At 48.8% G+C, this 57671-nt stretch carries 47 protein-coding genes and 2 rRNA genes (2 of these 49 only partly in view); 32 read left to right on the forward strand and 17 right to left on the reverse strand.

Going from position 1 to position 57671, the window contains the following annotated elements; translation table 11 throughout:
- The 7 genes from OIM03_04420 to OIM03_04450 form a co-directional block, all read left to right on the forward strand.
- Positions 1–2376: ribosomal RNA gene (locus OIM03_04420) — 23S ribosomal RNA — on the forward strand; it begins 550 nt to the left of the window's first position.
- Between the two features lie 78 nt (positions 2377–2454).
- Positions 2455–2571: ribosomal RNA gene (gene rrf / locus OIM03_04425) — 5S ribosomal RNA — on the forward strand.
- A 448-nt stretch (positions 2572–3019) separates the two neighbouring features.
- Complete coding sequence (locus OIM03_04430) at positions 3020–3313, forward strand: hypothetical protein (protein ID HJI73522.1); 294 nt, start codon at positions 3020–3022, stop codon at positions 3311–3313.
- 575 nt (positions 3314–3888) lie between these two features.
- On the forward strand, positions 3889–4815 hold the full coding sequence (locus OIM03_04435) for a carbon-nitrogen hydrolase family protein (GenBank protein ID HJI73523.1): 927 nt from the start codon (positions 3889–3891) through the stop codon (positions 4813–4815).
- Positions 4816–5031: 216 nt separating this feature from the next.
- A complete protein-coding gene (locus tag OIM03_04440) occupies positions 5032–6246 on the forward strand; it encodes an efflux RND transporter periplasmic adaptor subunit (protein HJI73524.1) in 1215 nt (404 codons plus the stop codon).
- A gap of 12 nt (positions 6247–6258) precedes the next feature.
- Positions 6259–9438, forward strand: coding sequence for a multidrug efflux RND transporter permease subunit (locus OIM03_04445; GenBank protein ID HJI73525.1), 3180 nt, complete (start codon positions 6259–6261; stop codon positions 9436–9438).
- 215 nt (positions 9439–9653) lie between these two features.
- Positions 9654–10616 (forward strand): RluA family pseudouridine synthase, encoded by a 963-nt coding sequence (locus tag OIM03_04450; protein ID HJI73526.1) that lies wholly within the window; start codon positions 9654–9656, stop codon positions 10614–10616.
- Between the two features lie 74 nt (positions 10617–10690).
- Here the strand turns inward: OIM03_04450 and OIM03_04455 are convergent, their stop codons facing one another.
- Positions 10691–11635, reverse strand: coding sequence for a 2-hydroxyacid dehydrogenase (locus OIM03_04455; protein HJI73527.1), 945 nt, complete (start codon positions 11633–11635; stop codon positions 10691–10693).
- Positions 11636–11689: 54 nt separating this feature from the next.
- Positions 11690–12574 carry a DMT family transporter gene (locus tag OIM03_04460; protein HJI73528.1) on the reverse strand — a complete coding sequence of 295 codons (885 nt, stop codon included), beginning with the start codon at positions 12572–12574 and terminating at the stop codon, positions 11690–11692.
- A 272-nt stretch (positions 12575–12846) separates the two neighbouring features.
- Here OIM03_04460 and OIM03_04465 point away from each other — a divergent pair, with 272 nt between their 5' ends.
- The gene (locus OIM03_04465; GenBank protein HJI73529.1) at positions 12847–13137 is read left to right on the forward strand and encodes an HAD-IIB family hydrolase; all 291 of its coding nucleotides are present in this window, start codon (positions 12847–12849) and stop codon (positions 13135–13137) included.
- Between the two features lie 48 nt (positions 13138–13185).
- On the opposite strand, the gene OIM03_04470 is transcribed toward OIM03_04465, so the two are convergent.
- Together OIM03_04470 and OIM03_04475 are read right to left on the reverse strand one after the other, a co-directional pair.
- A complete protein-coding gene (locus OIM03_04470) occupies positions 13186–14028 on the reverse strand; it encodes an IS3 family transposase (GenBank protein HJI73530.1) in 843 nt (280 codons plus the stop codon).
- Between the two features lie 29 nt (positions 14029–14057).
- Positions 14058–14756, reverse strand: a complete 699-nt coding sequence (locus tag OIM03_04475; protein ID HJI73531.1) for a helix-turn-helix domain-containing protein — start codon at positions 14754–14756, stop codon at positions 14058–14060.
- A gap of 138 nt (positions 14757–14894) precedes the next feature.
- Between OIM03_04475 and OIM03_04480 the strand changes: the two genes are divergently transcribed.
- A complete protein-coding gene (locus tag OIM03_04480; GenBank protein ID HJI73532.1) occupies positions 14895–15368 on the forward strand; it encodes an HAD hydrolase family protein in 474 nt (157 codons plus the stop codon).
- 60 nt (positions 15369–15428) lie between these two features.
- On the opposite strand, the gene OIM03_04485 is transcribed toward OIM03_04480, so the two are convergent.
- From OIM03_04485 to OIM03_04500, 4 genes are read right to left on the reverse strand one after another with little or no spacing between them, the layout of a single operon-like run.
- The gene (locus OIM03_04485; protein ID HJI73533.1) at positions 15429–16364 is read right to left on the reverse strand and encodes an NAD-dependent epimerase/dehydratase family protein; all 936 of its coding nucleotides are present in this window, start codon (positions 16362–16364) and stop codon (positions 15429–15431) included.
- A 16-nt stretch (positions 16365–16380) separates the two neighbouring features.
- The gene (locus OIM03_04490; GenBank protein ID HJI73534.1) at positions 16381–17088 is read right to left on the reverse strand and encodes a response regulator transcription factor; all 708 of its coding nucleotides are present in this window, start codon (positions 17086–17088) and stop codon (positions 16381–16383) included.
- On the reverse strand, positions 17085–18242 hold the full coding sequence (locus OIM03_04495) for a HAMP domain-containing histidine kinase (protein HJI73535.1): 1158 nt from the start codon (positions 18240–18242) through the stop codon (positions 17085–17087). The genes OIM03_04490 and OIM03_04495 overlap by 4 nt, the downstream gene beginning before the upstream one ends.
- 18 nt (positions 18243–18260) lie before the next feature.
- Positions 18261–19019, reverse strand: a complete 759-nt coding sequence (locus tag OIM03_04500) for an exodeoxyribonuclease III (GenBank protein ID HJI73536.1) — start codon at positions 19017–19019, stop codon at positions 18261–18263.
- A 639-nt stretch (positions 19020–19658) separates the two neighbouring features.
- Here OIM03_04500 and OIM03_04505 point away from each other — a divergent pair.
- The 6 genes from OIM03_04505 to OIM03_04530 all read left to right on the forward strand — a co-directional run bounded on the left by OIM03_04505 (position 19659) and on the right by OIM03_04530 (position 26368).
- Positions 19659–19931, forward strand: a complete 273-nt coding sequence (locus OIM03_04505; protein ID HJI73537.1) for an ACT domain-containing protein — start codon at positions 19659–19661, stop codon at positions 19929–19931.
- A gap of 11 nt (positions 19932–19942) precedes the next feature.
- The gene (locus OIM03_04510; protein HJI73538.1) at positions 19943–21301 is read left to right on the forward strand and encodes a PFL family protein; all 1359 of its coding nucleotides are present in this window, start codon (positions 19943–19945) and stop codon (positions 21299–21301) included.
- A gap of 211 nt (positions 21302–21512) precedes the next feature.
- Positions 21513–23654: a sulfatase-like hydrolase/transferase gene (locus OIM03_04515; GenBank protein ID HJI73539.1), complete on the forward strand. Its 2142-nt coding sequence runs from the start codon at positions 21513–21515 to the stop codon at positions 23652–23654.
- A 121-nt stretch (positions 23655–23775) separates the two neighbouring features.
- Positions 23776–24435: a tRNA (guanosine(46)-N7)-methyltransferase TrmB gene (gene trmB / locus OIM03_04520; GenBank protein ID HJI73540.1), complete on the forward strand. Its 660-nt coding sequence runs from the start codon at positions 23776–23778 to the stop codon at positions 24433–24435.
- Positions 24399–25700, forward strand: coding sequence for a putative lipid II flippase FtsW (locus OIM03_04525; protein HJI73541.1), 1302 nt, complete (start codon positions 24399–24401; stop codon positions 25698–25700). Before trmB ends, OIM03_04525 begins: the two co-directional genes overlap by 37 nt.
- A 77-nt stretch (positions 25701–25777) precedes the next feature.
- The gene (locus OIM03_04530) at positions 25778–26368 is read left to right on the forward strand and encodes a hypothetical protein (protein ID HJI73542.1); all 591 of its coding nucleotides are present in this window, start codon (positions 25778–25780) and stop codon (positions 26366–26368) included.
- A 28-nt stretch (positions 26369–26396) separates the two neighbouring features.
- On the opposite strand, the gene OIM03_04535 is transcribed toward OIM03_04530, so the two are convergent.
- Positions 26397–26666 (reverse strand): hypothetical protein, encoded by a 270-nt coding sequence (locus OIM03_04535; protein HJI73543.1) that lies wholly within the window; start codon positions 26664–26666, stop codon positions 26397–26399.
- A 91-nt stretch (positions 26667–26757) separates the two neighbouring features.
- Here OIM03_04535 and OIM03_04540 point away from each other — a divergent pair, with 91 nt between their 5' ends.
- From OIM03_04540 to OIM03_04555, 4 genes are all read left to right on the forward strand, one after another.
- On the forward strand, positions 26758–27699 hold the full coding sequence (locus tag OIM03_04540; protein ID HJI73544.1) for a hypothetical protein: 942 nt from the start codon (positions 26758–26760) through the stop codon (positions 27697–27699).
- 92 nt (positions 27700–27791) lie between these two features.
- Positions 27792–28352 carry a hypothetical protein gene (locus tag OIM03_04545; protein ID HJI73545.1) on the forward strand — a complete coding sequence of 187 codons (561 nt, stop codon included), beginning with the start codon at positions 27792–27794 and terminating at the stop codon, positions 28350–28352.
- Positions 28353–28470: 118 nt separating this feature from the next.
- Positions 28471–29409, forward strand: a complete 939-nt coding sequence (locus tag OIM03_04550; protein HJI73546.1) for a glycosyltransferase family 2 protein — start codon at positions 28471–28473, stop codon at positions 29407–29409.
- Between the two features lie 38 nt (positions 29410–29447).
- Positions 29448–29858 carry a GtrA family protein gene (locus OIM03_04555; protein HJI73547.1) on the forward strand — a complete coding sequence of 137 codons (411 nt, stop codon included), beginning with the start codon at positions 29448–29450 and terminating at the stop codon, positions 29856–29858.
- Positions 29859–29903: 45 nt separating this feature from the next.
- Here OIM03_04555 and OIM03_04560 read toward each other — a convergent pair whose 3' ends face one another.
- Genes OIM03_04560 through OIM03_04575 form a run of 4 tightly spaced genes read right to left on the reverse strand, consistent with a single transcriptional unit; the run spans position 29904 to position 34591 of the window.
- Entirely contained in the window at positions 29904–30590 is a 687-nt protein-coding gene (locus OIM03_04560) for a uracil-DNA glycosylase (GenBank protein HJI73548.1), read from the reverse strand.
- Between the two features lie 46 nt (positions 30591–30636).
- On the reverse strand, positions 30637–32346 hold the full coding sequence (locus OIM03_04565) for a glycosyltransferase family 39 protein (protein HJI73549.1): 1710 nt from the start codon (positions 32344–32346) through the stop codon (positions 30637–30639).
- A gap of 33 nt (positions 32347–32379) precedes the next feature.
- A complete protein-coding gene (locus OIM03_04570) occupies positions 32380–33990 on the reverse strand; it encodes a glycosyltransferase family 39 protein (GenBank protein HJI73550.1) in 1611 nt (536 codons plus the stop codon).
- A gap of 25 nt (positions 33991–34015) precedes the next feature.
- Positions 34016–34591 (reverse strand): DedA family protein, encoded by a 576-nt coding sequence (locus OIM03_04575; GenBank protein ID HJI73551.1) that lies wholly within the window; start codon positions 34589–34591, stop codon positions 34016–34018.
- 524 nt (positions 34592–35115) lie between these two features.
- Here OIM03_04575 and OIM03_04580 point away from each other — a divergent pair.
- From OIM03_04580 to OIM03_04605, 6 genes are all read left to right on the forward strand, one after another.
- Entirely contained in the window at positions 35116–35916 is an 801-nt protein-coding gene (locus OIM03_04580; protein ID HJI73552.1) for a basic amino acid ABC transporter substrate-binding protein, read from the forward strand.
- A 916-nt stretch (positions 35917–36832) separates the two neighbouring features.
- Positions 36833–37576 (forward strand): Fe-S cluster assembly ATPase SufC, encoded by a 744-nt coding sequence (gene sufC / locus OIM03_04585; protein ID HJI73553.1) that lies wholly within the window; start codon positions 36833–36835, stop codon positions 37574–37576.
- A 2-nt stretch (positions 37577–37578) separates the two neighbouring features.
- Complete coding sequence (sufB, locus tag OIM03_04590) at positions 37579–38991, forward strand: Fe-S cluster assembly protein SufB (GenBank protein ID HJI73554.1); 1413 nt, start codon at positions 37579–37581, stop codon at positions 38989–38991.
- A 10-nt stretch (positions 38992–39001) separates the two neighbouring features.
- The gene (locus tag OIM03_04595; protein ID HJI73555.1) at positions 39002–40048 is read left to right on the forward strand and encodes a SufD family Fe-S cluster assembly protein; all 1047 of its coding nucleotides are present in this window, start codon (positions 39002–39004) and stop codon (positions 40046–40048) included.
- Positions 40045–41277 (forward strand): SufS family cysteine desulfurase, encoded by a 1233-nt coding sequence (locus OIM03_04600; GenBank protein ID HJI73556.1) that lies wholly within the window; start codon positions 40045–40047, stop codon positions 41275–41277. Before OIM03_04595 ends, OIM03_04600 begins: the two co-directional genes overlap by 4 nt.
- Positions 41277–41729 carry an SUF system NifU family Fe-S cluster assembly protein gene (locus OIM03_04605; GenBank protein HJI73557.1) on the forward strand — a complete coding sequence of 151 codons (453 nt, stop codon included), beginning with the start codon at positions 41277–41279 and terminating at the stop codon, positions 41727–41729. Before OIM03_04600 ends, OIM03_04605 begins: the two co-directional genes overlap by 1 nt.
- Before the next feature lie 107 nt (positions 41730–41836).
- Here OIM03_04605 and OIM03_04610 read toward each other — a convergent pair whose 3' ends face one another.
- Both OIM03_04610 and OIM03_04615 read right to left on the reverse strand, forming a co-directional pair.
- Positions 41837–42190 carry a hypothetical protein gene (locus OIM03_04610; GenBank protein ID HJI73558.1) on the reverse strand — a complete coding sequence of 118 codons (354 nt, stop codon included), beginning with the start codon at positions 42188–42190 and terminating at the stop codon, positions 41837–41839.
- A gap of 542 nt (positions 42191–42732) precedes the next feature.
- Complete coding sequence (locus OIM03_04615; GenBank protein HJI73559.1) at positions 42733–43110, reverse strand: winged helix-turn-helix transcriptional regulator; 378 nt, start codon at positions 43108–43110, stop codon at positions 42733–42735.
- Positions 43111–43232: 122 nt separating this feature from the next.
- Between OIM03_04615 and OIM03_04620 the strand changes: the two genes are divergently transcribed.
- Positions 43233–45755 carry an ATP-binding cassette domain-containing protein gene (locus tag OIM03_04620; protein ID HJI73560.1) on the forward strand — a complete coding sequence of 841 codons (2523 nt, stop codon included), beginning with the start codon at positions 43233–43235 and terminating at the stop codon, positions 45753–45755.
- Between the two features lie 287 nt (positions 45756–46042).
- On the opposite strand, the gene OIM03_04625 is transcribed toward OIM03_04620, so the two are convergent.
- Positions 46043–46588, reverse strand: coding sequence for a hypothetical protein (locus OIM03_04625; GenBank protein HJI73561.1), 546 nt, complete (start codon positions 46586–46588; stop codon positions 46043–46045).
- Between the two features lie 233 nt (positions 46589–46821).
- On the opposite strand from OIM03_04625, the gene OIM03_04630 reads away from it, so the two are divergent.
- Positions 46822–47202, forward strand: coding sequence for a hypothetical protein (locus tag OIM03_04630; protein HJI73562.1), 381 nt, complete (start codon positions 46822–46824; stop codon positions 47200–47202).
- A gap of 276 nt (positions 47203–47478) precedes the next feature.
- Here OIM03_04630 and OIM03_04635 read toward each other — a convergent pair whose 3' ends face one another.
- Positions 47479–49272, reverse strand: a complete 1794-nt coding sequence (locus OIM03_04635) for a WG repeat-containing protein (protein ID HJI73563.1) — start codon at positions 49270–49272, stop codon at positions 47479–47481.
- A 284-nt stretch (positions 49273–49556) separates the two neighbouring features.
- On the opposite strand from OIM03_04635, the gene OIM03_04640 reads away from it, so the two are divergent.
- The 5 genes from OIM03_04640 to glyS form a co-directional block, all read left to right on the forward strand.
- Complete coding sequence (locus OIM03_04640) at positions 49557–51572, forward strand: TonB-dependent receptor (GenBank protein HJI73564.1); 2016 nt, start codon at positions 49557–49559, stop codon at positions 51570–51572.
- A 340-nt stretch (positions 51573–51912) separates the two neighbouring features.
- The gene (locus OIM03_04645) at positions 51913–53877 is read left to right on the forward strand and encodes a TonB-dependent receptor (protein ID HJI73565.1); all 1965 of its coding nucleotides are present in this window, start codon (positions 51913–51915) and stop codon (positions 53875–53877) included.
- Positions 53878–53966: 89 nt separating this feature from the next.
- Positions 53967–54908, forward strand: coding sequence for an ABC transporter substrate-binding protein (locus OIM03_04650; protein HJI73566.1), 942 nt, complete (start codon positions 53967–53969; stop codon positions 54906–54908).
- A 293-nt stretch (positions 54909–55201) separates the two neighbouring features.
- The gene (gene glyQ / locus OIM03_04655; protein HJI73567.1) at positions 55202–56086 is read left to right on the forward strand and encodes a glycine--tRNA ligase subunit alpha; all 885 of its coding nucleotides are present in this window, start codon (positions 55202–55204) and stop codon (positions 56084–56086) included.
- A protein-coding gene (glyS, locus tag OIM03_04660) for a glycine--tRNA ligase subunit beta (protein ID HJI73568.1) crosses the window boundary here: on the forward strand, positions 56079–57671 show its 5' portion. 459 nt of this gene lie beyond the right edge of the window; the window shows 1593 of its 2052 coding nt (coding positions 1–1593); the start codon lies at positions 56079–56081; its stop codon lies beyond the right edge, outside the window. The genes glyQ and glyS overlap by 8 nt, the downstream gene beginning before the upstream one ends.

The following is a 57671-nucleotide window of genomic DNA, read 5'->3' on the forward strand; positions in this document are numbered from 1 at the left end:
TACAAGCAGTCGGAGACCGTATATATATCAGGTCGACGGCGTGCCTATTGAAGAATGAACCGGCGAGTTATGAGGTCCAGCGAGGTTAAGCAGGAAATGCGGAGCCGAAGCGAAAGCGAGTCTTAATAGGGCGAATAGTTGGACTGCATAGACCCGAAACCACAGTGATCTACCCATGTCCAGGTTGAAGCACAGGTAAAAATGTGTGGAGGACCGAACCTATATCCGTTGAAAAGGGTTAGGATGAGGTGTGGGTAGGGGTGAAATTCCAATCGAACGTGGAGATAGCTGGTTCTCCCCGAAATAGCTTTAGGGCTAGCCTCAGGGTAAAGATTGCAGGCGGTAGAGCACTGATCAGGAGAGGGACCTACCCGGTTACCAAACCCAGTCAAACTACGAATGGCTGCAATTATACCTGGGAGTCAGACTACGACTTATAAGGGCCGTGGTCAAAAGGGAAACAGCCCAGATCATCAGCTAAGGTCCCAAATGCCGTGCTAAGTGGCGAAGGATGTGGCGTTTCATAAACAACCAGGATGTTGGCTCAGAAGCAGCCACCATTTAAAGAGTGCGTAATAGCTCACTGGTCGAGAGACGCTGCGCCGAAAATGTCCGGGGCTCAAGCACGGAACCGAAGCTATGGCATTGCTTAATGCAATGGGTAGGGGAGCGTTCTTATGGGGAAGAAGCATTACCGTAAGGAGATGTGGACACATAAGAAGTGAGAATGCCGGTATGAGTATCGAAAAGAAAGGTGAGAATCCTTTCCACCGAAAGCCCGAGGGTTCCTGAGCAACGATCGTCGTCTCAGGGTAAGTCGGGACCTAAGCCGAGGCACAGACGCATAGGCGATGGACAACAGGTTGAAATTCCTGTACCGGATGGAGTCATTTGAGCAATGGAGTGACGCAGGAGGGCACATGATCGCGCGACTGGAAGAGCGCGTCCAAGTGCGTATGTTGAATCGGAGGCAAATCCCCGATTCTGAAAGCAGAGACATGATGGGGAGTTATAAGCGATTATGACGAACTCATGGATCCCACACTGCCAAGAAAAACTTCTAGCGAGACGAAATCCGCCCGTACCGTAAACCGACACAGGTAGGCGGGGAGAGAATCCTAAGGTGCGCGGGAAAACCCTCGTTAAGGAACTCGGCAAATTGCATCCGTAACTTCGGGAGAAGGATGGCCCTGAGTAGGCGAAGTGCAGAAACGCACGGAACAGAAAAGGGTGGCAGAAAAGAGGCCCAAGCAACTGTTTACCAAAAACACAGGTGCCTGCGAAAGCGAAAGCTGAAGTATAGGTGCTGACGCCTGCCCGGTGCTGGAAGGTTAAGGAGAGAGGTTAGCGCAAGCGAAGCTTTGAACTGAAGCCCCAGTGAACGGCGGCCGTAACTATAACGGTCCTAAGGTAGCGAAATTCCTTGTCGGGTAAGTTCCGACCCGCATGAAAGGCGTAATGATTTGGGCGCTGTCTCAACGAGGGGCCCGGTGAAATTGAAATACCTGTGAAGATGCAGGTTACCCGCGACTGGACAGAAAGACCCCATGGAGCTTTACTGCAGCTTGAGATTGAATCCCGGTGGCAGACGCACAGGATAGGTGGGAGGCTTTGATGTAGTGACTTTGGTTGCTGCGGAGCCAATGTTGGGATACCACCCTTCTGTTGCTGGGATTCTAACGCGAAGATTAACAACCTTGCGGACCATCTCAGGCAGGCGGTTTGACTGGGGCGGTCGCCTCCGAAAGAGTAACGGAGGCGCCCAAAGGTTCCCTCAGGCCGGACAGAAACCGGCCGAAGAGTGCAAAGGCAGAAGGGAGCTTGACTGCGAGACAGACAAGTCGAGCAGAGACGAAAGTCGGGCTTAGTGATCCGGTGGTACTGCGTGGAAAGGCCATCGCTCAACGGATAAAAGCTACCCTGGGGATAACAGGCTAATCTCTCCCAAGAGTTCATATCGACGGGGAGGTTTGGCACCTCGATGTCGGCTCATCACATCCTGGAGCTGGAGTAGGTTCCAAGGGTTGGGCTGTTCGCCCATTAAAGTGGTACGCGAGCTGGGTTCAAAACGTCGTGAGACAGTTTGGTTCATATCCATCGCGGGCGCAAGAAGTTTGAGGGAGGCTGCTCCTAGTACGAGAGGACCGGAGTGGACGGATCAACGGTGTACCAGTTGTCACGCCAGTGGCACGGCTGGAAAGCCGCATCCGGAAAGGATAAACGCTGAAAGCATCTAAGCGTGAAGCCCGTCCCAAGATGAGACTTCTCATCAGCAATGAGTAAGACCCCTTAAAGACGATGAGGTTGATAGGCTGTGAGTGGAAGAGCCGCGAGGCTTGGAGCGACGCAGTACTAATAGGTCGAGGTCTTAACTTAAATTTCACAAAAGCACGACCGGCTTGAAAGAGCCTTCGGAACTTCTTCTGTATAGTTTTGAGAGAACAGACTCTCAGATTCAGTGGCGATAGCTGTGAGGATACACCCGTACCCATGCCGAACACGGTAGTTAAGCTCACAAACGCCGAAAGTACTTGGCTGGAAGCGGCCTGGGAGGATAGGAAGCTGCTGATTAAGCGCGATAGACGTCAACCCCTGTGGTTGGCGTCTTTTGCTTTATGTATCATCTTGGCCGGAATGGCTGGGAGGAACAAGCAGAGCTGATTAATAAAGAAAACCATCAACCTTTACCGGTTGGTGGTTTTTTATTGCGTGAATGCCTGCTGAGGCATTCTTGGCCAGAATGGCTGGAAGGAACAAGCAGAGCTGATTAATAATAAAGGACGTCAATCATTACGATTAATGTCCTTTTTGCTTTGTGTGAATAACCTGCTGCCTCATCTCGGTTGGAATGGAAGGGAGGAACAGGTAGAGCTGATTAACAGAAAAGGAGCACTTGCAGGAATACCTGCTGCCTCGAGAGAAAAGCCGGTATAAAGTCAGGAAGAATATTCTGTATCGGCTCTTTCTGTTATACTGGGGGAAGAATGAAGACCCAGGTTATGATAGGGGGAATTGGATAATGTGGAAATGGCTTGACTCTGAAATAAATCAAATAGGAAGCGAAGGAGGGGGAATATTAAAGGATGAGGAATATGCTGGACAATGCCATATAACTCTTGAAAGATGTAAGATTTATGATGCCATCACTTGTGGTGTGTACGGTGATATGGTGCATACGGCCTATGCTTCTTCCAATGAAGCAGAATTAATATATGAGAAGATGAAGAGAGACTTACAGCAATTCATTGATTCAGATATTGAGAGTGAGGATGAACGGAGTGAATTTTATCAAACTTTTGTCAATCAATACTGAATTGTTCTGATGCATTAGGCAGCAGACGCCATCGTAAAAGACGTTTAAAAGAAAATCACGTAAGAAAGATGCCTCCGGTTCCGTAATCTATATTTAGGTGTCCTGAGGCTGGAATGGCTGGAAGGAATAAGCAGAGCTGATTAAGAAAGAAGGACGTCAATCCTTATGATTGGAGTTCTTTTATTTTGTCTGAATACTTTCTGAGTCATCTTGGCCGGAATGGCCGGGAGGAACATGCAGAGCTGATTCAGCTAAAGCCCATCAATCTTTACCGGTTGGTGGTTTTTTATTGCATGAATAACTGCTGAGGCCTCTTGGCTGGTATGGTGAAAAGCATGCGGATTTGATAAGCTAAAGGCCGTCAATCATTGCTATTGATGTTTTCATTTTATGTTTATATTATGTTCTGCATTATCATTGCTGAAATGGTTAATGGAAGAGGCGGAGTGATTAAGGGTGTACGTCAATCATCGCAATTCGTGCACTTTATGTTCCCTTTTCTTTTATTATGCTGACATGGTAAACTATATATAATATTGACTGAAAGATACGATAAAACTATGGCAGGGGGATTTATGATGAAAGTAAAGGACGGACAATGCCGGGTGGCTGTGGTGCAGGCGGAGCCTGTGATGTTTGATAAGAAGGCCTGTCTTTCGAAGGCTTTATCTCTTTTGAAGAAGGCGGCTAAGGGCGGGGCGAATCTTGTTGTGTTTCCGGAGCTTTTTATTCCCGGTTATCCTTATGGAATGAATTTCGGCTTTTCTGTGGGACGCCGTACGGCTGATGGCAGGAAGGACTGGAAGCGTTATTCGGATGCATCCATTGTTGTGGGAGAGGGAGAGACGGAAGCGCTGAAGGAAGAAGCCAGAAGACTTGGCGTGTATGTAAGCATCGGCATCTCGGAAAGGGATGCGGTGAACGGGACTCTTTATAATTCAAATCTTCTGATTTCCCCGGATGGTGAAGTATTGACGCACAGGAAGCTCAAGCCTACGGGCTCGGAGCGTGTGGTCTGGGGCGATGCGAATGAGGGATATTTCCCTGTCATGGATACGCCTTGGGGTCCGATTGGCTGCCTGATCTGCTGGGAGAGTTACATGCCTCTTGCGAGGACGGCGCTGTACCAGAAGGGTATTACGATTTATATTTCCTGCAATACGAATGATAATGCAGAATGGCAGCATACGATTCGTCATATTGCACTGGAAGGACGCTGTTTTGTCATCAACTGCGATATGCTGATTACGAAGGATTCATATCCGGGTGATCTGGCAACGGCTCCGGAGAAGGATGCTGTTTCCAAGGGGATCGTATGCCGCGGAGGAAGCTGCGTGATTGATCCTTATGGTCATGATATTTCCGAGACGGTATGGGATATGGAGCGTATTATTTATGCGGATCTGGATATGGAGGACGCTGCGGCTGCCAAGATGGAATTTGATCCCTGCGGTCATTATGCAAGAAATGATGTCCTCTCACTCCATGTGGACGACAAATAATCAATAAAAGTGCAGGCGGATGGATATGTCCCGGTTCGGGATATTCCATCCGTTTTTCATTTATTTAGGTTTTGTTTTCTGTTACAATAAGGTAGACATGAATGAATTTGGATCCGGGCATGCCTGGATTTTTTCTATTGGAATCAATAGTCTGATGATCTCTGCCTGAGGAATTGAAGACATCAGACACGGACCGACAGAGTCAGGGGTGGGAATATGTTGATAGGAAATGCAAGGAAGAAGGCAGGAATAGCGGCAGCTGTGATTCTTTTCGGAATCACGGGACTGACGGCCGGATGCGGTACGACGGCGCAGAGAAGCAATGCTGTTTCTGTAAAGACGATGAAGGTGCTCCAGCAGGATGTATCTGTTTCCCATGATTATTCAGGGGAAGTACAGTCGACGGATGCGGTAGCCATCAAGCCAAGAGTTTCCGGTTCTATTGTGGAAAAGTATTTTACCAGCGGTCAGGCTGTCGAGAAGGGGCAGCCGCTTTATAAGATTGACGACCGTCAGTATTCGTCCCAGGTACTTTCTGCAAGGTCCAATGTGGATAAGGCCAGGACGGCTTACAACAATTCCCTGATCGATCTCCAGCGCTATGAAAAGCTGGAGGCTTCGGGCGCGATTGCAGAGCAGACGCTCACGACGCAGAGGGCGACGGTGGAAACAAACCGTTCTGAATATGAAGATATGCAGGCACTTTTACAGGAAGCAGAGGAAAATCTGGATGATACTGTCGTCCGTTCTCCTATATCAGGAAAGCTTTCTGTCGATGATGTAGCGGCAGGGACGTATGTGACGTCGGGTTCGACACAGCTCGTATCTGTCGGCACAATCAATCCGGTCTATGTTTCTTTCTCTGTCAGTGAAAATGAATTCCTGAATTTTAGGGAAAACAGCCGCAAACCCAAGGAGAGCGATGGAGCAGGCAGTGAATTTGTTCCGCCGACGGCAACGCTTACACTCAGCAATGGTTCCAAGTATTCGGAAACAAGCACGACGTATACTGCTGACCGCCAGCTCAATCAATCCACCGGTACGCTCACGATCAAAGCGCTCTTCAATAATGACAGTCATCTTCTGCTTCCAGGCATGTTTGCCAAGGTTACGATTGAGGGCCAGCCGCAGAAGGATGCGCTTCTTGTCCCGCAAAGAGCGGTGCAGCAGGTTCTTAACAAGTCCTTTGTCATCGTCGTAGGACCGGATAATAAGTCTGTTTCCAAGATTGTGGAGCTTGGGGATGAAGTAGGAAGCTACTATGTCGTCAAGAGCGGTCTTACCAAGGATGACAATGTCGTTGTAGAAGGGCTGACGAATCTGAAGGAAGGGCAGGATCTGAATCCTACAGAAACGAATGCGCAGGAACTGGGGCTGTCCCTGACAACGAGCACGACGCCGTCTTATGCCGTTACCTCCCAGCAGTCATAAAGGAGGCCGGTTATGTCTAAATTCTTTATCAGGCGTCCAATCTTTGCGATTGTCATTTCGCTGATTATCGTACTCCTCGGCCTGATCTCGCTTTCGACGCTGCCAATTGCACAGTATCCGCAGATCTCTCCGCCGACGATACGTCTCAGCGCTAATTATACGGGCGCAAACGCAAGCATCGTCAATCAGACGGTCGCCCAGGTCATTGAAGACCAGCTGAACGGCGTTGAAAATATGGACTACATGTCTTCGACGTCAAGCAACAGCGGTTCTTACAGCCTCTCGATTGTCTTTGACCTTGATTCTGACGGGGACACGGATTCCGTCAATGTACAGAACAGCGCCAATCTGGCCAAGAACAGCCTGCCTTCTGAGGTCCAGCAGACGGGCCTCACCGTCAGGAAAGCATCCGGCGATATGGTGCTGATGGTCAATCTGTATTCGCCAAAAGGTACGTATGACCAGGCCTTCCTTAAGAATTACGCAGATATTTACCTTCTGGATAAACTGCAGCGTGTAAACGGCGTAGGCAATGTCAATACGTTCGGCTCCAGTTATGCCATGAGAATCTGGCTGAATCCGGACAAGCTCGCTGAAAGAGGGCTGACGGTGGCAGACGTCACATCTGCCATCAAGGAGCAGAACGTGTCTGCTCCTGCCGGTACGATCGGCGCGCAGCCGGCACCGGCTACGCAGGAAAAGCAGTACAGTGCCAAAGTGGAGGGCCGTCTCACGACACCGGAACAGTTCGGGAATATCATCCTGAAGTCTGCTTCCAATGGCCAGTTTGTCCGTTTGAAGGATGTTGCCACGATTGAAACTGGTACACAGAATGAAAGCAATAATTCAAAGATCAACGGAAAGTCGGGGATCGGGTTCGGTGTACAGCTGACCAATGATGCAAATACCCTTGATACTGTCACGCAGGTCAAGCAGATCCTCTCGGAGGCCAAGGACAGTTTCCCGCCGGATCTTGATTACATCATCGTCATGGATAATACGTCGTTCATCAATGCATCCATTGATGAAGTCAAGGCTACATTCGTTGAATCTCTGATACTTGTCGTTCTCGTCGTATTCCTCTTCCTGCAGAAGTGGAGGACGACACTGATCCCGGTCCTCGCAGTGCCGGTTTCCATTATCGGTACGTTTGCTTCTTTCGTTCTTCTTGATTTTTCCATCAATACGCTGACACTCTTTGCGATGGTCCTGGCGATCGGCATGGTCGTCGATGATGCGATCGTCGTCATTGAAAACGTCGAAGAGCACATGGAAAGGGAGGAACTTGATCCAAAGGCTGCGACGGAAGCGGCTATGGATGAAGTGCAGGGACCAATTGTCGCAACAACGGCAGTTCTGGCGTCCATCTTCATTCCGGTTGCCTTCCTTGGCGGCATCACGGGTGTCCTTTACAAGCAGTTCGCTGTGACGATTACGATATCGATTGCGATTTCTGCATTTGTTGCACTGACGCTGACACCTGCCCTCTGCGGCCTTCTCCTGAAGCCGGGCGATACAGGATTCAGGCACGGCCCGCTTGCTGCATTCTTCCACAAGTTCAATTCTTCCTTCGACCGTATCCGCGAAGGCTATACGAAGAAGGTCGACTGGATGATTCATCATCTGAAGTTTGCAGGCATTTTCCTCGTTGTCATCTGCGTTCTTATGGGGACTTTCTACAAGATCCTTCCTTCGACCTTCGTTCCGTCGGAAGATCAGGGATTCTTCATGGCAAGCATCAAGATGCCTGAAGGGACGTCCCTCAATCAGACGATCAAGACAGTCGATGCCATGGCGGCAGAAACGAAGACGATTCCAGGTGTCAAGGATGTCATGACAAATGCAGGCGGATCCAGTTCGAATACAGGAAATCTTTACGTTTCTCTGGATAACTGGGATCAGCGGACTGCATCGGCCGAAAGTGTCACGTCCATTATTACCAAATTCAACATGATGGCGGCAAAAGATCATCCGGAAGCCAGCATTTATGCATTCAATGTGTCCTCGCTCCCGGGCCTTGGCATGGAAGGCGGCTGGAGCATGCAGCTGCAGGATAATCTGGGCCTTTCGGATACGGAACTCAGCGATCTTGCGGCCAAGGCTGTTGCAGCCTGCAACGCGCGTCCTGAGCTCATGAGTACAAGAAGTGACTACAGCGCCGATACGCCAAGCTATGAATTCTCTGTCGACCGCGAGAAGGTCAAGAGTCTTGGCATCAATTTGTCAGACGTATTTACGGCTCTTCAGGTCAACTTCGGCGGCACGCAGGTCAATGATTTCAATCAGTTCGGCCGTACGTACAAAGTCATCGTACAGGCAGGCACACAGTACCGCTCCCAGGCGGATTCCCTGAAGTTCATTTCCGTCAAGACTTCAAGCGGTGATATGGTTCCCCTTGATACCATCCTGACAAAATCCATTACGACAGCGCCTTCTTCCATTACGCGTTTCAATGGGGTAAGAAGTATTGCCATCCAGGGCAGTGCTGCTTCCGGCTACAGCTCCGGCGAAGCCATGGAAGCGGCTAAGGAAGCCGTCCTTTCTGTCGCTCCTGCAGGGGAGACGATTGAATGGTCCGGCCAGAGCCGCGAGGAAAACAACTCGTCGAGCTCAACGATGAAGACACTTGCCATGGCGCTTGTCTTTGCCTTCCTCTGCCTGGCAGCTCTCTATGAAAGCTGGTCAGTCCCGTTTGCCGTACTTTTTACCGTACCGACGGGTATTTTCGGAGCGCTTTTCTCTGAATATGCCATCAACAAAATGGCAGCGCTTCTCGGATCGACCAGTGATGGTTTCCAGAACAGCGTTTACATGCAGATCGGTATTATCATGATCATCGGTCTGGCGGCAAAGAATGCTATCCTGATTGTTGAATTTGCCAAGGAACGTGTCGATAACGGCATGGATCCGCTGGAGGCCGCAGTGGAGGCATCCCGTCTCCGCTTCCGTCCGATCCTCATGACAGCCTTCACCTCCATCATCGGCTGCCTGCCGCTGGCACTTGCAACAGGCGCGGGCGCAGGGGCCAGATGCGGCATGGGTGTTGCCGTTGTAGGCGGTATGACATTTGCTACGTTATTCGGGCTCTTCCTGATCCCGGCTTTCTATATCGTAACGGAGAAAGCAGCTGCTGCCATCCGCGGTTCAAAACTTGGCGGAGGCATCAAGCCGCATTTCAAAAAACAGAAGTAAGTTAATGAGAAGAGGGGCTGTGGCGAAATGACTATACATTTTGTCACGGTCTCTTTTTCTATTGGAATATTCCATGGAACCCGCGCATAATGGTACAATAAAAAAATAAGCATAAACCGGGATTCTCTGCGCTTTGCCAGGAAAGAGGTAAAATGTGATTCATCCAAGAGGCTGGGGCGGCAGGAAGGCCCGTTTAAATGGAAAGAGAGAAGAGTATGAAAGAATTCAGGGTCCGCGAATCGGAAGCGGGGCAGAGTGTATGGAAATACATCACGAAATTGATGCCCGGTGCATCAGCCGGCCTTCTGCGGAAGAGTCTTCGCAAGAAAAATATAACGCTGAACGACAAGAAGCTTGAAGGAAAGGAAAAAATCCAGGCAGGGGACAGCATAAAAATCTGGTTTTCTGATGAAACGATAGATAAGTTCATGGGAAAAGAAGAAAAGGTCTCAGAAAGGAAAGCTGACGGGGATGAGCTCTCCGGAAGGATTGTCTATGAAGATCATGATGTGATCCTTGTCAATAAGCCGGAAGGGCTTTTGACGCAGGGGGATGCATCCGGGGAAAAGTCATTGAATGATGAAATCCTTGCGTACCTGAAGGATGAAGTGACGCCTGTTTTCAAGCCGTCCGTCTGCAACCGCCTCGACAGGAATACGAGCGGCCTTGTCATTGCAGGAAAGAATATCCATGCCCTGCAGGCCATGAATGAAATCATCCGGAAGCGTGATGTGAGAAAGATCTACACAGCGCTTGTTTACGGAGAAATGAAGGGAAAGGGAAAGCTGGAAGGCTATCTCCAAAAAAATCATGAGGATAACCAGGTACGTCTTGTGAAGAAATCGGAAGATGCGCAGCACATTGAAATCCTCTATGAAGCCAAAGGAACGTATCGTAAAGAGGGAATAACCTTCACGCGCATGGAAATCGAGCTCCTGACAGGACGGTCCCATCAGATCCGCGTACAGATGTCAGGAGAAGGTCATCCGCTTCTGGGGGATAAGAAGTACGGGACAAGGGACAGCATCGAAGCGTCAAGGAAGCTTGGCATCAAAAGGCAGATGCTCCATGCCGGACTTCTATCATTTCCTTCCTTTGAAGAAGGCTTTGAAGGCGTCTCAGGGAAATCCTTCTGCGCGCCGCTTCCTGAAGATATGGAAAAACTCATTCAGAAATAGATGGACGTTAGAATACAAATACAAAAAGGCCCTGTCATGCCAGGCAGCATGCAGGGCCTTTTGTTTATATTGTATCAGCAGATGACGTTTTTCTGGTCACCTTTCAGGTAGTTCTCAATGTTGTGGAATACAAGGATGGCTCTTCTTTCCATCGCCTCTTCCGTATCAAAGCCTACGTGCGGCGAAAGGATGGTGTGAGGAGCAGAGAGGAGCGGATGATCGGCAGGAAGCGGAGGTTCGCCTTCAAAGACGTCGATGCCTGCGCCAGCAATTTTTCCTTTCTTCAGCGCATCGGCAAGGGCTTTGCTGTCTACGACAGGGCCTCTGGCAGTATTGATCAGGATGGCATCCTTCTTCATGAGGGCAATCTTTTCCTTATTAATCAGTCCTCTTGTTTCATCGGTCAGGGGAACATGGATGGAAATGATGTCACAGGTCTTAAGAAGGGTATCAAGATCGGTGTAGTTGACAAGGTAAGTCTTTGGCGTACGGCTGTATCCGTAGACTTCGCATCCGAATGCCTGGGCAAGACCAGCCACACGCTGTCCGATGGCGCCTGTTCCGATGATGCCGAATTTTCTTCCCTTGAGCTCGATGCCGCAGAGGCCTGCGTTCGTTTTTCCATTTCTTACGGCTTCCCCGCATTCAGGAAGCATGCGGTAGAGAGAAAGCGCCATGCCGAAGGCAAGTTCAGCTACGGATTCGGTGGAGTAGCCTGCGCAGTTGGATACGGCAATATGTCTTTCCCTGCAGTAAGCTATATCGACATGATCGACACCGGTGAAAGCGACGCAGAGGTACTTGAGGGAAGCTGCTTTTTCCAGTGCTTCCTTTTTCAGAGGATAGTTGGCAATGACAGCGATGTCAGCACCTTCGATGCGTTTACCGAGTTCTTCCTGGCCAGAGGGAACTTTGTCATAAGCGGTCAGGTTCCAGCCTTCTTTCTTAAGACCGGCTGCGAGGGATTCCAAAAGCTCCCCGGTGATGCCTAATGGCTGCGCGATAACGATTTCTTTCATAATACTGCTCCTTTCCTGATCAATGCCCTTGAGGGGATGAATAAATTCTGGAATTTATGAGATGGGTTTTTCTCTCAGCCGGAGAATGGCCCGGCTTGGAAGCTGTGAGACGAATACGCCTATGCACATGGCGGCAATGCCTGCCATCTGGCGTTCGGTGAATGTGTCACCCAGGAAAAGGACGCCGCTCAATCCGCCAAAGACCATTTCAAGGCTTAAAATCATGGAGGCTTCGGTCGGAGGCATGTATTTCTGCCCGACTGCCTGCAGCGTGTAAGCAACGCCGCTTGAAAGGATGCCAGTATAGAGGAGAGCGCCCATAGCGCCTTCGATCCCTGTCCATGTCGGTGTTTCATACATAAAGGCAAGGACGAGGTTCAGGATGCCTGTGACGAAGAACTGCCCCGATGAAAGAAGAACAGGATCAAATCTCTGTGTCAGATAGTCAAGCGCCAGAATCTGCAGGGAGAAGAAAATAGCGCAGAGAAGCATCATAAGGTCGCCCGGGCTGATGGTGAAATCTGATTTGATGGACATGAGGTAGACGCCTGTAATAGCTGTGACGGCACCGACAAGGTGCGTCAGGCGGAGCGGATGTCCCAGAAAAAGTCCGAAGAAGGGGACTAAGAGTATGTAATTGGCTGTCAGGAAACTGGCCTTTGATGCCGTGGTAAACTGCAGGCCGACCTGCTGGATCGTGGCGGCGGCAAAAAGGGGAAGTCCTGTCATGAGGAACGCCGCCCAGAGCGGAATCTTCGTGGACTTGGGATTTTCCTTATGCCGGTTCATATAAATGATGGGCAGAAGGCTTGCGCTTCCTAAGAGGAAACGTACGCCGCCGAAGGTAAATGGACCGATCGTGTCCATGCCGACGACCTGCGCCACAAAGGCAGAGCCCCAGATCAAGGCCGCCAGTACGAGCAGAAGACGATATTTCATACATTCTCCGTTGAAAAAAAGAGCCGCGGCAGGCTCTGGAATTTGGCATGAGGCATGCCCTTGATTATTATTTATTATAATGAATCATCCTGCTTTTTGCTACCATTCAGCAAAGAGGAAGATGAAATCGGCTCCATTTGGCGCCAAGGGTATTTTCTCATCTGTAAATGTGGTATAGTCGAATAAGAATGTTCTTTAGAAATAATTATCCGTTTACCGGGTATCATACAGGGATTTCCCTGAAGAAGGAGAGTTTTGATATGTCGATTCGTATGATAGCGATTGATCTTGACGGTACGCTCCTGCATGACGACATGACCATTTCCTCATACTCCCGTGATGTGATCAAGAAAGCATCTGAGGAAGGATTCAAGGTCGTCATTGCTACGGGACGCATGTGGAATTCCGCCAGGAAGAAAATGGAAGTGCTCGAACTGGGCAATGTCCCGGTCGTATGCTATACGGGCGCATGGATCATGATGGGTGAAACGGGGGAAGCCATCTATCAGGAAGGGATGGATCCGGAGTTTGCTTCGAAGGCTCTTTTGGTGCGGATTTGTTAATACAGACAAATAAATATCATAAAAAATCTAATCGTACTTTAATCTTAATCATGCAGCCATTGGAGCTGCGTTGAATACTTCCATTGGAGCTAAAAGATGTAATTTGCGCTGAATGCGTTTGTTGTTGTAGAAGTAGATGTAGCCGTTGATCATGCTTACCACTGCTTTACGGCTGGTGAATTTACGTGTGTAGTAACGTTCGCGCTTCAGCATTCCCCAGAACCCTTCCATCAGACCGTTGTCTGCACAGCAGCCTACACGGGACATGCTGTGAACCAGTCCTGCTTTTTCAACAATCTTATGGAATCCGTTGCTTGTATACTGGAATCCGCGGTCGGTATGAATCATTGGATGTTCTCCAGGATTCTCTTTAAGTGCCTTTTCCATTGTCTCAAAAGCCAGTGCAGTATTGTTCCTGTCGCCGATGACATAAGAGACAATCCGGCGATCATGGCCGTCAATAATCGCGCTTAAATATAACTTGTGCAAAACTCCATCAGCAGTTGTGTACTTGAATTCAGTGACATCCGTCATCCATCTTGCATTGGACACGCCGGCATCAAAGTCACGGTTCAGCAGGTTTTCAAAAATGTACTTTGGATCCTTTGCGTTACGAGTGCAACCATCGGTCTTGTACTTGATCACGGACTTAATATTAAGTATCCGCATGATACGAAGAACCAGACTGTCGCTTACATTTATATTGATGTTGTCATCCTTCTTGATCCAATCGTTAATCCGGCGGTATCCCATATCCGGATATTCCTGATGGGTTTTCATGACCTCCTGTGCGACCTTTTCTCTCAGCAGTTCACGGCCGCTCTTAATATGATTCAGCCATCCGTAATAAGCTGCCCGGGAGACCTTTGAGAGTCGGCAGAGACTTTCTATGGAGATGTTGGTTTCTTCATGGACTTCTTTTATGGCTTTAAAATCTCTGAGAAGGTGAGTAAGGCTGAATCCTTCGAGGAACGCAACCTTTCCTCTATCTCCATCTTTTTTTTTAGCAGGGCAATCTCTGCTATAAGATCCTTCTGTTCTTCAAGAAGTCTGGCATTCTCCTGACGCAGCTGTTCTTCTTCGGTCCGGGGCGTTTGGAGCCTGATCGGCTTTCCTCTGTAATCCTCAAGACCAACTTCGCCCATTTCCTTGAACTTTTTTACCCATGTGTAGAGCGTTTGGTAGGACATGTTGTACTTCTTGGCTATCTTGTTATAATCGCATCCACTGGCGATGCACTCCTGAACGATTCTGACTCGCTCTTCCTTGACCGATTGCTGGCGTTTGCCCATAAGATCTCCTCCTTCAGAAACGAGGTCTGTCAACTTATGCTCATTATACGCCTCAATCCATGTTTTAAGGGAGAGTGTGCCGGAAATTCTGTATTTGGCACAGACGGAAAGCATGGAAACACCGCCTTTAAGATATTCCTTTACGGCCTGGATCTTCATCTGATTGGAGTAGTAAGACAAATGCTGCCTGGGCCGCAATCCCTTAAAGCCCTCCTCTTTATACCGGAGGACCCATTTCCTGAATGTTATGCGGCTCATATGAAGATTTTCAGCTGCCTGGGTAATCGTAACACCCTGATAGAGATATGAAGCAATCTGGTCTAACATTTCCTCCGGGGACGCTTTGGTTTTACATGGCATAAGAATGACCTCCTAATATATTTATGATATTATTCTGTCTTTCTTGTTGAATCATACCACTTTTATGGGCAAAGGAAGAGGGGCTCAAGGTCACTGCGTTCTGGGATGATAAAATCTACATGGAAGGCCCCCGACGGGACGGAAATCAAGTACAGAAAGTACAGGACCGTGCAGCCGGAATTTCTCGGGGCGGCTTTTTTCAATCCGCCAAAGAAGGTGACAAGGATCGTTTTCTCTGATCCGGATCCCGCGGTCAGGCTGGAAATCAGGAAAGCCATTGAAAACAAGTTTGGGGATGCAGTGGATGTCGTATTTCCTGGAGATGACTTCGTCGACATGCACAAGAGCGGTATCAATAAAGCAACGGCTGTGAAGTACCTGGCGGATCAGGCAGGAATTTCCGCTTCCGAGATCATGGCGTTCGGAAATACGGAAAATGATGTCCCGCTTCTCAGAATGGCAGGAGAGTCTTATGCCGTAGCCAATGCGGACAAGATTGCCCTTGATGCAGCAAAAGGTGTCTGCGCATCGAATGAAGAAGACGGCGTAGCACACATGATTGAAAGTCTTCTGAAATAAATAAATACAACAAAAAGAGACTGGAATCGATGGTTCGATTGACAGTCTCTTTTTGTTGGATTATTTGGTATTCTTTTCCCGCTGGGTAAAGAAGGAAAGGGTATCCTTCAATCCGTCGTTTAAGTTGTACGATGGTTTCCAGCCGAAGAGAGATTTCAGCTTTTCATTGGACAGGCAGGAACGATGGATATCTCCGGTACGTTCTTCTGTGTAATGAATGAAGGAATCATCATATCCGGCCAGTGTGACCATTTCATGGGCGAGCTCGTTCAGGCTGATTTCCGTTTCCGTGCTGACATTGCAGATTTCCCCGCTTCCTTTTTCAAGGGCGGCGATATTGGCTGCAACGATGTCATGGACGGAAATGAAGTCTCTTGTCTGTGAACCGTCGCCGAAGATGGTGATGGGCTTTCCGCAGGCGAGGGCTTTTGCGAAAATGTAGATGACGCCGCCTTCTCCGTTAGCTCCCTGACGGGGACCGTATACGTTGCTGTAGCGAAGGATCGTGTAATCAAGGCCGTACAGTTTCTTGTAAAGTTCCAGGTACTTCTCGGTCATCCACTTGGTCAGGCCGTAGAAGGATTCCGGGACAGGCACTTCATTTTCCTTGAGGGGAAGGGCGGGGTTGTCCCCGTAGACAGCGGCAGAGGAGGAGAAAATGATCTTTCTCACGCCAGTCGCTCTTGCGCACTCAAGGACGGAAAGAAGTCCCATGATGTTTTCGTCCGCATCATAGCTTGGATCCTTGATGGATACAGGGACCATGGTCTGTGCTGCTTCGTGATAAACGACGTCAAATTTCCTTTTTTCAAAAAGGTCTTGAAGGGTCTTTCTATCTCTGATATCCGCTTGAATAAATTCCGCCTGAGGCGGGAGGAATTCTCCCGTCCCTGCGGAGAGGTTATCAATGACGGTTACTTCATGGCCGAGCGACAGAAGCTTGTCGACCAGATGAGAACCTATAAATCCGGCACCGCCGGTTACTAAAATTCGCAAAATTCCACCCCCGGAATCAGTCCTGATGGAAGCGGTAGCCTGCGCCCCAGACGGTTTCGATTCCTTCATAAGGATGTCCGGCAGCATTTTTCAGCTTGTCTCTCAGTCTGTTGATATGTACGGTGACCGTTGCAGGATCGCCGATCGGATCGAAGCTCCAGATTTTCTCGAAGAGCTGTTCCTTGGAGAATACTTCATTCGGATGCTGGACGAGGAAGTAGAGGAGGTCGAATTCCTTGCCTGTCAGTGTGACGTCCTTGCCGTTCAGGAGTACCTGGCGGGCTTTCGGACGGATGGTGACATCGCCTACGGTGATGCCTTTTTCCACCTGCGGTCTTGCAAGGTCTCTGTTGAGGAGACGGTTGTGGGTAGCGAGCTGAGCTCTCAGGTGAGCCATGAGGACAGTGCCCTTGAACGGCTTCACGATGTAGTCATCAGCGCCGAGGCCCAGACCTCTGACGATGTCCGCATCTTCTGTGCGTGCTGTTGCGAAGATAATCGGTGCATCAGTCTTTTCACGCATTTTGCGGCAAAGAGAGAATCCATCCTCTCCCGGAAGCATGACGTCAAGGATGATAGCATCGATCTTCACTTCATCCATGATTTTGAGGGCTTCCTCGCCATTGTCTGTGACATATGGTTCAAAGCCGGCGCCTTCCAGGAAATCTCTTTCCATGTTGGCAATCTTCGGTTCATCTTCCACTACAAGTACTTTTCTCATCATTTTGTGTTGCTCCCTTCTTTCAGCGGGATATCAAATATCATTTTCAATCCATTTTCATTGACAGCGCGGTAACGTCCCTTATGCGCCGTGACGATCTCCGCTACAATCGCAAGACCAAGGCCGCTGCCGTTGCTTGTTTTGCTTCTTGCCTCATCCGTCCTGTAAAAGGCTTCGAATATGTGGGCGGTCTTTTCCGGAGGAACTCCGGGGCCGTCATCCTGATACGTGAATTCTGCATATTTTCCCTTGCGGTAAATCTGGATCAGGACTTCTGAGGTATCTTTGTCTCTATATTTTATCGTATTTGCCAGTAAATTGAAAACCACTCTCTGGAATTCTTTCTCATCAAGCATGGCGATGATGGAATCATCGGTGTTGTAAGAGACGTTCACATTCCTGGATTTCAGGTATTCCAGGTCTTCATTGATGAAGGAGTGGATAGCGCGGCTGAAGTTCGTCGGTACCGGATGGCAGATGATGCGGCTTGTCGAAAGTTTATTATAAAGAGACAATTCATCGATCAGTTTTGACAAGTCATCTGCACACGAGGCAATCGAGGCAAGGTACTGCTTCCTCTTTTCCGGTGTTTTGCCAAGTCCCAGCTGCAGGGCTTCCGTGTATCCCATGATCGTCGTGAGCGGGGTCCTAAGGTCATGCGTAATGCCTGAGAAGAGGATCTTGCGGCTGGTGAGGAGGTGGGCGCGTTCTGCGATGCTGTTCTTCAGGTACGACTGCATCGTGCGGAATGTGTTGCAGACCTCGCCAAGCTCATCATCGCTGTGGTGGTCGACCACGACATTGAAGTTCCCGTACTGTATGGCATGGGCTGCCAGGGACAGCTGCTGGAGCGGGATGATGATGCGCGATTTCGTTCTTTCATAGAAGAGGTAATTCATCCTTGCACTGAAAGCGATGATCGCAAGGATCAGGAGGATGAATCCCATGTAAACATACTTGTTGATGACGGCGTCCCCGTGAGAAGCATAGAGGAGGAGCAGTGTCGTAATGATGATGGAAGCTGAGACAGGAATGCCTATGAGTCCCAGTGTGCTTGCAATCATCTTCTGCTGAAGACTGCTTCCTTCCGGCGGGGCAGGCGGTACAGGTGGCAGCGGAGGCGCTAAGTTCTCTGCCGGATTATCATTTTCATCCATATTGATTCGCCTCCGTCCTTAATCCAGGTCAAGATCAAGTTCGACAGGGCAGTGATCGCTTCCCAGGATTTCCGGGTGGATCTTCGCATCCTCGATATGCGCCTTCAAAGCGTTGGAGACGATGAAGTAATCGATTCTCCATCCGATGTTTCTTTCTCTGGATTTAGCGAAATAGCTCCACCAGGAATACGCCTTTTCCTTGTCAGGATACTTGAAGCGGAAGGAATCGGTAAATCCTTTTGACAGGAGCTCAGTCATGCGGCTTCTTTCCTCGTCAGTGAATCCGGCGTTCTTGTGATTAGATGCCGGGTTGGCGATATCGATTTCCTCATGAGCGACATTGAGGTCGCCGCAGAGGATGACGGGCTTTTCTTCGGAAAGACGCTTCATGTAAGCAATCATTTCCGTTTCCCATTTCATGCGGTAGTCCAGACGGACGAGTCCGCGCTGGCTGTTCGGCGTGTAGCAGCAGAGGAGATAATGCGATCCGAAATCGGCAGTGATGAGACGCCCTTCCTGATCATGTTCCTCGATCCCAAGTCCATAGGTGACGGACAAAGGCTCTTTCTTGCTGAAAATCGCTGTCCCGCTGTAGCCTTTTTTGACAGCGCTGTTCCAGTACTGGTGGTATCCGGGCAGGTCAAGTTCGATCTGATCCGGCTGCAGCTTGGTTTCCTGCAGGCAGAAACAGTCTGCATCCAGATCATGGAATGCGTCCATGAACCCTTTCTTGATGCAGGCCCGGAGTCCGTTGACATTCCAAGAGATGTATTTCAGTTTTGACATACGGCCCTCCTTTGATTCAAAAACAATTCACCATGGCTGGTAAATTCAGAAACTTCTATTCCCATCCTAATTATACACTTTTTAGACGGCATAAATACAGTTTTAGTTTATAAATAAATTTATAAATTCAACGGATAGTTCAGTGTTTTGAATACTGGGGAGTCACATATCGCTTTTGTAGTAAATTTCGATAAACATCCACGCTGAGACAAGGGCTGCTTTACAAAGTATAAAGGAGAGTCTTTAAGCGATCGTCAACGAAGTTTATACAATTTATAAACTTATACAGGAAATCAATAACACATGAACGTAAAAAGCAGGTACTTCCCTGCATTTTGGGAATAATAGAAATCATACCATTTCAGAGAGATTTTTGCAGGGTCAAAAGTGAAAAGAAAGGCAAAGGTGACAATTGAAAGGGAAGGATTTCATTCTTGCCGCTGCTGCCGGCCGGAAGCGCAGAATCAAATGATGAAAAATGCGGAAAGTCATAGGAGCCGGGGGCCTTAAATACCGTAAGAAAAAAGGGATCTGTGCTATAATAGCTAGAGCAGTACAACAAACGGGAAGTGACTGCCTTGGCAGTGATGGAAAAAGGGCGCTTCCGGTATGCCGAAGGGAGAACAGGACATGAAAAAAATCGTGGTAACCGTCATTGGTGCCGACCGCGTCGGTATTGTTGCCGGCGTAACAAAGGAACTTGCAAAAGAAAACATTAATATTCTGGATATTTCCCAGACCATTCTGGATGGAATCTTTGATATGGTGCTGATCTGTGACATGGAGAACGCAAAGGGCTCTTTGAAACAGGTACAGGACGACATGGGAGAACTGGGCCGTGAGCTGGGCGTCGATGTCAGAGTGCAGCTGGCGGATATCTTTTATGCCATGCACAGGATCTGAAAGGAGGAGCCATGCTCGATATAGAGGAAATTCTTGCGACGGAGCGCATGTTTGACCAGAATAAGCTGGATGTCCGCACGATTACCATGGGCATTTCGCTTCTGGGCTGCGTATCCAACGATGAAAAGACCCTGCTGACCAGGATCTATGATACGATCTGCCAGAAGGCAGAACATTTGACGGACGTCAGCCATGATATTTCCAGGGAATATGGCGTGCCGATCATTAACCGCCGTATTTCTGTCACGCCGGTAGCGCTCATTGCCGGCGGCACGAATGCAAAGAGCTATGTGCCGATTGCTGAAACGCTCCAGAAAGCAGCTGATGCTGTCGGTGTCGACATCCTGGGCGGATTTTCCGCACTTGTGGACAGGGGCATGTCTTCTTCGGACAAAATCCTGATCGATTCCATTCCGGAAGCGCTGGCTGTCACGAAGAGCATCTGCAGCTCGGTTGCCATCGGCTCCACCAAGGCAGGCATCAATATGGATGCTGTGAAGCGTATGGGCGAGATCGTAAAGGAAACCGCTGAACTCACAAAGGATCAGGATGCATACGGATGCACGAAGCTTGTCGAATTCTGCAACGCAGTCGAAGACAATCCGTTCATGGCAGGCGCTTTCCATGGCGTCACGCAGGGAGATACAGCCATTCATGTCGGCGTATCCGGCCCGGGCGTTGTCAAGAGAGCATTGGAAGACGTCAAAGGCGAACCGCTTAATGTCGTTGCCAAGACCATCAAGAATACAGCCTTCATGATCACGCGTCTTGGACAGATGGTAGCAGAAGCTGCCGTCGATCGCCTCCATGCACCGTTCGGCATTATCGACCTTTCCCTTGCACCGACTTCTGCCGTTGGAGACAGCGTGGCGCAGGTTCTTGAGGAAATGGGGCTTGAAAGCTGCGGCGGTCCCGGTACCACGGCAGCCCTGGCACTCCTAAACGACGCAGTGAAGAAGGGCGGCCTTATGGCTTCTTCTTCCGTCGGCGGACTTTCCGGCGCTTTCATTCCGGTCAGTGAAGACCTTGGCATGATTGAAGCTGTACAGAAGGGAAGCCTTTCCCTTGAAAAACTAGAAGCCATGACCTGCGTATGCTCTGTCGGCCTTGATATGATTGCCGTTCCCGGAGACACGACAGCATCCACGATTTCTGCTATCCTGGCAGATGAAGCGGCCATCGGCATGATCAACAACAAGACGACAGCTACCCGCCTGATTCCAGTACCTGGAAAGAAACCGGGAGACATGGTCCAGTTCGGCGGACTCATGGGATATGCTCCTGTCATGAAGATCAACGAATTCAAGGCAGATGAATTCATTGCCAGAGGCGGCAAGATCCCTGCACCGATTCGTTCCCTGACAAATTAATACAGGAAAATAAAATGCCCGAAGGGGGTTCCTGCACAGAACCAGAAGCTTTCCTTCGAGCGTTTTTTTGATGGAATGGAAGAAAATTCATGTAAAACGGGGAGAGAGGGACCTTTCCCTTCCTTGATGTATTTTTTGCATACTTGTGATAAAATAAAACAGTTATTTGTTTATTAGTAAGGATATAGTTACGGGTATGTAAAGGGTTATCATGACACGTAAAAAAATACAAGCGGGGAAAAATACCGCGGAGAAAAAAGATCTTCCGGAAAAGAAACCGGCAGAAGAAATAAAGAAAGAAATAAATGAAATAAAAGAACCGGGCAAAGAACCAATGAAAGAAACGGAAAAAAGGGAAAGTCCGGGCCACTGGAAACGCTGGTGGGCGATTGCAACGCTCGTTCCATTCACGATTGCGCTCTTCCTTTCCTGGTACTTCGGTGCGCCTGGCGGATATGCCTTCGCATCCCAGATCAAGGTATTCCTGCTTTTCCTGCAGGTGGGCTTTGTTACTGCTTACTTCATCCGTCATGATTTGAAGAAGGCTGCGCTCCACCTATGGCTGACGATTGCATTCCTCTGGGCACTCGGGCTAATCGTGCCGTTCCTGTCCACGCAGACGAATGTCCTTCTGGATATGTCGGATATATCAGGAGAGCTGTCGACGCCGCTCTATCTTTTCATTTCCTGCCTGACTGCCGCATGGATCCTGCCGGGGAAATGGAGAACAATCGCACGCATCATCTGTGCGCTTCTCATTGTCATTTATGTTCTCATCCAGTTTACTTATATCGGGTATTACTTCATTACGCATTCCCTGATTTCCATCAACATGCTGCTTGCACTGGCGCAGACCAATCTGGCGGAGACGATGGAATACATCCAGGTCAATATCCCGTATGCAGGCATTGCCGTGGGCGTGACAGCCGTTCTTCTCCTTGGCTGGCTCATTTACCACAACAGCCGCTTCAGCTTCGACCGCGTGGAATCTGTTTCGAGAAAGACATGGTTTGCCATGCTGGGGCTCTTCATCATTAATCTTGGCCTCTGCGGACTGTCGATCGGCGGCACGCGCATTGCTCATGTCTATGCAGAAACGTATGAAACGCTGCAGAGCTTCCATGATTTCCAGAAAATCGTCGAAGCCCGCAGGAATATGAGAATCAAGGATCCTGAAATCATCGAAAAGCTCAAGGCTGCGCCGGACGGCGTCTATGTGCTTGTCATCGGCGAATCCCTGACGCGCGATCATATGAATGTCTATGGCTACGAAAGAGATACGACACCATTCCAGTCACAGGCAGCCATCGATCCGCATTATGTGTTCTTCAATCATGCGTATTCCTGCTATACGCAGACCGTCCAGGTCCTGACCGAAGCGTTGACGGAAAAGAACCAGTATAATGACATGGCGCTTGCCAATGCCTATTCCATCATCGATATGGCAAGAGAGGCAGGCTTCCATACGACATGGATTTCCAACCAGTCCCGTTTCGGCATCTGGGATACGCCGATCGGCGCAATCGGATCTGCCTGCGACGATCAGTACTGGATCAACCAGTATGTCGGCACCGATGTCATCACCAAGGACTACGATACCGCGCTTGTCCCGTACTTGAAGAAGGTCGACCCGAATAACCGCCGCCAGCTCATTGTCATCCATCTGATGGGCAGCCACGTCAGCTATTGGGACAGGTATCCTTCCGAGTTCTACCACTGGCCGGAAGACCAGGGCAAGGTCAGAAGCACGGCTGAAATCATGAATGATGAATACGACAATTCTGTGCTTTTCAATGACTACGTCATGGAAAGTATCATGAATTCTGCCACAAATTATCTCCACGCTGACAGCGTCATGTACTTCTCCGATCATGGGGAACAGGTGACAGAAAGACCGGGGCACAATGCGGACCAGTTCGACTTTACCATGGTTCACATCCCGTTCTGGGTGTACACATCCCCGCAGTATGAAAGAGAACGTCCGGAAGAGTTCCGCATGATGCTCGAAAGAAGAAATATGCCGTTCACCAACGACATGCTCTATGATACCTTCCTTGGCATCATGGGAATCAAGGCGGCTCACTATGACCCAGCTGACGATTTCTTCTCGCCGAAGTACGACAAGGACGTCACGACCCTCATGACCATGTATGGAAACATCATGGTCAGAAATGACGTGGAACAGCTTGGATCGGATAAGGCGGCCAATGACGCTGCCTGGAATCAGGGACTGCAGGACCGTGCAAGAGCATCCGGAAGTGATGAATTCGACTGGAGCCGTTTCAAGCCGGTCAAGATTTCCGCCAAGCCGATGCCTGAAGTGGAAAACGAAGGACTGTCCCAGGCATCGTAATCATTTGAACTAATTTTTGGGAAAGAGCCAGGATTGCCCGGCTCTTTCTTGCTATCCTATTAAAATTCATCTAAAATGTTGAATTAAGATTTCATTTTCCCGTATAATACAAGGAGGACTTATGAGACTTCGCAGAAAGCCCTGGATTGAAGAATCCATTAAGCAGTACACTTCCATTCTTTTCCTGGAAGAACCAAAAGATCTGAAAGGCAAATGGAGCACGCAGTTTGCGCATCCGGAAAAGCCGATCCATGTGGAATTTGGTACAGGAAAGGGCCAGTTCATCTCCGGAATGGCTGACATTCACAGAGATGTCAATTACATCGGCATGGAAGTGCAGGAAGGCGTCATTTACTATGCCGCAAAGAAAGTAGCGGAGAAAGAACCGCCGCTTGACAATGTACGTTTGATCCTTGGGGATGTCAGTGAAATTCTTGATATATTCGCACCGGGGGAGGTTGAGGTGATTTACCTGAACTTCAGCGATCCATGGCCGAAGAAACGCCATGCCAAGAGAAGACTGACATACCGCGATTTCCTGAAACGCTATGCCCTCATCCTCAAAGAAGACGGGGAAATCCGTTTCAAGACTGACAATAAGGATCTTTTTGATTTTTCCATCGAGGAATTCACAGAGATGGGATGGAAATTATCCGACGTGACCTATGATCTGCATCAGGCTCCCGTGCCAGGCGATGTAGAGACGGAGTACGAGGAGAAATTTTCCAGGAAGGGGAATCCAGTATGTCGTCTCGTAGCGAGACGTCCCAAGTCAAATTAGAAGTTTCGCGATATACACCACCTGAATTATTGGGGCTGGTTGCTGTCACGGTAATTCTGATCTGCATCGGGACTGTGAATATCTACAGCTCAACTCAGTACATGAATATCATATCGGGGGACAGCACGTACTCCCACTTGGCAAGACATCTTCTGTTCCTCTCAATCAGCGTAATTACAGCATTCGTGCTGACGAGGCTTCCCATCAAGCTCGTGCGCAAAGGAGCGCTGGTCTGGGTCATCGGGACGGTGCTCTTGCTCTGCCTTGTCATCGTAGCCGGGAAGAATGTCAACGGCGCGACCCGCTGGATCCAGCTTGGGCCGGTGTCGCTGCAGCCATCTGAATTTGCCAAGGTGACAGGAATCATATGGGCCTCTTCTTATCTTGCAAAAAAAGTGGATGCAGGCGAGAAAATCGCCCTTATTCCGCAGGTCTTCCGTGCTATTATCGGCATATTCGTCAGTATTTTCCTCTTTGCATCAGGCTCTAAGAGGAAGAAAAACAAGAAGTACACGTTCAGCCAGCTTCTGACATACATTTCGCCATTGGCAGCGCCGCTTGTCATGGCAGCTCTTGTCATGAAGCAGCCGGACATGGGCACGGCAGCCATCATCCTGCTCCTGCCATGCCTCCTTTATATCATTGCGGGGCTTCCTGCCATTGAAATTCTTTTGGGCGGCGCAGGAATCAGTACGCTCGGACTTCTCCTGGCTCTCAGTTCAGCGTACAGGAGGGACAGGCTTTTCGTGCTCTGGGATCCGTTCTCTGATGCAGCCGGCAAGGGGTATCAGACCGTGCAGAGTCTGATTGCTGTCGGCTCCGGCGGGTTTTTCGGACAGGGAATAGGCAAAGGATTTGCCAAATTCCTTTATCTTCCCGAGCAGTATACAGACTTCGCCTATGCGGTATTCTGCCAGGAAATGGGATTCATCGGCGGAATTATCGTCATGCTCCTTTTCATGGCATTCCTGCTTCTGGGATTTGCCACGGCAAGGCGTCTGAAGGATTCCTACTCAGCCTTCGTGGTCTATGGACTGACGCTCATGATCTCGCTGCAGGGGCTCATCAATATGGCAATGGTTCTCGGATCATTCCCTGTTACAGGCGTCCCGCTGCCTTTCATTTCCTTTGGCGGCACATCCCTTTTGACGAATATCTGCTCTGTCGGCCTGATTTACGGAACTGCTGTGCAGAGCATTGAAAACACCGAACGGGAAGTACGAAAAAAGCGGATACAGGCGATGGATGGAGTGAATCTTTTCTGACAGTAATGAATGGTTCCGGAGTCGGCTGACTATGATGGATGAAGGCGGCAATGCCGCCTTTTTTTACGGAGGAAATCATGGAAATGGATTGGAGAGAAGAAACACTGGGAAGCCTTCTTGCTTACTTTAATAAAAATCCTAAGGGGACGCCCTGGGCAGATTTGGCCGTTTATTATCCGGCAGGCGAAGTGCTTTCTGCTATCCTGAAGAAGGCAGCTATGATTTCTGAAAAATCGGGACTGTCTGTCTTCCTCGTACCGGCCGGTGATGAAAGGCCGTACTACCTGCGGGAAGTTTTCCGCTGCAGGGCAGCTCTGTGGATTGTCCGTTCCGAAGAAGAATGCGGGAAGACAGCCCTCTTTTCATCCCGGATGGGAAGGGACGGCTTTTCCCTCTATGGACGGGATGACGGTGGTATTTCTCTTTCGGGAGTCAATCTTCTCTCTTTTGCAAGAAAGGGAGATACGGGATCCACAATCTTTTCAGCGGATGATCTTGCATTTCCAAAACGCAGCAGGGAAGAGAAATTTTCTCAAGCGGAAAAAGATGAAGGGATAGAAAAAGAGCAGGTGCTTTTATATGCATCGCTCATCCTTTTTGCCGGCGGAAAGGCAGGTACGCTTCTTGGTGCGGCAGACCTTGCCCGCCATTATTATATGGGACACTAAAAAAGGACCGTTTCCGGTCCTTTTGGATTCAGTCTTTAAGATATTTTCTTGCCAGGCGCCATGAGAACATCAGCGATTTCTGCAGGAGGAAGAAGTAGACAGCCTTCTTCGGATGTGTCAGAAAATAAATAGTCCCGATCGGCTGCAGCGGTCTCCATAGATCCTTTTCTGTCAACTCCTTGGAGTCAGCCGTGACGAGTTCGTGCTTTTTATCATTTTTCTTCTTCAATGCGCGTGTGACGAGAGCTGTAATGATCGTCATCGCAATCGCTTTTTTTGAGCTTTCAGATTTTCCCATGGGAATCACCTCTTTTATTAATCATAGCAAAATGAAATGGGAAGTTCAATTGGGAATCGGAAAGCCCGGTCAGAAAGAAAGGAGGGCCCTTATGAAACAGCTCATGAGCTACTATGTCATGGATGATGATACAGAAGAGAGAATCAGGGCGATGACAGATAGTCTTGGCCTTGACGGGATAGAAAATCTTGTGTACGGGACAAAATCAAGAGATCTTCCCGGAAAGGAATCCACCATTGGGTGCCACCTCAATTACTGGCCTGACTGGATGAACTTCTGGCTGGGGAGAAGGGAACTTTTCGAGGAAGAATTTCCGACCAGGGATTCCCTGATTTCTTACTATGGGGGAGAAACACCGGAAGAGTGGCTGGAAACAATCCGGGGAAATCTGAGAGCGGCCGCCAGGGAAGAGCCCAAATACGTCGTCTGGCACGTGGCCGACTGCATGGCAAGAGAGGCCTGGACGGGGAAATTCCATTACACGGATAGGGAAGTCCTTTTCGAAACGGCAAGGATCTACAGTTTGGTGAAGGACGTCCTGCCGCCCAATGTCACCGTTCTTTTTGAAAATATTTTCTGGCCCGGGCTCAATGCGCTTTCCCCGGAGAATGTGGATTATTTCTTTTCCCTCCTGGGTGACGCAAATGTTGGACTTCTGCTTGATACCGGACACCTGATGAATACGAATCCCGATATCAGGGATGAGAAGGATGGTGCAGATTATGTGACGAAGGTGATCAAGAACCTGGGCTCCATGAAGGATCTGATTCTTGGCATGCACCTTTCCTGCTCGATTTCAGGAGAGTACAGGAAAAAGGCTGCTGAGAATATTCCTGCGGAAATCACGCCTGAAATCATCAGCTGCCATATTTCATCCATCGACCGTCATGAGCCTTTCAGGACAGAAGCAGCCGCACGGATCGTGGAAGCGGCAGAGCCTTCCTATGTGACGCATGAGCTCTTTGGCAAGGGCCCCGGAATCCCAAAGGAAGAAATCAAAATTCAGATGAAGGCCATGAAAAAGGGGTTATAATTCCTGCAATCGTTTTTCGTTATTTGTTGCATATCGGGAAAAGTAGTATAATGGGCGAAAACGGGGTATTGCCCGGAAAGAGGGATCTTACTATGAACAAAACGAAAATGGCATGGGCATCAGCTGCACTGGCACTGGCTTTATTACTGCCAGCGGCGGGTGTCAAAGCCTACAGCAGTGAAAATGTCTCGCTGCCAAGCCCGATTGTGGAATATGCATCGTACAATAAGCTTCGCGAAGCAGTCGGCTTTGAGCCGCTTTTCCTGCCGCGTATTGCAGGATACAAGACAGAACATTTCCTTTCCATAGGAGAAGGTCTGGCGGATGTCCGTTACAGCGGCGATCTTGGCGAACAGCTGACAATCCGTTCTTCCCGCCTGACAGGAGAGAATCCGGATACCGATATCAGCGGCGTCTATACAGGAAAGTGGAAGGATATCGAAATCGGCTCGACGGTTGTTTCCGTGGCTAAACTTTCGGATAAATCTTTTGCCGCACACTGGACTGAAGGCGGATACGCTTTCTCCTTCATGGGAGAAAACATGAAAGAAAAGGATTTCGAATCCCTTCTTTCAGGGTACTTCATCGATGTGACGGAACACGTCTTTGGAACGGACGATGCTTCTTCCATCCACCATGATATGCCATTCTAATTTTAATGAAACAGGCGCCCCTGTGGGCGTCTTTTCTATTTGCAGGATAGTTTCCGCTGAAAAAAGCAGGCAAATGATGTAAAATAGAGGACAGCGTATAAATATCGGAGGATAATCGATGGACCGCATAGCTGTGCTCATTCCGTGCTGGAACGAAGCTTTGACAATCAGGAAAGTCGTGACGGATTTCAAAAGGGAACTCCCGGAAGCCGTCATTTATGTATATGACAACAATTCAACGGATGATACAGCTGCTATTGCCAGAGAGGCAGGAGCCGTCGTCAGGAAGGAATACCGCCAGGGAAAGGGGAACGTCATCCGTTCCATGTTCCGTGATATCGATGCAGAATGCTACATCATGACGGACGGGGATGATACATATCCCGCAGAATGCGCCCGCGAAATGGCGGATATGGTTCTTTCGGGGCAGGCGGATATGGTCGTGGGTGACCGCCTTTCCTCCAGTTACTTTGAAGAAAACAAGCGGCCCTTCCATAATTCAGGAAATGTGGTTGTCCGCCGCTTCATCAATATGTTCTGGGGCAAAAACAGCCATGACATCAAGGACGTCATGACCGGCTATCGTGCTTTTTCCACCATGTTCGTCAAGACGTTCCCGATCCTTTCCAAAGGATTTGAAATTGAAACGGAAATGACGATTCATGCGCTGGATAAGAACCTTCTTATCCGAAACCTTCCCGTATCATACAGGGACAGACCGGAAGGGAGCGTCAGCAAGCTCCACACCTTCCGCGACGGGATCAGGGTACTCCGCACGATTTTCCTTCTTTACAAGGATTACAGGCCGCTCCGTTTTTTCACGATGGCATCACTCATCCTTGCCCTGATCGCCCTTCTTCTTTTTATCCCCGTATTCCATGAATACGTAATGACGGGACTTGTGCCCAAACTTCCAACGCTTGTCACATCAGGATTCTTCATGGTATCTGCCGTTGTGGCGCTTGGGATAGGTCTTGTCCTTGATACGGAAGTGAAGAACAGCAGGAAAAATCTCGAGATCCAGATGAATATCATCCAGATGATGCTGAAGAAGTAAGTCATCCCATAGGGAAATAATAAAAATCCAGGAGCACTATGATTAAGAAACTGATATTGAAATACTTTCCATCCGAAGAACGATTCTGGGAAGTCTTCCGCTTTCTCCTTGTGGGCGGCGGATGCTTTGTACTCGAATACGTTCTTCTTTACACACTGACAGAGTATGGCGGCCTTCCTCCGTTGTATTCAGCGCCGATCGCCTTCACAATCTCGCTCATATTGAACTACTTTCTCTGCGTCAACTTCGTCTTCCATGCCGAGCATCAGAGCCGCTCGCAGGTGGTCCTCTTCGTCGTGACATCCCTTATGGGACTTGGCATCAATCAGGTGACTATGTGGATTTTCATCGATCTTGTCGGCATCTGGTACATGTTTGCCAAAGTCATCGCTTCGGCCATCGTCATGATCTGGAACTACTTCACCAAACGCTTCATCCTGCACCATTGATAAAACAACAAAGAACCTCTCTCCGCGATCGGAGGGAGGTTCTTTTTATTTCCTGAAGAAATCGGCAAGCTGGTTTCTGAAGATGTTAGCACCGCCGTTAGCGGGATGGCGGAGTCCTTTGACGGAGAAGCCTGCATCCAGGAGCGTGCTCTCGCTTTTCTTTCCTATGGCAAGAAGGGGAAGGGATCCGGTAAGGGAAAGGAGCTCTTTTGTGTAGGAGAGCCCGATGGCAAGTTCATCATCTGTCGGCGTCCTGTTGGAAAGGAGGTCATCCTTCTTATGAGGATGGAAAGGATAGATATTCCATAAGATGAACTCATCGGCGGCAAGGCCGGCGTCGAGGCATGCTTTCCATACGACGGAATCGGTCGGTTCATTGAATCCTTTTTCCTTCTGTGTGGGCTTTGTAATCATAGGAGAGTCTTTCCTGCTTGTCCGTTTTCCATCTTTTCCTAGGATCATGAGGCTGTTCACTGCAGGATGCTCGTTTAATATCATGCGCTCGCATGTCATGGCGATCCCTGTGAAGTGTCCGCCCTGATAACCGCATGCCTCAGCGATCAGAAGAAGCTTTGCCTTCCCAACGCGGCGGGAGAGGTAGTCGTGAAGCTGCTCTTTCCTGATGGATGGCGCATTTTCCACTTCATAACGAAGGTCCGTATCTTTCCAGGGATTGAAGGTGAGCGCTCCCTCGTAGGAAGCAAGGCTCTTAATGAATGCATCGATAGTCATGGCAGTTCCTTTCGTCTAAAAGAAAAGCCGGCATAAGCCGGCCTTATCAGTTTTCTTCAGCCGGGGAGAGGGGCGCTGTTTCGCCCGCTGCATCCGGTTCATCATTCAAATGGTAAAGTGTTCCTCTTGGAAGGTCCTTATCCTTTGTGAAATCATCTTTCATAGGCCATTCTTTGAAGTACTTCATGTCGCTCTTGGAGACAAAGAGGTAGACGGACTTGCCGGAGTCTTTGTATTCCTTGGCGAAGTCTTCATCAGACTCGGACGGCATGACATACTTTTCATTCCAGAGAGCGCTTCTCTTTTCTTCATCAGGAAGAGAAGGAACAAGGCGGGTGCCAGTTTCCCCGGTATAGTACGTATAGCCGGCCGGGTAGGAATGGAAGAAGTAATGGATGCCTGGCGCATCATGGATATCATTGGCTGAATCCATGATGGAACGCGACGGAAGGTAGTTAGGGAGTCCTTCCATGATGATGAAGAGGTAAGCCGAAGCGGTAACGGCGGAAATAACCGTCAGACGGCGGCCGCTGCTCTTTTTCCAGCGGAGGATGAGTTCCCAGATGGCGTAAAGGATGACAGCGTAGAAAAGAAGCCAGCTGCCTTCCTTGATGTAAATGGTGCCTGCCACAAGAGCGGCAATCAGGAAGAAGAAACCGCCGTAGGCGCAGAGGCTCGATGCTTTTTCCCCTTCACGCACGCGGAGCGCGCACATGGCGGAAAGAATAATGGCGGGAACGATGGAAATATAAGTGTAGGTCACATACTTTGTCGCCATAAGGGTGTAGAAAAGGATCGTGCCGATCATCCAGACCATGAGGAAACGGTAGAACGGGGTCTTTTCTTTCCACTGTTTGACGGCTTCATAAATCGTCATTCCGGTCCAGGGAAGGAGAGCGGCCGGGAAGATGACAAGGTAGTAGTACCAGTGATTGTCTTCCGGATGCTCGGAAACGGTGGCTCTTGCTATATTGTGCAGGCCGAGGAACTGGGAAACGAAGTCGCTTCCATGAATGGCATACATGCCGCCGTACCAGGGAAGGACGACGACAAGGAAAGCAAGGATGCCCGTGATGGGGAAGAGGGAAAGAATCTTCTTCGGCTCTTTCATGGAAAGGCACCAGAGGACAAGAAGGATGCCCGGAAGGACAAGCCCGACAGGCCCTTTGGTAAGGCAGGCAAAGCCGGCAGCAGCATAAGCAATGATCAGATGCTTCCTGCTTCCTTCCATGACGCCGATGTAGGCGGAAAGAAGGGTCGGAATCGTAAAGAGAAGAAGGATGCTGTCCGTGATGATGGCATGGGAGATGATCCAGAATTCAAAGGAAAGCGCCAGCATGAGCCCTGCCCAGATGGCTGCAATATTATCCTTGAGGATCCGTCTTACGTACCAGGTAAGGAGCATGACGGAAAGTGCTCCGCAGAAGGCAGAGGGGAGCCTTGCTGCGAGATCCGTGAAGCCCAGGATGGAATAGCTGATGGAAAGCAGCCAGTAAACCATGATCGGCTTGTCATACCAGTAAATGCCGTAAATCTGCGGGGACATCCAGTTGCCGGACATGACCATTTCCTTAGCCGTCAGCGCATAATTGGATTCGACGGGGTCGGTAATGGGGAGACCCCAGGATCCCCAGAGCAGGAATGCAAAGGCAAGGATGAAGATGAATCCCAAAGACTTCTCTGTCACATGGGAAGTCGAGAACGCTTCCTGCCTTGCTTTTTCCTTCTTTTCTTTTTTCTGTCGTTTCGTGCTCAAAATGGATTCCTCCCTGAATGAAGTGAAATGTGATTACTTCTGCAAAGAACCTTCGCCATTTCCTTTGCGGAAGAGGTAAGCTGTATCTTTTTCCCAGATGAGTGTGAGATCCTTCTTTTCCTCATCCGGCCAGTTCTTGTAAAGCTTTTTCTGAATCAGTATATAAGCCTGATCCGGCAGGCGGGCAGGTTCTTCAAGTCCCGGAAGCAGGACGCCGTTTTCCTTGTTCTTTTCATCAACCTGCTGCTTCCTCTTGTCGAAGTCAGGAAGCGCCTTTCCGTACAGGTCCTCATAGAAAGCAAAGGACGGGCGGTAGAAGGGATCGATATAAAGAGGGATATTGGAATCGAGTGATTCAGAAGCTGTTTTTTCTGCAATGGCTCTTGAGGTGAAAAGATCGGAGACCGGCTTTTCAAAAGCGCCCCAGACGGAAAGGACGAAAACCAGGATCAAAGCAGCCTGCGTCATGAAGAAGGCATGGAATCTTCCCTTCATGAGGCGGCTTGCCGAGAAGAAAGCGGCAAGGACCATGAGTCCTGCGATAGCGTAGTGGACGACGGGTCCGCCTTCCGGAGAGAAGGGGACAAAAGCAACGGCGCCGGCCGTAATCAGTGCAAAGACGACATGGCAGATGATGAAGGCTTTGGAAACATGCCCGGTCTCTTCAATCCGCGCAAGATAAGCGGAAGAAAGGACGGCAAGCGGAGGGAACATCGGAAGGATGTAGGAGAAGAGCTGCGTGGAGGATACGGAGAAGAAAAGGAAGATGAAAAGCGCCCATACGATGAAGTAGAGCATGACCTTGTCTTTTCTCCATTCACGGAAGCTTTTCAAAAGTCCCGGAAGTGTTCCGCTCCATGGATAGAAGCCCGCCAGCACGACGACGATATAGAGCCAGTAATGGTTCTGCCCTGCGTGCTCAGGAGCCACGAAGCGCGTGATATTATGGTAGCCCAGGAATGTATCGATGAAAGCATCTCCGTGAAGCATGCCCATTTCGATGTACCAGGGAAGACCGACGAGGCAGGCAAGCGGGATGCCCCAGTACCATTTAAGTCCCATAATGTGCTTGATGTCAAACTGGCGCGAAAAAATGAGCCAGAGACCGACAATCAGGGCCGGGAATCCGAATCCGACAGGGCCCTTCGTCAAAAGTGCTAGCCCGCACGCGATATACGCGGCTGCATATTCTTTTCTCAGGAATGACATGAGCGCAACGGTCAGTGTGAGGCAGAGGAGCATGTCCGTGACCGAGCTTCTGGCAAGGACGATGATCTCTAGCGATGTGGCGCAGATGAAGCCGGCGCGAAGGGCGGCTCTTTCGCCCAGGAAGCGGCGGGAGGAGAGGAAGAGGTAGCAGGGCGTCAGCGCGCCTAAAAGGACGGAAGGAAGTCTGGCGGCCCAGGTAGAGACGCCGAAAATCGAAAAGGAAATGGCTTCCAGCCAATAGAAAAGCGGCGGTTTGTCATACCAAAACTCGCCGTAGATGCGCGGGGATATCCAGTCTCCTGTCGCCAGCATCTCCTTGGCCGTTTCGCCATAAACGGGTTCATCCGGGTCCAGAAGCGGAATCAGTCCGGAAAATGTGCCGTAAAGAAAAAGGCAGAAAAGGAAAAGGAGGATGCAGTTTCTATATGTTTTCATGGGTATCTTTGCTTGCTTTCTGTTTTCATTTCGAATATAAATGGAATCCAAGGGCGACTGCAATGGAAATGACGACGCAGACGAGTGCGATTTCCAGCTTGTAGTCCAGGATTTTCTGCCAGTTGTGGCCGAGGACGGATCCAGCGTATACGAGGAAAATCGTCCAGGGAACCGTTCCCAGAATCGTAAGGCCGATGAATTCAGGCATCGGATACTGGGCAATCCCGGCAGGAAGAGAAATGAACGTGCGGACGCCCGGAAGGAGGCGGCCTGTGAAAATGGCGATTCCGCCGTATATTTCAAACCAGTCTTTGGCGGCAATCATTTTTCTTGCAGTAAGGCCGCCTTTGGCAGTATGTTTCAATATGAGTCCGCGTCCGCCTTTATAGCCCATGTAGTAGGAAGCGACGGAACCAGCAATGCCGGCAGCCGTCCCAATGGCAATGGTAGGCCAGAACGAGAAAATTTCCTGAGAAACAAGAAATCCGGCAAAGCCCAGAATGATTTCACTGGGAATCGGAACATTCATGTTTTCAAGAGCCATACAGATGAAGAGAGCGAGGTATCCCCAGTCATAGAGGAAGTTGATGATGATGTCCATAGAAGTCCTTTGTGTATAAACGACGCGGCGGGGAGGAAGCAGAAATATCTTGAAGAATCCCCTGCCTAAAGAGTAAGGTAAAAACTTATACAATACATAAACAATATCTAAATTCTCTAAAATTTTTTGCCTTGCATAGTCTTCAGAGTATTTGCACTTTCAAATATAACATGACAGCGGGCAGGGGTCAACGAAAACGGAAATCCACCGGGCAAAGAGGCGGCGAGAAGAGAGAGGATTCTTTCCCCGCAGCCGAGTATTCATTTTATTCAAAGGCGGCTTTTTCACTCTCCTATTATATAATGAAATAATATATATGCAGTCATATACAGAATAATCAGTATTTTTATTGACAGGAATGTATAAAGTTGATAAAATATGCATTAAGTTATGTATGGAAAAGGATATTCCAGCCGGATGGGGTGGAGAAATACACCGGATGAAGATCTTTTCCGTATCTGCAGTGAGATTTCATGCAGATTCCTTTTTTCATTTGTAAGTTGTCATTTGTGGAGATGAAACATATGCTGGGTAAAAAGTTAAAAATTCTGTTGGCTGTCGGAGCTGCTTCCGCAGTTATGCTCGCTGCAGGATGCGGCGGCGGAGATTCCAAATCGAATTCTGCTTCTGGAAAGGGCGGAATTCCTGCTGTTATCCGCGTTGGTTCCGAAACAACATTCCCTCCGTTCGAATTTACAGAGGATGATAAATATGTAGGCTTTGATCTTGATCTGGCTGACGCACTCATTAAACAGATGGGCAGCAAGATGGAATTCAAGAGCATGGGCTTTGATGCACTGATTCCGGCTGTCCAGTCCGGACAGATCGACATGATCGCTGCCGGCCTTGATGCTACACCGGAAAGAGCTAAGCAGGTCGCTTTCTCTGACGTATACTTCAAGGATAACGGCTACTGCATCGTTGTCAGAAAAGACAATACCACGATCAATGACTGGGCTGATCTTGCAGGAAAGAATGTAGGCGCTCAGGTAGGCACTTACCAGGTCAAACTGGCTCAGGAAGCCAAGGCTGCTGAAGTCAAGCAGCTCGATTCCAATTCTCAGGCATGGATGGAACTGCAGGCAAATACGCTTGATGCTGTCGTAATCGATCAGCCGGTTGCCATGTACTACCTGAAACAGGGTGCAGGCAAGGATCTGAAGATCGTTGGAACACAGAAAGACGGTTCCGGAATGGTATTCGCATTCAAGAAAGACAACAAGCAGCTTCAGGAAGGCGTCAACAAAGCGCTGAAGGAACTGAAAGCAAACGGCACATACGACAAGATTTATGAAAAATGGTTCGGAAAGCCGGCTTCCAAATAATTACAAAGATAATGACCCAAAGAGAGCAGGAACTCCTGCTCTTTTTGTATGGATAAAACAGTTTAGAGGTGCTGTTCATCTTTTCTTTAAGCATTGTTTAAGTCTTGCGTATATACATGCTGGATGAGGATGGTATAATAGGAACAGTGGTGAATGATCACCGCCGGGTATATTCCAGAGAAAGGAGATGCTGCATTGAAGTCCAAAATTTTGGCCGCTTTAGCAGGTATCCTTGTTCTTGCAGGAGGTTATACTGTCTGGGCAGAGACCTATGGTCCTTATTGCTACGGACCTGGTGCATACAGTTCAGAGGTGCAGTCTTCTCAGGATCAGAGTCAGTACCCCTGCGGTCCTTACGGTCCTAACGGGAACGGCAGAAGAAGTTTCTGCGGCGGTCCCTATTACAACAGAGGATAAATAATCATCTGCGCTCTATGGAGGCGGATGGCCGGTGTCCCTCGGCAGGACAAGCGGTACAAATATGTCTGGGAAACAGACAAAGCCGGAATGATTGGCTGTGACAGCTTTCGGCAAGCGGCGTGCCTGCGGGCCCCGCGTGCCAGATGCGGTCAGGGGAGGAAGCAATTCTTCTTCCCGTGAACGGAAATTGAAAACCGCAAGCAGACGCTCTCCATGTATAGGGCGCGGGTTTGCGGTTTTATTTTGCTTTTTTGGGGATGGTATCCCCTTGTGATATACTATATGTAGTATGCGTTTCCTGAATTTGTTCTTGATAAATCCATATATAAGGAAGATAGGGCAGAAAAAGCCCGAAATCAGGAATAAGAGAGAGGTAGCAGACAAATCGAAAAAATTTCATATATTTACAGCTACACATAAATAATATAAAATGGAATAAGATTTTGATTGTATACATTCTCTGACGTATACAGATTACAATATATGAGGTGATAGAATGACCGAATTACTCCGCGTGGAAAATCTTCACGTTTCAGTAGGCAAGAAAGAACTCCTTCATGGAATCAACCTGACTGTAAACAAGGGAGAAGTCCATGTGATTATGGGCATCAACGGCGCAGGCAAGTCTACGCTTCTGCATGCCATCATGGGGAACCCTGTTTATACAATTACTGAAGGCCGTATTTTCTTTGAAGGACAGGATATTACAGAACTGTCTGTCGATAAGAGAGCCAAGCTCGGCGTTTTCCTTTCTTTCCAGAATCCGATTTCCGTTGCCGGCATTACGACTGAAAACTTCATTCGTACAGCCAAGACAACGATTTCCGGAAAGCAGCAGAGACTCTTCCCTTTCAAGCGTCTCATGAAATCCAGAATGGAAGATCTGGCTATGGATCCGTCCTATGCAGAACGTTACCTGAATGACGGCTTCTCCGGCGGCGAAAGAAAGAAGAGTGAAATCCTTCAGATGCGCATCCTGGATCCGAAGCTGGCCATGCTTGATGAAACAGACTCCGGTCTGGACGTCGATGCTGTCCGCATCGTTTCCCGCAATATTTCCGAATACCACAATGAAAATAATTCACTTCTGATCATTACCCATCTGAACCAGATCCTGAAGTTCATCACACCGGAATTTGTCCACGTCCTCATCGACGGCAAGATCGTCAAGGAAGGCGGTCCGGAACTGGTGGACGAAATCGAGACCAACGGCTTTGACGCATACCGCAGCGAGGTGTGATCATGGCTGAAGAAAAGAAGAAGAGCCAGGTCGATGACATCAATCGAAGCATTTACGACATCAAGGACAAGGTGGAGTACTCCTACAAGGCTGACAACGGGCTGACTGAAGAAGTCATCCGTGAAATTTCAGCCAAGAAGGAAGAACCGGAATGGATGCTTGAAAAGCGCCTGCAGGCTCTTGAAATATACAATCATATGGACTTCCCGGAATGGGCTCCTGATATTTCCGAGCTTGATATGGATCATATCGATACCTACATCCGCCCGAAGACGGACATGAAGGCAAAATGGGAAGACCTGCCGCAGAATATCAGGGACACATTCGACCGTCTTGGCATTCCTGAAGCAGAAAAGAAATCTCTTGCCGGCGTCGGAGCGCAGTATGACTCTGAAGTCGTTTATCATAATATCCAGAAGGAACTGGAAGAACAGGGTGTCATTTACGTTGACTTCGAAACCGCTGTCAAGGAATACCCTGATCTGATCAAACCGTATTTCGGAAAGCTCATCACTCCGAATTATCATAAATTTGCTGCACTGCACTATGCTGTGTGGTCCGGCGGCTCTTTCGTTTACGTTCCAAAGGGCGTTCACGTACGCATGCCGCTGCAGAGTTATTTCCGCCTCAATGCGCCTGGCGCAGGTCAGTTCGAACATACTCTGATCATCATTGAAGAAGGCGCTGACTGCCATTTCATCGAAGGCTGCTCGGCTCCAAGATACAACGTGGCAAACCTTCACGCCGGAGCTGTCGAGCTCTACGTCAAGAAGGGCGCAACGCTGCGCTACAGCACGATTGAAAACTGGTCGAAGAACATGTACAACCTGAATACCAAGAAGTCCATCATTGAAGAAGACGGACACATGATCTGGGTATCCGGTTCCTTCGGCTCCCATACATCCTGCCTCTATCCGGATACCATCCTCAAGGGCGATCATTCCACCTGTGATTTCACAGGCATCACGTTCGCCGGCAAGGGTCAGTTCCTCGATACTGGTTCCAAGGTGGAAGCTCTTGGAAAGGGCACTTCCATCAATATCAACTCCAAATCCATTTCCAAAGCAGGCGGCACTGCGATTTACCGCGGCGTCGTTTACATCGGGCCGGAAGCAAAGGGGACGAAGGGCACTATCAGCTGCGAATCCCTGATGCTGGATAATGAATCCAGATCCGACACAATCCCGGACATCATCATTGAAAATGATGACATCGATCTTGGTCATGAAGCTAAGATCGGCCGCATCCCGGATGATGATATTTACTACCTCATGAGCCGCGGCCTTTCTGAAGAAGACGCAAAGGCCATGCTCGTCCGCGGATTTGCTGAACCGATTTCAAAGGAACTGCCTTTGGAATATGCTGTAGAAATGAACCGCCTCATCGATCTTGAATTCGAAGGCGCTATAGGATAAGGAGGACCATATGGAAGAAATCAGAGTCAACCGACTGCCGCTTCTTACGTACCGGTACCTTCATACCAACGATACCCCGATGCAGTTCGAGGCGCCGAAGAAATCAGGCGAACCGGTCTTCTCCGACATGACATATGTCAAAGAAGGGGGAGAGCTTCCGGAAGACTTCAACGGGGCATCCAAAGAAACCGTAAAAGCGGCTGCAGACGGCAGACGTTATACCATCACTGTTCCGGCTCATGCTGAAACATCACTTACGATTACACTCAAGGCAGATGAAGCGCATCCTGACTTTGCAGGCCAGTTCGTATTCTATCTCGGCGAGGAAGCAAAGCTTTCCCTCGTATGGAGAATCGAAGGCGAAGCGCCGTCCGATACCTGCCTCATTGCTGCGTATTATGACCTGAAGGAAGGCGCAAACCTCAGCGTTTCCCGTATGGAAAAGGGTCTGACGCATGCGACCATCTATGACCAGAGACATACCCACCTTGCCAGAAAGGCAAAGGCCGTATTCCTGGCTGCTGAACTTGGCGGACAGAATGTCATCGTCCACAGCTACGGCAAGCTCGAAGGCGATAAGTCCACGATGCTGGAAAAGGCTGTCTATGCAGTAAGAGGCGACCAGCACCTCGACTTCTTCTGCCACATCGACCATATCGGCAAGAAGACGAATGCTGAGATCGATATCAAGGGCGCACTGGCTGATACAGCCAAGAAGATTTTCAGGGGCACATTGAATTTCAAGAAGGGATGCAGCGGATCTGTCGGCGATGAAGGCGACTATGCCATCCAGCTCGATCCCCATACCAAGAATATTTCCCTGCCGCTTCTGCTCTGCACCGAAGACGACGTTGTGGGGAATCACGCATCCAGCGCAGGACAGCTCGATGCCAATACAATTTACTTCCTCATGACACGCGGCTTTTCGCTGGAAGAGGCAAGAAGAATCGTCGTGGAAGCGCTGATCCGTCCGATCATCGACAGCATGGACAGCTCGCTGCATGATGAAGTGATTGAAGAAGTCAGAAAGAAACTGGATTCCAAGGAGATAAAATGAACTTAGACTTAATCAGAAAAGATTTCCCGATACTGGAAACCAAGGTCAACGGTCATCAGATCGTATACTTTGATAACGGTGCGACCACCCAGAGGCCGCTTCCCGTCGTCAATGCCGTTGTGGATTACGTCACTCACCAGAATGGCAATCCGCACAGAGGCGCGCATATTTTTGCTATTTCCGCATCAGAAGCTTACGATACTTCCAAGGAAGTCGTCCGTGACTTCATCCATGCAAGAAGCGAAAAAGAAATCATTTATACCAGAAACACGACAGAATCCCTGAATCTCGTATCCCGCTCCTATGGCGAGACACACCTGAAGAAGGGCGACCATATCCTCATCACGATTGCGGAACACCATTCCAACCTTGTTACCTGGCAGAGAGCTGCCGAAAAGACCGGCGCTGTTCTTGACTACATCTATATCGACAAGGAAACCGGCCATTTCCCGGAAGAAGAGCTCAAGAAGATCGACGATCCGAGAGTGAAGATTCTGGCATTTGCCCAGGTATCCAATGTGCTCGGCGTTGAATTCGATCCGAAACCGCTGATAGAAAGAGCGCATGCGCATGGCGCTGTCGTCGTCCTTGACGGCGCACAGTCCACACCGCACAAGCAGATCGACGTGCAGGACCTCGACTGCGATTTCTTCGCTTTCTCCGGACACAAGATGTGCTCCATGGGCGGCATCGGCGTTCTCTATGCCAAGGAAGAACTCCTTGATGAAATGGAACCGTTCCTCATGGGCGGCGACATGATTGAAACCGTAGAAGAACAGACGACGACCTTTGCAGAACTTCCGGCCAAGTTTGAAGCAGGCACGCAGTATGTAGAAGGTGCTGTCGGACTTGTCGCAGCCATCAAGTACATTCAAGCCATCGGATATGATGATATCCGCGCGCAGGAAAGAAAGCTCGTCACCAGATGCCTGGAAGGCATGAAGAAACTGCCGTTCATCCAGATCATCGGACCGAAGAACCCGGAAGAAAAAGAAGGCCTCATCGCTTTTGAAGTAGAAGGTGTCCATCCGCATGACGTAGCCCAGATCATGTCTGCAGAAGGCATCTGCATCCGCACAGGCCATCACTGCGCAGAACCGCTGCATCATTACCTTGGTGTCAATGCATCCTGCCGCGCAAGCTTCTATTTCTACAACACGGAAGAAGAAGTCGACTACTTCCTCGATAAACTGAAGGACGTGCGTAAAGTCATGGGGTATGACGACTGATGGAACTGAAACAGCTGTATACAGATCTGATTCTGGAATACAATAAAGACAAGACAAACAAACGCAAGATCGAAAATCCGACCGTGCACGAACATGGACATAATCCAAGCTGCGGCGATGATATCGATATCGAAGTGAAAATTGAAGACGGCGTGATCAAGGATCTCGCCTATACTGGTACAGGCTGCGCCATCAGCCAGGCTTCCACCGCCATGATGGCAGAACTTCTTCAGGGGAGAACCGTTGAAGAAGGAATCCGCCTCTGCCGCCTTTTCCTCGATATGATCCGCGGCAAGGTGACTGATGATGAAAGCCTCGAAGAACTTGAAGCAGCCATCACGCTGAAGGATATTTCTAAAATGCCTGTCAGAGTCAAGTGCGCAACCCTTGGGTGGCATACACTGGAAATGGCGCTCACACGCATTGAAAAACAGCTCTCTGAGCAGAAATAAGCATACTAAAAGCCCGCTCTCCCAAATGGAGGCGGGCTTTTTCACTGCATTGCGAGCCGTGACTTTGCGGCGGCAAAGGAGCCTGAATCATGCCGCAGGTGCGCTGATTACAGGAAGCTGTGATTATCAGGTAGCATGAACTCACGGATCTTATTGAAAATGCCATTGTAGGCCATGGAAAGAGGGATCAGTGTGAGCATGACAAGCGTAGTCACCAGCATGGCGATCGAAGACGCAATCCCAATACGGATCGGAAGGAAAAGACCAGGCGGCACGAAGAACGCAAGCGCGAAACCGGTCATGACGGCCCATAAGACAAGGATTCGTTTTTCGTGACGGAATCCTGCCAGAAACAGAAGGGCAAAAATCAGACCAGTAATTCCGGCCAGCGTAGAGTGGCCGAGGAATAAAAGAACGAGACTCAATACGGCGTAAGAGGCATGGCGAGCGCTCCTTTCCACGGAAAACAGTTGGGTGTTCTTATTTATTCTTCACAGGAAGGAATCGCCTTCCGAGGCGGCATTGTTCCTCTCCGGCCGCGGACCGGAAAGGAAACGGGGCAAGGGAAGCGGAAGGATGTTCTATAGGATACCTCCTTTCATGGGAGATCTATTTCATCCGCTGCAGATGAATCCATCCGTATCAATCCATCGAACGGCTGATTATGATTTAAATACATCTTTCTATACTTTAATTATATCATAACAGGCACGAGATTGTGTTCGATAACTCAGTTTAAAGTTAAGAATTCAAAGAGAATTTTATTTAAATTTTCATAGAAAATAAATGAACTTGAGTCAATTATTAGAAAATAATAATGATTATTTTGCTGTGTGAATATAATGAGATAAAGATAGGTAAAATGTTTGACTAAAATTAGTATATAAAATAAATATAATGAGAAATCTTAAAAGGAGAATACTTTACCTGGAAGAATCATTATATAAAGAAAATCCCCTGCAGAGAAATAGATGCAGGGGTGATCAAATATTATATGGCATTATTATATGGCATTTCCGTCGCTATCGTAATGGAAGCCCCATTTCATGATTTCATAAAAAATGGGTTGAAGATCGTTTCCTTTTTCTGTGAGAGAGTACTCTACATGGGGCGGGATTTCATTGAATTGTTCTCTTTTGATGAGACCATCGGATTCCAGTTCGCGGAGCGCCTTCGTAAGGGATGCATTCGTAATTCCCTTGAGCACCCGCTTCAAAAGTCCGAAGCGTGCCGTATCATGGATGCAGAGTTCATAAAGAATCTGGGCTTTCCACTTACCCTGCAGCATCAGGAGGAGCGGGGTGACAGGGCAGTGCCCGAGATCGGTCACGATTCCTTTTTTCACATTGACGAGATATTCTTCATATGTCATATATTCCATGGACGTTCTCCTTTGTTTGACGGGCAGGTGCAGTTTCCGTACTTGATTTAAATTTTGGATATAGTATATTTTTTATATAGTGAAATGTCAAATGCAGTAAAAAAGATAAGGGTTGTGAAAGTATGGACAAACAATATGAGAGAACAGGGGGCGCACCTTCTCATATAGAAGTCAGAGGGGCGCGCGTCCATAATCTTAAAAATATAAACGTGGATATCCCCTTGGGAAAGATCACGGGCATCGCAGGGGTATCCGGATCAGGCAAATCATCACTGGCACTCGGCGTCCTCTATGCAGAAGGGTCCGGGAGATATCTGGAGGCACTTTCTACTTATACAAGAAGGCGCATGACGCAGGCAGCAAGAGCAGATGTAGATGAAGTACTCTACATCCCGGCAGCCCTTGCACTCCACCAGAGGCCGGCGGTGCCGGGCATCCGCTCTACCTTCGGTACAGGTACGGAGCTTCTGAACGGGCTTCGCCTCATGTATTCAAGACTGGCCAGCCATGAATGCCCCAACGGGCACTATGCAGAGCCCTCCTTGAATGTGGCAGCAGGGAAGGAACTCGTATGTCCCGTCTGCGGCGTTCATTTCCATGCGCCTTCGGCCGAAGAACTCTCCTTCAACAGCCAGGGGGCCTGCCGCACCTGCGGAGGAACCGGCATGGTGCACATGGTCGACCGCGCATCTCTCATACCTGATGAGAACCTTTCGATTGACGATGGCGCCGTTGCTCCATGGAAAACACTGATGTGGTCGCTTATGACGGATGTCTGCCGTGCAATGGGCGTCAGGACAGATATCCCGTTCAAGGACCTCACGGATAAAGAGAAGGAAATCGTTTATGACGGTCCGGCAGTCAAGAAGCATATCTTCTACAGGCCGAAAAATGGATCCAATGAAGCGGGCGAGCTCGACTTCACTTACTACAGCGCTGTCTATACTGTGGAAAATGCACTGGCCAAGGTCAAGGATGATAAGGGGATGAAGCGCGTCAGCCGTTTCCTGAAAGAAGAAACATGTCCTGACTGCAAAGGGAGCCGGTTTTCAGAAGTCGCCAGGAAGCCGCATCTTCGCGGGATCTCAATCGATGAAGCATGCCGCATGACACTTGGCGAAATCACAGAGTGGGTGAAGGGCGTTCCCGCTTCCCTTCCGGAAGAAATGCGTCCGATGGCTGAAAGCATCTGCGGCTCATTTATGAGGACGGCAAAAAGGCTGATGGATCTTGGCCTGTCCTATCTCTCGCTGGACAGGGCAGGAAGCACGCTCTCTACGGGGGAGAGACAGAGAATGCAGCTGGCAAGGGCTGTCCGGAACAGGACGACCGGCGTCCTTTATGTCCTGGATGAGCCATCGATCGGGCTCCATCCTTCGAATATCGAAGGGCTTTGCGGTGTCATGAAAGACCTCGTCAGCGACGGGAACTCCGTTGCCCTTGTCGATCATGATACGCAGATACTGAAAGAAGCATCCTGGATTGTTGAAATGGGGCCGGATGCCGGTTCTGACGGTGGAAATGTCATTGCAGAAGGCACTGTCGAGGAAATCGGAAAAAATCCAAAGTCGAAAATCGGCCGTTTCCTTTCCGGAAATTATCCCCGCCGTGTATTTCCCATCATCCACAGGGAAGAAATCTTCAGTGAGGGCTGCATCCGGATGAAAATGGGGCCGATCCATACAGTAAAACCGCTTGAGGCAGAAATCCCCAAGGGAAGGCTTACGGTTGTGACAGGCGTGTCCGGCTCTGGAAAGACGACCATGGTGCTGGAGAGTCTTATCCCCGGCCTTTCGGCGGCGCTTGGGGGAGAAAAGCTCCCCAGCCATGTACTTTCTATCGATCCTTCCGGCATAAAGAATGTCAAACTCATCGATTCCACGCCGATTGGCATCAATGTACGATCGACGGTTGCCACCTATGCAAATGTCCATGACGAGCTGAGGAAGATCTATGCCAGAAGTACGAATGCCAAAGAAAAAGGCTTCAAAGCAGGAGATTTCTCTTACAATACGGGAAAACTCAGGTGCCCGGTCTGTGACGGGACGGGCGTCATCAGCCTTGATGTACAGTTCCTGCCGGATGTGGAGATTCCCTGCCCGTCCTGCCATGGCTCGCGCTATGGGAAGGAAGCAGAAGAAATCCGTCTTGTGAATAAAAAGGGAGAAGCAAGATCTCTTCCTGAACTGATGGATATGGATGTGAATCATGCGCTCGGATTCTGCCAGGACATGAAACTCGTCAAACGAAGACTCGAAGTTTTGAAGGAACTGGGCCTCGGGTATCTGACATTGGGAGAAGAAACGCCGGGGCTTTCCGGCGGGGAAGCGCAGAGACTCAAACTGGCCAGTGAAATGGGACGCGCCCAGGAAGATACGATCTTCATCTTTGATGAACCGACCATCGGACTCCATCCTCTCGATGTAAGGACACTGCTTTCCGTATTCCGCGCACTTGTCGATCACGGTGCGACGCTCATTGTCATCGAGCATGATCTTGATGTCATACGGAACGCCGATTACATCATCGATATGGGTCCGGGAGGCGGAGAGGAAGGCGGACGCATTATTGCCTTCGGTTCACCGGAAGAAGTCGCGGAATCTCCCGATAGCATCACCGGGAAATACCTCCGGCCCCTGAAGTAAATGCATAAAAAAGGAGGAGCTGTGACAAAATGTCCAATCATTTTGCTACAGCTCCTTTTGTGCTGGTATATTCAATTAGAAGATTATCCAACACATTTATATATTTGTGTTATCTGAAAACCTCAAAACCTCGCTGCGCTCGAAGGAAATGAACCTCCTCAGTCGCCTCCGGCGCCAGCTCCCCCTACGGGGCAAGCTCAAACACCCTTAAACCGAACTTCGTTCGAGAAAAGAAAAACAGTGTTTTGGTGGATTTTGTCACATCCCCTTTTTATATTCTTTGCTCTTTATAATCCTGATTTGGAGAACTGCCTTTCACGGATACGTTTTTCTTTCCAGACATCCATGCTGATGTCCATGGATGCGATCTTCAGTGTCAGCTGCGATAAGCCGTCGGCATTCTCCTCGCTGATGATTTCGGCAGTGACGTCGTCATTGACCCAGAAAGGGTGATGCTTTTCAGACAGCCCGGGACGGACGCCGAGACCCTTTGTCAAAGCGTGGATGAGGTAGTCTCTGGCAGGCCGGTAGGTCATCCAGTGTTCGGGGATCGTTGTAAAGGAAATAATCCAGAGCTTTTCATTATGGAAGGTAAGCTCCATATTCCTGTCGATATCAAGGGAAAGAATATGAAGGGGAAATGTACCGTGATAGACAGCCTTGACGATTTCACTGTCTGTCATTCCATCGTGAATCCATTCTGCTTTTGGTGCTGTTTCGATGGAGGAATCCATACGGTCGATGGATTCTTCAAGGCGCAGTTTCCCAAAAGAGCGTGATGCGTCAGAAGGCAGGTGCAGCAAACGGGTAACATATTGATGCAGGCGGTTCATAAATCACACTCCTTTGAAGGCGGGTAAAAGCAGGAAAAGCCGGAAAAGCAGGAAAAGCCGGAAATTCCATTTTTATTTGTATTTAAGTGTATCATTGGGCCGGGAAACCTGCTATCTCACAAAATTTTTATAGCTATCGATAAGATAACAGTAAAACAGATAATCCTGCTTGTCATGCAGCGCCTGATGACAGATAATAATAGATAATACAAGACACTGGAGGGGAGCAGCTCATGAATAATTACCTTGGCGATATTATTTCCATTTTCATATGCCTTTGGTTTATCAAGACATATCTTCTGCATTACCGCATGACAAAAGAAGAGGCTTTCATTGTCAGGGAGGCGCCGAAGGTATTCCTCTATCCTTTGACAATCCTTGTCTGCATCATGCTGGTCCTGGTACCGCTTTCGGAAAGAGGGCTTGCTCCCGGCGTTGTGCCTGATTCCATCCTGAAATACACTCTTGTTTCCTTCATGCTCTGGATCACGCTTGTCCTTTACACGAAATGGAACTGGGGCGTGCATGTGACAGACAGGAAAGTCAGAAGCAAAAACAACATGCAGATGCTGCTTCTCCTGATCCTTCTCTTCCTTCTGGCAACAATTTTATAAACGAAAAAAGGGGCTGTGACAAAATCCGTTAAAACGCTGCTTTTTCCTTTTCTCGAGCGAAGCGAGGTTTAAGGGTGTCAGAGCTCGCCCCGTAGGGGGAGCTGGCGCCGGAGGCGTCTGAGGAGGTTCATCTCCTCGAGCGGAGCGAGGTTTTGAGGTTTTCAGATAGCGTCGATAAATACATTTGTCAGATAATCCTCTAATTGAATATACCCAGACAAAAAGGGGCTGTGGCAAAATGATTAACCATTTTGTCACAGCCCCTTTATTGCGTATTTATTTAAAGAACTTCAGGTTGTCATACGTCGGGGAAACGATCCAGTTTCCTTTTGTATCGATAAGTCCCCACTTGCCATCAACTTTGACGCCGGCCCTGTCATTCATGAAGGATGTCATCTGGCTGATCTTCTTCGGGAAAACGATGGCGTCATTGCCATCATAGCTGATGACCTTCCATGCATCATCCTTCACAGGAATCAGGCCGCAGGAAGCAGTACCCGTTTCGCGGTAGAGGGGAGCGGAAATGACTTTCCCGTCCTTATCAAGGATGCCGTATTTCCCATCCTGCTTATAGGAAAGCATCGAGCTTCCCAGGTACTTGATCTCAGCGTAAGAGAAGGGAACGAGCTCTTTGCCGTCGTCCATGGAAAGGACGCCCCAGTCTCCCTTGTCATTCCTGCAGATGAGGATGCCTGCTTCATCGACGGGGATGACTGCTTTGTAGGCGATGTGGGCAATGAATGTACCGCTCCTGTTTTCCCAGCCGTAGCGGTCATTATTGAAAACAAGGATGCCGCGGCTCGATGCCGGGAAGACGCGTGCATTCGATGTGCTTGCAATGACCTTGCCGGTATTATCGATGTAGCCGCGTTTGACAAGGACGGTTGGAACCGTTCCGTATTCATAACCCCACGGATCCCACAGCGGGAAGCCGATGCCAAAACCCCATCCGCCATGATAGCGGTGGTGATGGTGGGGACGCAGCCAGTGACCCCAGCCCCAGCCGATGCCGATCGAGACAGGATAGCGGCGTACGACGCCTTCTTCCCTGACCTCGCCTTTCCTGACTTCTGCCAGACCATCTTCGAAGGGGAAGAGCATGTCATAATCAGCCATGAAAGCAATCGTCCCGTCCGGCTTGATATAAGCGCCGCCGTCGATTGTCTTGACGCCAGCCAGGCCTTCCGAGAATTCTGTCATGACGCGCTTGAACTGAGGCTTTACCGCCACCGTTCCCTCATCATTGACAAAGCCCCAGAGACCTTCCTTGTTCTTGACGGCTGTCAGATGCTCGGAAAAGATTGGTGCGGCCTCTTCATAAGAGAAGGGAACGACAGGCGTATTTTCCTTATTGATGAAACCCCAGAGATTTTCCTTATTCTTGACGGCCAGAAGACCGCTGCTAAAGGAGGGGCCGGAATCCTTATAAGAAGGCTCGATGACAACGGTGCCGGTCTGATCGATGACACCCCATTTTCCGTCCATCTTTACAGGCGCAAGACCCTCAGCAAACCAGCGCGCTTCCTGATAGAGAGGCGCGATTTCCTTTCCGTCATAGAAAAGGTAGCCGTACTTGCCATCCAGCTTGACAATGGCAGAGCCGTCCTGGAAATCAGAGACCTGGTCATACACATGATCGGAAATGACAGTGCCGTCTTCCCGGTAGAAGCGTATCTTGCTGTCGGGAAGCTTGACCGCAAGCGCATTGTCCTTCCAGACAGAACGGCTTTCATAGGAAACAGGGACGATGACTTTGCCTTCCCTGTTGTAGAAGCCGCGGAGCTTGCCCTTTGATACCTCGATCAGGTTGTCACGGCCCGCCTGGCTCGCAAGGTCAGCTTCCTGGTCTTCAGAATCAGAAAGGGAAACTGCTTCCTTGTCATAAGAAAGGGGAATGACGACTTTGCCCGACGCGTCAAGCGCGCCCCACTTGCCATCCTTTTCAACGCCCGCTGCAAAGGGGACAGGGGAAAGAGCTTCAGAAGGCTGAGGGGTTTCAGATGCATAGACATTTGCCGAAAGTGTAAGAGCGGCCGCCGCAAGAATGGCCGCCAGTTGATGATGGAACATAGAATCACCTCACAGAATAAATCCGGGAAAGCTTTCTTTTCCAGTGTTAGTTTCATTTGCCTTTATTTTAGCATATTTCGATATAAGCTTAATAAGAAATATGGAATTGGAATTTAATGAGGTATAAATTAATTTTATATTATTAAAAGATTGACACAATTTTAGCGATATATCATAATATTGTGAATGGGACGCAAAATATTTATTTTGTCCCGCTATATGTCAATGATTCTGCTCCGATAGGGAGATCGGCGCGGAATCGGTGTGTTACAGGGAGGATTGCTATGAAGGGAAAAAGCAATTTAGTGTGGCTGAGTGCAGTCATAGCCATGATGGGATGTGGGAGCGCATATGCAGAGGATACATTTTACGAACTGGATCCAGTCATCGTCACTGCCCAGCGCATGGAAACAACAGATCTGAAGACGCCTGCATCAGTTGAGACCATTACATCGGAGGACATTAAAAAATCTGGTGCAACTACGGTTCATGAAGCACTGCGGTACAGCACAGGCATTATTATTCATGCGCAGGGCCCCAGAAATATTTCTCAGGGGACAATGACAAATAAAGCCGTCATCCGTGGCAACGAGAAAGGCACTCTTGTCCTGGTAGATGGCGTTCCTATCAATCAGGCCGGACGATATAATCTCGAGGATATACCTGTTGATTCTGTTGACAGGATTGAAGTCGTCAGGGGCGGCGGAGCGGTGCTTTACGGTTCGGAAGCATCCGGCGGCGTTATCAATATCATTACAAAAGGCACCCGCGAAAATATGATCCGCGCAGGGCTTGGGAATTATGGCATCCAGAATTATTCCGGTTCTGTACAGGCAGGAAAATTTGGAATGACTTATACCTATGACCATACCGGGCGGATTTCAAATATTTCCAGTCCTACCAAACCGGCAAAGAAAGCGAGAGGAACCACACCTAATGGAGGGATGTACTATAACATCCTCCGCGGCGAACACAGCAATCTGAACTGGCGTTATAATTTTAACGACAATTTGTATTTCACACATACATATAGTGAAAACAGCGACCATTATGTTTACAAGTATGATGGGCATGATTATAAGCCCAATACAGGTGCTGATTTCAAAGATGCACTTCATAGTACCAAATCCAATCTGATGCAGCTGCACTTTGATAATGGCGATCTGAAGGCATCCATTTTCTATAACAAAAAAGATCAGAAAACAAGAAACCTCATTGCTTATCAGGAAGCAACACTGAAAAGAGGGAAAGTGTCAGTCGCGCATCCTGAACAGTTTGATCCGAGCCGGAAAGACCGGAATTCAACGACCTATAAAGACCAGACGATCGGCCTTGATGTTTCCAATCGCTGGCATTTTAATAAAGGTTCCTTCATGCTGGGATACAATTTCCAGAGAGATTTGGAAACAAAGAAAGTATCGGATACGTATGTTGGCGGATACCTGTCATCGGCTGGCTCGATAAATAGCTATGAGAGAAACATGCACTCTGTTTTCGGCCAGCTTGCATATAATCTCACAGAGAAGGACGAAGTGGATCTGAATTTCCGCGAAACTTGGACAGAAGCGGATGAAGCAGGCAACAAATACGATAAGTTCACGCCTGAAATCAACTGGGTTCATTCCTTCGATGAAGATACTTCTCTTTATGCCAAAGCAGGAAAATCCTTCATGATGCCGACATTCACGCAGCTTTATGGCGGCGGAAATATCCTGGGCGTTCCGGATCTTAAACCTGAATCAGGCAATCACTACGAATTAGGCGTTAAGAAGAATATCGGTAAGTCTGCATGGCGGTTTGATGTATTCCATTACAGAATCAAGAATCATATTGATGCGGATACAGATAAATGGCCGGAAGTATCTTATAAGAATACCGACATCCGGAACACTGGCGTCGAACTCGACTTCTCGCGTCAGGAAAATGAAAATCTGTCTTACCATGCCGGCATTACATATAGTCATCCTGAAAAGAGAAAAGATGGAGAAAATAACGGGAACTGGCATGACTATTATGGCAAACTGCAGTTCAATGCAGGAGCCAGCTATACGACAGGCAAGCTGACGACATCCTTTGAAATGAATGTACTCTCCCTGAGAAAGAGGGATGCTTATCCCTACGAAGACTTCAAGGCACAGTGCTTCACTGATTTGAATTTCTCCTACAAGGCCAATGAAGAATGCCGTGTATTCCTGAACATTGATAATGTATTCAACAGGCATGATATCGTTTCTTCCTCGACCTCGAATTTCTATGATCTTGGCAGAAACTTCATGGCAGGGGTTGAATACAAGTTCTAACAAGATGAATATGTAAGTATGCTTTTACAGATAAAGGCACGGCATCTGCCAGAATACGGAAGCAGAAGGGCCTGATCATATACTTACAGGATATTGGAATACTGCTGTTAAAGGGGCTGTGATGAAATGATTGTATTTCTGCAGCCTCTTTTCCAATGTGATTAATTAATACCGAATGAGAGATAAATTAGGGCATACTATTTATTTATTGACTTATTTCTAATGAAACGTCATAATATGAAAGGCTGTAATAATTATTTAATTATTATCCAATTTTTTTATTATTTCTATCTGATTGGGGAGATTTGATAGAGATAGATAATTCACAGGGAGGATTATCATGAAGAAGTTAAAATTTCTAGTTGCCGCTGAATTAATAGCATGTACGTCAATTGGCGGTTATATAGTTGCTGCCGAAGATGTATATGAATTAAACCCGGTTGTCGTTACTGCTGAGAGAACAGAGAAGAAGGATTTAGAGACTCCGGCAGCGGTCCAGGTAATTACAGCGAAAGAAATTAAGGAACAGGGGTATACTTCCGTCGCAGATGCATTGGGGCATACGGTGGATGTAGGAGCCTATTCTTACACGAGTGACGGGGATGATTTGGGAGGATCCCAGAGCCGTTTCTATATCCGTGGATTTGATAAGGGGACATTGGTATTGGTCAATGGAGCTCCTATCAATATCATGAATTATTCTTCAACAAGCGGCGTCCCGATTGATGCTGTCGAGAAAATTGAAGTCATCAAGGGACCAAGCTCCGTTTTGTATGGCGCTGAAGCGATGGGCGGCGTTGTGAATATTATCACGAAAAAAGGCGGAGAAGATAAAACGACCGCCAAGGTTACCTACGGCAACTATACCAACGGGTATCAGGTCAGCACCAGCGGGGAAAAGTATTTCATTTCCTTTAACCGCGATAATTTCGATCGTTTTAATAATCCGAGCACTATATTTCCAAAGTCTAAGTATGGCTGGGAAAATGACAAGGGGCATAGGACGAACCTCTTCACCTCTATTAATTTGACGGATAAACTGACCTTTGACTGGATGCGTTTTTCATCGAATAAGAACCGCTGGGCCAAGGAAGTCAAGGATGGGAAGAAAACCGGAAAGATTTATACGGGAAGCACGGGTCTCTATAATTATAATGATGTAAAGAATACCATGGATTTGATATACAATGATGATGAAAGTCATTTCAAATCAATCATGGCCTTCAATAACAGAAGGCTGGACAGCACCAATACAAAGTTTAATAAAGACGGATCTGTAAAGAGCAAAGCACGGGGAACCAATTATAATGTCTATAATTTTAACTTCAATAACCAGAAGACCTGGTACTTAAACGATGGGAAAGACAGCCTGACAGCAGGTCTTGATTATAAATATGAACATTATAAATCGTTGAATGGGGAAGATTATATCGGCAGAAGCAACTATGGTCTGTTTGCATCTTACAGCCATGAGTTTAATGACAGGATGACCGGTATCTTCGGCGCACGTGAATTTGTGAATCAGTCAAACGGATGGGATAAATCCAATAAGAAATTCCTGCCGCAGGTTCAGTTCCTTTACAAGCTTTCGGACGACTGGAGCCTCTATACGAATGTGGGCGAATCATTCGACATGCCGGCCATTAATTCTAAATATTATTCATCAAAGCTTAAGAACTGGAATATAAAGCCACAGTCCGGGTGGACATATGAATTTGGTACAAAGTATATTACCGGCAAGGACAGCTTGAAGATCGATGTATTCCATATGGATATCAAGGATAAATTCGAATGGGTGCATGAGTCTGAGCTGATTGATGGCGGCGCTGATAATATCAATGTCCAGGTCAATGGCGGCGATTTTAAGAATACAGGGCTGGAAGTGGAATATGAACATATCATTAACAGCAACTGGCGTTATTCATTAGGAGCTTCCATTTCTAATCCGAAGATGAAGGATTATAACAGTGACGTATGGCGCCAGAGCGAAGCAAGGCTTCAGGGAAGCGCGAGCCTGTCCTATGAAGAAGGGAAGTTCTATGGAGGACTCAATTACTTCCTGATTTCTGACAGGCAGGATAGCCATTATACACGGGACGGTTCTATCGCAAAGAACACGAAAGGATGGGATCATAAGACGCCAAACAGTTCTCTCCTGAATGCCGTGTTCTCCTATGCTCCTAATAAGGAACAGGCTGTTACCCTGAACTTGTATAATCTGCTTGACCGGAAGAATCCTATTAATGATTCAGAAAATGTTGATCTGCCCTTCCATTGGACGGTTTCATACAGTTATTCGTTCTGATGAAATGAAGAGAAAAATAAAAGAATCTGCTTTCTTTGAGAGGTGTTATGAAAAAGTTTTTTCTGATTTTCTTTTGCTGTTTTCTTGCAATGACCACGCTTACCGGCTGCATGGCTGAGAAGAGTTCGACCGGACGCGTACTGACCGATGGGGCAGGAAGAGAAGTGAGGATTCCTGAAAAGCCATCGCGTATCGTTTCTCTGACGTATGGCACGGATGAAATTCTGCTTGGGCTTGTGAGTACGAGGAGAATCAGCGCGCTTTCTAAATATGCAGGGGCTGAAGGAATCACTTTTGTGACGAAGAAGGAAAAGGAAGCGGTAGGCCGCACACTAGACTTGAATCCGGAAGCCGTTATGGCGCTTAATCCGGATCTGGTACTAGTGTCCACAGAAACGCCAGCCAACTTTGTCCAGACACTCTCTGCATCCGGCGTGCCTGTGTTTGTATCGATCATCCCGAAGGACTGGGATGAGATGGAAACCAGAGTGCAGGGGATTGCAAACGCAGTCGATGAAGAGGGTAAGGGGAAAGAGATGATAGAGCATATGCGGGAAAAGCGCGATGCTCTGGAAAAGAAACTCTCCGTGATTCCTCCGGATCAGGAAAGAACGGCATTGGGGATTACCTTCCGCGGGATCCTGGGGAAAAGGGGAACGCTGTTCTCTGACATTCTCAAAATGGCGCATGTGAAGGATGGTGCAGCTATCTATGACGCTCATGAAATTCCCCGCGGCAGCAGTACTTTCATTTCCATGGAAGTACTTCCTGCAATTAATCCGGACGTGATCCTCATGCCGGTCTGGCAATCCGGACTGCGGATCACTGAAAGCGAGTTTGCTCAGGAGATCCTGTCGAATCCTGCTTTTCAGGATGTGAAAGCAGTGAAGAACAAGAGGCTGGTGCCATTCCCTGAGAGGTACAAGTTTGTCATGTCGCAGCACATTACGGATGCCGTGGAGGCAAGCGCAAAGGCCGTTTATCCTGAACTCTTTGATGATACGGATATTATGACGCTCAAAGGAAATTGAATACTTGCATAACTGCTTTACATTTAGCCCTGCATTTGTTATTATGTTTCCATAACTACGGCGATGAAGAAAAGGAGTACGCACAGTCAGCGATCCGGTGACAGTGAGAGACCGGTATGGTGCGGAAGGCGTTTCGGAGCTGCTGCCTGAACAGAGTAGGGCTGCTATCAATTAAGGCGGGCCAATGGCCAATGAGGGTGGAACCGCGGGTTAATGATCCCTGTAACTCGTCCCTGTAACTATATTGTTACAGGGATTTTTTATTGTTTTTCAGATTGTTTTCAGGAGGAAATATGACATTTCAGCAGATTATTCTGGCACTCCAGCGTTTCTGGTCAAAACAGGGATGCGTACTGGGAGAGCCATATGACGTGGAAAAGGGCGCAGGCACGATGAACCCTGCGACATTCCTTCGCACCATCGGACCGGAACCATGGAACGTAGCATACGTTGAACCATCCCGCCGCCCGGATGACGGAAGATACGGCGACAACCCGAACCGTCTGTACCAGCATCATCAGTTCCAGGTGATTATGAAACCGTCCCCGAACAATATCCAGGAGACCTATCTCGAATCCCTGAAGGAACTCGGCATCGATCCGGAAGAACATGATATCCGCTTCGTAGAAGACAACTGGGAATCCCCGACGCTCGGCGCATGGGGCATCGGCTGGGAAGTATGGCTCGACGGCATGGAAATCACCCAGTTCACCTATTTCCAGCAGGTCGGCGGCATTGATGAACATCCGGTAGCCGTTGAAATCACCTACGGCCTGGAACGTATTGCCATGTACATCCAGGAAAAGGACAATGTCTATGATCTGGAATGGACAGACGGCGTTACCTACGGCGACGTATGGCATGAAAACGAATACGAACAGTCCGTTTACAGCTATGAGCTTTCTGACCATGATATGCTCTTCAAGCTGTTTGACATGTATGAAAAAGAAGCAACCCGCGTAGTCAAGAAGGGGTTCGTACTTCCTGCTTACGATTATGTACTGAAATGTTCCCATGCATTCAACCTTCTGGATGCTGCCGGCGCTATTTCCCTTTCTGAAAGAACGGAATATATCGCACGCGTCAGAAACATGGCAAGAATGTGCGCCAAGGAATGGCTGAAAAAGCGCAAGGAACTGGGATTCCCCATGCTGAAGGGAGGCGAGGGAAATGAGTAAGAATCTGCTTTTGGAAATCGGCACGGAAGAAATGCCGGCTAATATTATGTCCGGAGTCGTTGATCAGCTCCGCGTTCTGGCGGAAAATGCCTTCGGAGAAAATCGCATTTCCCTTAAGGAAATCACCGTTTATGCAACACCGAGAAGACTCGCAGTCCTCGTCAGGGAAGCTGCTGACCGCCAGCCTGATGAAGAAGTCAAGAAGCGCGGCCCGTCCATCAAGGCTGCTTTTGATGAAGACGGCAATCCGACAAGAGCGGCACAGGGCTTTGCAAGAGGACAGCATATCGATCCTTCCGAGCTTATCAGGGAAGGCGAATATACATGGGCTCATGTCGTCAATGAAGGCAAAAAGATCGAAGACATCCTTCCTTCTCTTTTCACTTCCCTCATTACAGGCCTGAACTTCACAAGAAGCATGCGCTGGGCTGATGAGGAAGCCCGTTTCATCCGTCCGATCCGCTGGATCGTCGCTCTCTGCGGCAGCGAAGTCGTTCCGATGGAATTTGCTCATGTCAAGAGCGGCAGAATCAGCCGCGGGCATCGTTTCCTCTGCAAGGAAGATGTCACGATTGAAAGCCCGGAATCCTACAAGGAAACCATGCGCAAGGCATTTGTCATCGTCGATCAGGATGAACGCCGCGACATGATCCGCAAGGGCCTTCTTGCCAAAGCGGAAGAACTGGGCGGCAATGTCTGGCACAATGCAGATCTTCTTGAAGAAATCAACTACCTCGTTGAATATCCAACACCTCTCTATGGCCGCATCGATGAAGAATTCCTGAAGCTTCCGGTACCGGCTGTCGTTACTCCGATGAGAGATCATCAGAGATACTATCCGGTCAGAAATGAAGACGGCTCCCTGATGCCGTACTTCCTTACCGTCAGAAACGGCGGCACAAAGGCTATCCATAACGTACAGATCGGCAATGAACGCGTTCTCCGCGCCCGCCTTGACGACGCTAAGTTCTTCTTTGAAAACGACAGGAAGAAGAGCCTGGAAGGCCATAGGGAAGACCTGACCCGCATCAACTACCAGGAAGGTATGGGCACCATGCTTGACAAGGCTGACCGCCTCCAGAAGCTGTCTGATTTCATCTGCGACGGATGGAACCTTTCCGCTGATGAAAAGGCTGATGCAGAAAGAGCTGCTTACCTTTCCAAGTCCGACCTTGCTACCGGCATGGTCACTGAATTCACTGAACTGCAGGGTGAAATGGGCAAGGAATATGCTCTCCTCGACGGCGAAAAGAAAAACGTTGCACAGGCCATTTTCGAACAGTACATGCCAAGATTTGCAGGCGATATCCTTCCGCAGGAATCCATCGGCCGCGTTCTTTCCATGGCTGACAAGCTCGACAACCTCGCTGCTACATTCCTCCGCGGCCTCATTCCGACAGGCTCCCAGGACCCGTTTGCTTTGAGAAGACAGACTATCGGCGCTGTCAACATCCTGACTGACGGCGGCATCCACTGGGATATCAGAGAAGGCATCAGAAAAGCTCTCGAGCTCCTCCCAGGCGAAAAGGAAGCCAAAGAAACAGCTCTGGGTCAGATCGAAGAATTCTTCCGCCAGAGAATCAAA

Source organism: Veillonellaceae bacterium, assembly GCA_025992895.1.
In the GTDB taxonomy this organism is placed as follows: Bacteria; Bacillota; Negativicutes; order Veillonellales; family Dialisteraceae; genus Dialister.

Coding starts and splice junctions, on each gene's coding strand:
- OIM03_04430 (HJI73522.1), top strand. CDS start 3,020: ATGTGGAAATGGCTTGACTCTGAAATAAATCAAATAGGAAGCGAAGGA.
- OIM03_04435 (HJI73523.1), top strand. CDS start 3,889: ATGATGAAAGTAAAGGACGGACAATGCCGGGTGGCTGTGGTGCAGGCG.
- OIM03_04440 (HJI73524.1), top strand. CDS start 5,032: ATGTTGATAGGAAATGCAAGGAAGAAGGCAGGAATAGCGGCAGCTGTG.
- OIM03_04445 (HJI73525.1), top strand. CDS start 6,259: ATGTCTAAATTCTTTATCAGGCGTCCAATCTTTGCGATTGTCATTTCG.
- OIM03_04450 (HJI73526.1), top strand. CDS start 9,654: ATGAAAGAATTCAGGGTCCGCGAATCGGAAGCGGGGCAGAGTGTATGG.
- OIM03_04455 (HJI73527.1), bottom strand. CDS start 11,635: ATGAAAGAAATCGTTATCGCGCAGCCATTAGGCATCACCGGGGAGCTT.
- OIM03_04460 (HJI73528.1), bottom strand. CDS start 12,574: ATGAAATATCGTCTTCTGCTCGTACTGGCGGCCTTGATCTGGGGCTCT.
- OIM03_04465 (HJI73529.1), top strand. CDS start 12,847: ATGATAGCGATTGATCTTGACGGTACGCTCCTGCATGACGACATGACC.
- OIM03_04475 (HJI73531.1), bottom strand. CDS start 14,756: ATGTTAGACCAGATTGCTTCATATCTCTATCAGGGTGTTACGATTACC.
- OIM03_04480 (HJI73532.1), top strand. CDS start 14,895: ATGATAAAATCTACATGGAAGGCCCCCGACGGGACGGAAATCAAGTAC.
- OIM03_04490 (HJI73534.1), bottom strand. CDS start 17,088: ATGATGAGAAAAGTACTTGTAGTGGAAGATGAACCGAAGATTGCCAAC.
- OIM03_04495 (HJI73535.1), bottom strand. CDS start 18,242: ATGGATGAAAATGATAATCCGGCAGAGAACTTAGCGCCTCCGCTGCCA.
- OIM03_04505 (HJI73537.1), top strand. CDS start 19,659: ATGAAAAAAATCGTGGTAACCGTCATTGGTGCCGACCGCGTCGGTATT.
- OIM03_04510 (HJI73538.1), top strand. CDS start 19,943: ATGCTCGATATAGAGGAAATTCTTGCGACGGAGCGCATGTTTGACCAG.
- OIM03_04515 (HJI73539.1), top strand. CDS start 21,513: ATGACACGTAAAAAAATACAAGCGGGGAAAAATACCGCGGAGAAAAAA.
- trmB (HJI73540.1), top strand. CDS start 23,776: ATGAGACTTCGCAGAAAGCCCTGGATTGAAGAATCCATTAAGCAGTAC.
- OIM03_04525 (HJI73541.1), top strand. CDS start 24,399: ATGTCGTCTCGTAGCGAGACGTCCCAAGTCAAATTAGAAGTTTCGCGA.
- OIM03_04530 (HJI73542.1), top strand. CDS start 25,778: ATGGAAATGGATTGGAGAGAAGAAACACTGGGAAGCCTTCTTGCTTAC.
- OIM03_04535 (HJI73543.1), bottom strand. CDS start 26,666: ATGGGAAAATCTGAAAGCTCAAAAAAAGCGATTGCGATGACGATCATT.
- OIM03_04540 (HJI73544.1), top strand. CDS start 26,758: ATGAAACAGCTCATGAGCTACTATGTCATGGATGATGATACAGAAGAG.
- OIM03_04545 (HJI73545.1), top strand. CDS start 27,792: ATGAACAAAACGAAAATGGCATGGGCATCAGCTGCACTGGCACTGGCT.
- OIM03_04550 (HJI73546.1), top strand. CDS start 28,471: ATGGACCGCATAGCTGTGCTCATTCCGTGCTGGAACGAAGCTTTGACA.
- OIM03_04555 (HJI73547.1), top strand. CDS start 29,448: ATGATTAAGAAACTGATATTGAAATACTTTCCATCCGAAGAACGATTC.
- OIM03_04560 (HJI73548.1), bottom strand. CDS start 30,590: ATGACTATCGATGCATTCATTAAGAGCCTTGCTTCCTACGAGGGAGCG.
- OIM03_04570 (HJI73550.1), bottom strand. CDS start 33,990: ATGAAAACATATAGAAACTGCATCCTCCTTTTCCTTTTCTGCCTTTTT.
- OIM03_04575 (HJI73551.1), bottom strand. CDS start 34,591: ATGGACATCATCATCAACTTCCTCTATGACTGGGGATACCTCGCTCTC.
- OIM03_04580 (HJI73552.1), top strand. CDS start 35,116: ATGCTGGGTAAAAAGTTAAAAATTCTGTTGGCTGTCGGAGCTGCTTCC.
- sufC (HJI73553.1), top strand. CDS start 36,833: ATGACCGAATTACTCCGCGTGGAAAATCTTCACGTTTCAGTAGGCAAG.
- sufB (HJI73554.1), top strand. CDS start 37,579: ATGGCTGAAGAAAAGAAGAAGAGCCAGGTCGATGACATCAATCGAAGC.
- OIM03_04595 (HJI73555.1), top strand. CDS start 39,002: ATGGAAGAAATCAGAGTCAACCGACTGCCGCTTCTTACGTACCGGTAC.
- OIM03_04600 (HJI73556.1), top strand. CDS start 40,045: ATGAACTTAGACTTAATCAGAAAAGATTTCCCGATACTGGAAACCAAG.
- OIM03_04605 (HJI73557.1), top strand. CDS start 41,277: ATGGAACTGAAACAGCTGTATACAGATCTGATTCTGGAATACAATAAA.
- OIM03_04615 (HJI73559.1), bottom strand. CDS start 43,110: ATGGAATATATGACATATGAAGAATATCTCGTCAATGTGAAAAAAGGA.
- OIM03_04620 (HJI73560.1), top strand. CDS start 43,233: ATGGACAAACAATATGAGAGAACAGGGGGCGCACCTTCTCATATAGAA.
- OIM03_04625 (HJI73561.1), bottom strand. CDS start 46,588: ATGAACCGCCTGCATCAATATGTTACCCGTTTGCTGCACCTGCCTTCT.
- OIM03_04630 (HJI73562.1), top strand. CDS start 46,822: ATGAATAATTACCTTGGCGATATTATTTCCATTTTCATATGCCTTTGG.
- OIM03_04635 (HJI73563.1), bottom strand. CDS start 49,272: ATGTTCCATCATCAACTGGCGGCCATTCTTGCGGCGGCCGCTCTTACA.
- OIM03_04640 (HJI73564.1), top strand. CDS start 49,557: ATGAAGGGAAAAAGCAATTTAGTGTGGCTGAGTGCAGTCATAGCCATG.
- OIM03_04645 (HJI73565.1), top strand. CDS start 51,913: ATGAAGAAGTTAAAATTTCTAGTTGCCGCTGAATTAATAGCATGTACG.
- OIM03_04650 (HJI73566.1), top strand. CDS start 53,967: ATGACCACGCTTACCGGCTGCATGGCTGAGAAGAGTTCGACCGGACGC.
- glyQ (HJI73567.1), top strand. CDS start 55,202: ATGACATTTCAGCAGATTATTCTGGCACTCCAGCGTTTCTGGTCAAAA.